This window comes from Streptomyces sp. NPDC107546 (assembly GCF_055639175.1).
Genome location: NZ_JBVKBA010000027.1, coordinates 1 through 57,671, shown reverse-complemented (window position 1 = coordinate 57,671; position 57,671 = coordinate 1). Strand labels below are relative to the sequence as shown.

46 protein-coding genes and 2 pseudogenes (1 of these 48 running past the window's edge) are annotated in these 57,671 nt (G+C 71.4%); 26 read left to right on the top strand and 22 right to left on the bottom strand.

Annotated elements, in window-relative coordinates; translation table 11 throughout:
• A protein-coding gene (locus ACZ7L1_RS30260; protein ID WP_471441544.1) for a GH12 family glycosyl hydrolase domain-containing protein crosses the window boundary here: on the bottom strand, positions 1-178 show its start. It extends 539 nt beyond the left edge of the window; only the first 178 of its 717 coding nucleotides appear in the window; its start codon is at positions 176-178; the stop codon falls past the left edge of the window.
• Positions 179-315: 137 nt separating this feature from the next.
• A complete protein-coding gene (locus ACZ7L1_RS30255; RefSeq protein WP_471441542.1) occupies positions 316-2,658 on the bottom strand; it encodes a WD40/YVTN/BNR-like repeat-containing protein in 2,343 nt (780 codons plus the stop codon).
• 749 nt (positions 2,659-3,407) lie between these two features.
• Between ACZ7L1_RS30255 and ACZ7L1_RS30250 the strand changes: the two genes are divergently transcribed.
• Complete coding sequence (locus ACZ7L1_RS30250; protein WP_471441540.1) at positions 3,408-6,350, top strand: glycoside hydrolase family 3 C-terminal domain-containing protein; 2,943 nt, start codon at positions 3,408-3,410, stop codon at positions 6,348-6,350.
• Between the two features lie 248 nt (positions 6,351-6,598).
• On the top strand, positions 6,599-7,981 hold the full coding sequence (locus ACZ7L1_RS30245) for a condensation domain-containing protein (RefSeq protein ID WP_471441538.1): 1,383 nt from the start codon (positions 6,599-6,601) through the stop codon (positions 7,979-7,981).
• 69 nt (positions 7,982-8,050) lie between these two features.
• Here the strand turns inward: ACZ7L1_RS30245 and ACZ7L1_RS30240 are convergent, their stop codons facing one another.
• Positions 8,051-9,157 carry a ricin-type beta-trefoil lectin domain protein gene (locus ACZ7L1_RS30240; protein WP_471441536.1) on the bottom strand — a complete coding sequence of 369 codons (1,107 nt, stop codon included), beginning with the start codon at positions 9,155-9,157 and terminating at the stop codon, positions 8,051-8,053.
• Positions 9,158-9,957: 800 nt separating this feature from the next.
• Here ACZ7L1_RS30240 and ACZ7L1_RS30235 point away from each other — a divergent pair.
• From ACZ7L1_RS30235 to ACZ7L1_RS30225, 3 genes are all read left to right on the top strand, one after another.
• A complete protein-coding gene (locus ACZ7L1_RS30235) occupies positions 9,958-11,034 on the top strand; it encodes an NAD(+)/NADH kinase (RefSeq protein WP_471441534.1) in 1,077 nt (358 codons plus the stop codon).
• A gap of 286 nt (positions 11,035-11,320) precedes the next feature.
• Positions 11,321-13,372 (top strand): phosphocholine-specific phospholipase C, encoded by a 2,052-nt coding sequence (locus ACZ7L1_RS30230; protein ID WP_471441532.1) that lies wholly within the window; start codon positions 11,321-11,323, stop codon positions 13,370-13,372.
• A 53-nt stretch (positions 13,373-13,425) separates the two neighbouring features.
• Complete coding sequence (locus ACZ7L1_RS30225) at positions 13,426-14,337, top strand: LURP-one-related family protein (RefSeq protein ID WP_471441530.1); 912 nt, start codon at positions 13,426-13,428, stop codon at positions 14,335-14,337.
• A 64-nt stretch (positions 14,338-14,401) separates the two neighbouring features.
• On the opposite strand, the gene ACZ7L1_RS30220 is transcribed toward ACZ7L1_RS30225, so the two are convergent.
• Together ACZ7L1_RS30220 and ACZ7L1_RS30215 are read right to left on the bottom strand one after the other, a co-directional pair.
• Positions 14,402-15,355: a DMT family protein gene (locus tag ACZ7L1_RS30220; protein WP_471441528.1), complete on the bottom strand. Its 954-nt coding sequence runs from the start codon at positions 15,353-15,355 to the stop codon at positions 14,402-14,404.
• The gene (locus ACZ7L1_RS30215; RefSeq protein WP_471441527.1) at positions 15,352-16,179 is read right to left on the bottom strand and encodes a phosphatase PAP2 family protein; all 828 of its coding nucleotides are present in this window, start codon (positions 16,177-16,179) and stop codon (positions 15,352-15,354) included. The genes ACZ7L1_RS30220 and ACZ7L1_RS30215 overlap by 4 nt, the downstream gene beginning before the upstream one ends.
• Before the next feature lie 204 nt (positions 16,180-16,383).
• On the opposite strand from ACZ7L1_RS30215, the gene ACZ7L1_RS30210 reads away from it, so the two are divergent.
• Entirely contained in the window at positions 16,384-16,998 is a 615-nt protein-coding gene (locus ACZ7L1_RS30210) for a TetR/AcrR family transcriptional regulator (RefSeq protein ID WP_471441525.1), read from the top strand.
• Between the two features lie 188 nt (positions 16,999-17,186).
• Here the strand turns inward: ACZ7L1_RS30210 and ACZ7L1_RS30205 are convergent, their stop codons facing one another.
• The gene (locus tag ACZ7L1_RS30205) at positions 17,187-18,236 is read right to left on the bottom strand and encodes a DUF2510 domain-containing protein (protein WP_471441524.1); all 1,050 of its coding nucleotides are present in this window, start codon (positions 18,234-18,236) and stop codon (positions 17,187-17,189) included.
• Between the two features lie 472 nt (positions 18,237-18,708).
• Between ACZ7L1_RS30205 and ACZ7L1_RS30200 the strand changes: the two genes are divergently transcribed.
• Entirely contained in the window at positions 18,709-21,393 is a 2,685-nt protein-coding gene (locus ACZ7L1_RS30200) for an ATP-binding protein (protein WP_471441522.1), read from the top strand.
• Between the two features lie 24 nt (positions 21,394-21,417).
• Here ACZ7L1_RS30200 and ACZ7L1_RS30195 read toward each other — a convergent pair whose 3' ends face one another.
• The 6 genes and pseudogenes from ACZ7L1_RS30195 to ACZ7L1_RS30170 form a co-directional block, all read right to left on the bottom strand.
• Complete coding sequence (locus tag ACZ7L1_RS30195) at positions 21,418-22,209, bottom strand: SDR family NAD(P)-dependent oxidoreductase (RefSeq protein WP_471441520.1); 792 nt, start codon at positions 22,207-22,209, stop codon at positions 21,418-21,420.
• 64 nt (positions 22,210-22,273) lie between these two features.
• A complete protein-coding gene (gene pcaDC, locus ACZ7L1_RS30190; RefSeq protein WP_471441518.1) occupies positions 22,274-23,401 on the bottom strand; it encodes a bifunctional 3-oxoadipate enol-lactonase/4-carboxymuconolactone decarboxylase PcaDC in 1,128 nt (375 codons plus the stop codon).
• On the bottom strand, positions 23,398-24,729 hold the full coding sequence (gene pcaB / locus ACZ7L1_RS30185; protein WP_471441517.1) for a 3-carboxy-cis,cis-muconate cycloisomerase: 1,332 nt from the start codon (positions 24,727-24,729) through the stop codon (positions 23,398-23,400). Before pcaB ends, pcaDC begins: the two co-directional genes overlap by 4 nt.
• Entirely contained in the window at positions 24,726-25,331 is a 606-nt protein-coding gene (pcaG, locus tag ACZ7L1_RS30180) for a protocatechuate 3,4-dioxygenase subunit alpha (protein ID WP_471441515.1), read from the bottom strand. The genes pcaB and pcaG overlap by 4 nt, the downstream gene beginning before the upstream one ends.
• Before the next feature lie 6 nt (positions 25,332-25,337).
• Complete coding sequence (pcaH, locus tag ACZ7L1_RS30175) at positions 25,338-26,111, bottom strand: protocatechuate 3,4-dioxygenase subunit beta (protein WP_471441513.1); 774 nt, start codon at positions 26,109-26,111, stop codon at positions 25,338-25,340.
• Between the two features lie 18 nt (positions 26,112-26,129).
• Positions 26,130-26,555: pseudogene (locus tag ACZ7L1_RS30170) on the bottom strand (3-oxoadipyl-CoA thiolase); the annotation flags it as partial.
• A gap of 303 nt (positions 26,556-26,858) precedes the next feature.
• Between ACZ7L1_RS30170 and ACZ7L1_RS30165 the strand changes: the two are divergent.
• Complete coding sequence (locus ACZ7L1_RS30165) at positions 26,859-27,323, top strand: MarR family winged helix-turn-helix transcriptional regulator (RefSeq protein ID WP_471441511.1); 465 nt, start codon at positions 26,859-26,861, stop codon at positions 27,321-27,323.
• 185 nt (positions 27,324-27,508) lie between these two features.
• Positions 27,509-27,841, top strand: a complete 333-nt coding sequence (locus ACZ7L1_RS30160) for a hypothetical protein (protein WP_471441509.1) — start codon at positions 27,509-27,511, stop codon at positions 27,839-27,841.
• Positions 27,842-28,027: 186 nt separating this feature from the next.
• Here the strand turns inward: ACZ7L1_RS30160 and ACZ7L1_RS30155 are convergent, their stop codons facing one another.
• Positions 28,028-29,098, bottom strand: coding sequence for an ATP-dependent DNA ligase (locus ACZ7L1_RS30155; protein WP_471441507.1), 1,071 nt, complete (start codon positions 29,096-29,098; stop codon positions 28,028-28,030).
• 75 nt (positions 29,099-29,173) lie between these two features.
• Here ACZ7L1_RS30155 and ligD point away from each other — a divergent pair, with 75 nt between their 5' ends.
• The 3 genes from ligD to ACZ7L1_RS30140 all read left to right on the top strand — a co-directional run bounded on the left by ligD (position 29,174) and on the right by ACZ7L1_RS30140 (position 32,461).
• The gene (gene ligD, locus ACZ7L1_RS30150; RefSeq protein WP_471441505.1) at positions 29,174-30,220 is read left to right on the top strand and encodes a non-homologous end-joining DNA ligase; all 1,047 of its coding nucleotides are present in this window, start codon (positions 29,174-29,176) and stop codon (positions 30,218-30,220) included.
• A gap of 184 nt (positions 30,221-30,404) precedes the next feature.
• Positions 30,405-31,352: a multicopper oxidase domain-containing protein gene (locus tag ACZ7L1_RS30145; RefSeq protein WP_471441503.1), complete on the top strand. Its 948-nt coding sequence runs from the start codon at positions 30,405-30,407 to the stop codon at positions 31,350-31,352.
• A 71-nt stretch (positions 31,353-31,423) separates the two neighbouring features.
• On the top strand, positions 31,424-32,461 hold the full coding sequence (locus ACZ7L1_RS30140; protein ID WP_471441501.1) for a LacI family DNA-binding transcriptional regulator: 1,038 nt from the start codon (positions 31,424-31,426) through the stop codon (positions 32,459-32,461).
• An 8-nt stretch (positions 32,462-32,469) separates the two neighbouring features.
• Here the strand turns inward: ACZ7L1_RS30140 and ACZ7L1_RS30135 are convergent, their stop codons facing one another.
• Both ACZ7L1_RS30135 and ACZ7L1_RS30130 read right to left on the bottom strand, forming a co-directional pair.
• Positions 32,470-33,690: a glycoside hydrolase family 64 protein gene (locus ACZ7L1_RS30135; protein WP_471441499.1), complete on the bottom strand. Its 1,221-nt coding sequence runs from the start codon at positions 33,688-33,690 to the stop codon at positions 32,470-32,472.
• Between the two features lie 205 nt (positions 33,691-33,895).
• Positions 33,896-34,696 (bottom strand): VOC family protein, encoded by an 801-nt coding sequence (locus ACZ7L1_RS30130; protein ID WP_471441497.1) that lies wholly within the window; start codon positions 34,694-34,696, stop codon positions 33,896-33,898.
• 360 nt (positions 34,697-35,056) lie between these two features.
• Here ACZ7L1_RS30130 and ACZ7L1_RS30125 point away from each other — a divergent pair, with 360 nt between their 5' ends.
• Positions 35,057-35,308 (top strand): WhiB family transcriptional regulator, encoded by a 252-nt coding sequence (locus tag ACZ7L1_RS30125; RefSeq protein ID WP_471441585.1) that lies wholly within the window; start codon positions 35,057-35,059, stop codon positions 35,306-35,308.
• A gap of 52 nt (positions 35,309-35,360) precedes the next feature.
• Positions 35,361-35,576, top strand: coding sequence for a hypothetical protein (locus ACZ7L1_RS30120; RefSeq protein ID WP_181139054.1), 216 nt, complete (start codon positions 35,361-35,363; stop codon positions 35,574-35,576).
• Between the two features lie 36 nt (positions 35,577-35,612).
• Here the strand turns inward: ACZ7L1_RS30120 and ACZ7L1_RS30115 are convergent, their stop codons facing one another.
• From ACZ7L1_RS30115 to ACZ7L1_RS30095, 5 genes and pseudogenes are all read right to left on the bottom strand, one after another.
• Positions 35,613-36,080: a hypothetical protein gene (locus ACZ7L1_RS30115; protein ID WP_471441494.1), complete on the bottom strand. Its 468-nt coding sequence runs from the start codon at positions 36,078-36,080 to the stop codon at positions 35,613-35,615.
• 194 nt (positions 36,081-36,274) lie between these two features.
• Positions 36,275-37,249: an acyl-ACP desaturase gene (locus ACZ7L1_RS30110; protein WP_471441493.1), complete on the bottom strand. Its 975-nt coding sequence runs from the start codon at positions 37,247-37,249 to the stop codon at positions 36,275-36,277.
• A 243-nt stretch (positions 37,250-37,492) separates the two neighbouring features.
• The gene (gene ddaH / locus ACZ7L1_RS30105; RefSeq protein ID WP_471441491.1) at positions 37,493-38,269 is read right to left on the bottom strand and encodes a dimethylargininase; all 777 of its coding nucleotides are present in this window, start codon (positions 38,267-38,269) and stop codon (positions 37,493-37,495) included.
• 107 nt (positions 38,270-38,376) lie between these two features.
• Positions 38,377-39,162, bottom strand: a complete 786-nt coding sequence (locus ACZ7L1_RS30100) for an ATP-binding cassette domain-containing protein (protein ID WP_471441583.1) — start codon at positions 39,160-39,162, stop codon at positions 38,377-38,379.
• 264 nt (positions 39,163-39,426) lie between these two features.
• Positions 39,427-39,909: pseudogene (locus tag ACZ7L1_RS30095) on the bottom strand (ATP-binding cassette domain-containing protein); the annotation flags it as partial.
• Between the two features lie 466 nt (positions 39,910-40,375).
• On the opposite strand from ACZ7L1_RS30095, the gene ACZ7L1_RS30090 reads away from it, so the two are divergent.
• The gene (locus ACZ7L1_RS30090) at positions 40,376-41,218 is read left to right on the top strand and encodes an isocitrate lyase/PEP mutase family protein (protein ID WP_471441489.1); all 843 of its coding nucleotides are present in this window, start codon (positions 40,376-40,378) and stop codon (positions 41,216-41,218) included.
• Positions 41,219-41,329: 111 nt separating this feature from the next.
• Here ACZ7L1_RS30090 and ssgD read toward each other — a convergent pair whose 3' ends face one another.
• The gene (gene ssgD, locus ACZ7L1_RS30085) at positions 41,330-41,746 is read right to left on the bottom strand and encodes a spore wall synthesis regulator SsgD (RefSeq protein ID WP_388989988.1); all 417 of its coding nucleotides are present in this window, start codon (positions 41,744-41,746) and stop codon (positions 41,330-41,332) included.
• Positions 41,747-42,037: 291 nt separating this feature from the next.
• Between ssgD and ACZ7L1_RS30080 the strand changes: the two genes are divergently transcribed.
• From ACZ7L1_RS30080 to ACZ7L1_RS30050, 7 genes are all read left to right on the top strand, one after another.
• On the top strand, positions 42,038-42,361 hold the full coding sequence (locus ACZ7L1_RS30080) for a plasmid stabilization protein (protein ID WP_200420360.1): 324 nt from the start codon (positions 42,038-42,040) through the stop codon (positions 42,359-42,361).
• Positions 42,362-42,395: 34 nt separating this feature from the next.
• A complete protein-coding gene (locus ACZ7L1_RS30075) occupies positions 42,396-43,094 on the top strand; it encodes an endonuclease V (RefSeq protein WP_471441487.1) in 699 nt (232 codons plus the stop codon).
• A 62-nt stretch (positions 43,095-43,156) separates the two neighbouring features.
• Positions 43,157-43,303 (top strand): morphogenic membrane protein MmpA, encoded by a 147-nt coding sequence (mmpA, locus tag ACZ7L1_RS30070; RefSeq protein WP_471441485.1) that lies wholly within the window; start codon positions 43,157-43,159, stop codon positions 43,301-43,303.
• A 198-nt stretch (positions 43,304-43,501) separates the two neighbouring features.
• Positions 43,502-44,695, top strand: coding sequence for a CaiB/BaiF CoA transferase family protein (locus ACZ7L1_RS30065; RefSeq protein WP_471441483.1), 1,194 nt, complete (start codon positions 43,502-43,504; stop codon positions 44,693-44,695).
• 3 nt (positions 44,696-44,698) lie between these two features.
• The gene (locus ACZ7L1_RS30060; protein WP_471441481.1) at positions 44,699-45,913 is read left to right on the top strand and encodes an acetyl-CoA C-acetyltransferase; all 1,215 of its coding nucleotides are present in this window, start codon (positions 44,699-44,701) and stop codon (positions 45,911-45,913) included.
• Positions 45,914-45,961: 48 nt separating this feature from the next.
• Complete coding sequence (locus tag ACZ7L1_RS30055; RefSeq protein WP_471441479.1) at positions 45,962-48,142, top strand: 3-hydroxyacyl-CoA dehydrogenase NAD-binding domain-containing protein; 2,181 nt, start codon at positions 45,962-45,964, stop codon at positions 48,140-48,142.
• Between the two features lie 271 nt (positions 48,143-48,413).
• The gene (locus tag ACZ7L1_RS30050; RefSeq protein ID WP_471441477.1) at positions 48,414-49,880 is read left to right on the top strand and encodes an amino acid permease; all 1,467 of its coding nucleotides are present in this window, start codon (positions 48,414-48,416) and stop codon (positions 49,878-49,880) included.
• 123 nt (positions 49,881-50,003) lie between these two features.
• Here ACZ7L1_RS30050 and ACZ7L1_RS30045 read toward each other — a convergent pair whose 3' ends face one another.
• A complete protein-coding gene (locus tag ACZ7L1_RS30045; protein WP_471441475.1) occupies positions 50,004-51,497 on the bottom strand; it encodes a M1 family metallopeptidase in 1,494 nt (497 codons plus the stop codon).
• A 214-nt stretch (positions 51,498-51,711) separates the two neighbouring features.
• Between ACZ7L1_RS30045 and ACZ7L1_RS30040 the strand changes: the two genes are divergently transcribed.
• The 4 genes from ACZ7L1_RS30040 to ACZ7L1_RS30025 all read left to right on the top strand — a co-directional run bounded on the left by ACZ7L1_RS30040 (position 51,712) and on the right by ACZ7L1_RS30025 (position 57,523).
• Entirely contained in the window at positions 51,712-53,664 is a 1,953-nt protein-coding gene (locus ACZ7L1_RS30040) for a Xaa-Pro dipeptidyl-peptidase (RefSeq protein ID WP_471441473.1), read from the top strand.
• Positions 53,665-53,796: 132 nt separating this feature from the next.
• Entirely contained in the window at positions 53,797-54,819 is a 1,023-nt protein-coding gene (locus ACZ7L1_RS30035) for an oxidoreductase (protein ID WP_471441471.1), read from the top strand.
• A 48-nt stretch (positions 54,820-54,867) separates the two neighbouring features.
• Positions 54,868-56,508, top strand: a complete 1,641-nt coding sequence (locus tag ACZ7L1_RS30030) for an ABC-F family ATP-binding cassette domain-containing protein (RefSeq protein WP_471441469.1) — start codon at positions 54,868-54,870, stop codon at positions 56,506-56,508.
• A gap of 169 nt (positions 56,509-56,677) precedes the next feature.
• The gene (locus ACZ7L1_RS30025; protein ID WP_471441467.1) at positions 56,678-57,523 is read left to right on the top strand and encodes an LLM class flavin-dependent oxidoreductase; all 846 of its coding nucleotides are present in this window, start codon (positions 56,678-56,680) and stop codon (positions 57,521-57,523) included.
• Positions 57,524-57,671 lie beyond the last annotated feature (148 nt).

Here is a 57,671-nt window from a genome sequence, read left to right as displayed (position 1 = left end):
TGCCGGTCGAGGAGTTCACACCCCAGTTGTTGTCGTCGCTGTACCAGGTCGAGGCGTTGCCGCCGGTCGCGTAGTACTTGAACCAGTACGTCGATGACGCCGCCACTGCCGAGTTCGGCAGGGTGAAGACGAGAGCCAGAGCCGCGAGAAGCGCGGCCCAGCCGATACGGAATTTCATCTGCCCTCCGGAATGTGTGCTGAGTGGGGGGATCACACAGGAGAGGAGAAGTCGGTCGTCCTGCCGTGGAGGGCGGGACCACGTCGGTCTCCCCTTCGGGACGGCGGGTGCGGAGCGAGGCGGCCGGAGCCGAACCCTCACTTCGGGTCGCCGTAGATGACTCCGCGTCCGTTGGTCCCGAAGTAGACGCGGCCGTAGACCCGGGGGTCTCCGGTCATGGTGTTGCCGGTCCAGGCGTACTGGTGGCGGTCGTCGTTGATACGGATCCAGGTCCGGCCCGCGTCGTCGGACCGGAAGATGCCGCGCAGGCCGTCGATCTTGGAGCTGGTGTAGACGGCGGGGTACGTGGCGCCGGGCGCGGCCTTGCCGAATCCGACGACGTCGCCCTCGTCCACCGCGTCGAACCTGGTGAAGGACGCTCCGGAGTCGGTCGACCGCCACAGCCCGTACGGTGTGGGGGTGGTCGGCTTGTCGGTGCCGCCGGCCAGCCAGATGTCGCCCTCGTGGCCCGGTACCGGCTTGAACCGGACGTTCCCCGCGGCGGGCAGACCGGTCGCCGCCGTGGCAGTGAAACTCTTGCCGCCGTCCGTGCTGAGGTAGAAGACGCCGGAGTCGTAGGCGTAGAACTTCGCCGGGTTCACCCGGTCGGAGCGCACGGGGACCCCGGCCGGCAGCCCCTTCGAAGCCGTCCAGGTGGCTCCGTGGTCGTCGGACCAGCTGACCGGCGCGCCGGCCGGTGACCAGACGATCCGCCTGCCGTCGGCGCTGATGGCGACGGCCTGGTCGTCGACCCCGGGTCCGGTGACCCCGGACGGCTCGCTGCCCGAGGGCGTCCAGGTCGCGCCGCTGTCGGTGGAGACGGCGAAGTGCTGGGTCCAGCCGCTGGTGGGGTTGCCGACCCGCACGATGGTGTGGGGCGCCAGCTCCGCGTAGTCCAGGGCCGGGGTGGCTCCGAAGGTCGGGCTGTCGTACATCTTCGTCGCCTTGTTCAGATCCGTGTGCCGGAAGCCGCCGACGTCGCCGACGCCCGAGAAGAGGTGAGCGGGACCGACGGGCGGGCTGATCACGCAGCCGATCGAGCACTCCTCCAGGCCCTGGGCCCGCACGGACAGGTGTACCGTGCCGCCGCTGTCCCAGTCCGTGAGGTTGTCCGCGCCGTAGATCGTCGCGCCGGTTCCGTACAGGAAGTGGTCGGAGTCGAAGGGGTCGATCTGGACGGACTCCATCATCCAGCCCAGCTTGGGGGCCATCTCGGGCAGCGCCGGCGAGGCGTTCCAGGTCAGCCAGGGGGCGGCGGAGATGTCCATGTCGTAGCGCAGGGTGCGCTCGGAATCCGTGCCCAGGTCCCACGCGCGGGTCCAGCTCGCACCGCCGTCGGTGGAGCGGAAGAGCAGGCAGTCGGGGTACCACTTGACCTGGGTGGACACCATCAGGGTGTTCGGGTTCTGCCGGTCGATGGTCAGGCCGCTGTAACCGTACTTGTTGTCGTCGCCGGTGGACGGGACCGGGCTGATGCGGGTCCAGGTGTCGGTGGCGGTGTCCAGCTTCCACACGTCGCCCTTGGAGCCGTCGTAGGGGCCGGCGGTGTTGCTGGTCGCCAGGTACAGGTAGCCGCCGACGTGGTCGAAGACCGCGTGGTGCGGGATGAAGCCGGTGGGCTGCCCGGGGACGCGTTCCCAGGTCGCTCCCGCGTCGGTCGACCGGTACAGGATGTTGTCCTTGTCGGCGACGGTGACGTAGAGGGTCCGGGTGGCCCTGCCCGCTCTGCCGGTGCGCTTGTCGAAGACGACTTGCAGCACGCCCAGGTTGTCGCCGTTGTAGCCGCCGGTGTCGGTGGGGTCGGGGACGAAGTCGCCCGGGTTGGGGAAGCTGGTCACCTTCGCGAAGGTCTTGCCGTGGTCGGTGCTGCGCCACAGCCCGTGGCCCCCGCGCACTCCCAGGTAGAGGATCCTGTTGCGGTTGGGGTCGATCACCAGCCGCTCGCCGATGCCCCGGCCGGGCATGTTGCCGCCCAGCCGGAACGGCAGGGGAGTGGTCTTCCAGGTGCGGCCGCGGTCGGTCGACCGCAGGATCGCCGCCATGTCCGGGTCCCAGTCGGGAAGGGTGTAGGTGCCCGCCGCCAGGTAGACGCGGTCGGGGTCGACCTCGTCGGTGGCGACGCTGATGATGCCGGTGTGTCCGTACTCGTCCCAGCCGATCCAGTCGGTGAGGGGCAGCCACCGCCGGGACGCCGTGTCGAAGCGGTAGGCGCCGCCGATGTCGGTACGGGCGTACACCAGTCCGGGTTCGCGCTGGTTGAAGACGATGCCGGTGACGAAGCCGCCGCCGACTATCTCGGCGTTGCGGAAGGTGTAGGGCGCGCGCCGGACCGTCCCGGCCGCACGGGCGGACGCGGCGGAGGGGGTGAACAGGGGGAGTGCGGCCGCGGCCGCGCCGGCGGCCAGCAGTCCTCGGCGGGAGAGGTGCGGGGCGTGGGACATGACCGGTCCTTGCCTTTCGGGTGCGGGTCCGTACGGACCTGCGCAGAGGCAGCAGTCCCGTCGGCACCGGTGTGGTCGGGTAGATGCGGGCGGAGGGTGTCAGCCCGTCCGGGCCGGCCTTCGGTTCCCGGCATGCAGCCACTGCTGGGGATGGCCACCAGGTCGGGGTACTGCTTGGGGGAGCTGGCAGGGCAGGGCAGTTGCCGCCGCAGGCGGCCGACAGCGGTGAGACACAGGCGGCGCCCGCTGCGCCGACGGCCGTTCGCGGGACGGCTCGGCGGTTCGTCTCGGTGCTCATGCCGTTGCGGCCCTTCGTTTCCGTCGATCCGACCGGCGGGCCGACGCTGAGTCCCCCGGTGGCCTGACGCCAGGAGGGCCGAGTAATCGGAGTCGATGCGCTTCGACGTTTCGGTGACACTAAGGCCGCGTTTCCGGCCGCGACAACGGGCCGTTCAGGTCACTTTCCGGTAACAGGCGCGGTCCAGGGTGGCGGTGCGGCCCGCCCTCCATGCGGCTTTACCCCAGGTGAGCTGCTCTCCTGGCGAATTCCCAGAGAGGAACGCCAACGCTCGCACAGCGACTTGCGGCCGCTGGCGACATGTGATTGACACACCACTCAGCGTCATGGCACCGTCGAAGCGCTTCGACTCCACGACAATGCGATCGAAGAGAGCCGTACGCCGCCCGGTCCGCAGTCGCCCACGATTCCCACGCCTCCTCCTTCGAACCTCCTGTAAGGGACATCTCAGGTGAGTACCGCCCCCACACGCCCCGAGCCGCCCGTCACCGACCTGCCGTTCCGTGACCCCGCGCTACCCCTCGCACAGCGAGTCGACGACCTCATCTCCCGGCTGACGCTCGACGAGCGCATCGAGCTGCTCTACCAGTACTCACCAGGAGTCCCCCGCCTCCAACTGGCCCCCTTCAAGACCGGCACCGAAGGGCTGCACGGCGTGGCCTGGCTGGGGCCGGCCACCGTGTTCCCGCAGGCGATAGGCCTGGGAGCCACCTGGGACGAGGAACTGCTGCACGAGGTCGCCACGGCCGTCGGCACCGAGGCACGGGCCTTGCACCAGCGCCCTTCCGGAGACGGCCACCGGCACAGCCTGCAGGTCTGGGCCCCCGTGGTGAACCTGTTGCGCGACCCCCGCTGGGGCAGGAACGAGGAGGGGTACGCGGAGGATCCGGTGCTCACCGGCCGGCTCTCGGTCAGCTTCTGCCGCGGGCTGGCCGGGGACCACCCGGTCCATCTGCGGACGGCACCACTCCTCAAGCACTTCCTCGCCTACAACAACGAGGACGAGCGAGACGTCACCTCCTCCGTGGTGCCGCCCCGGGTGCTGCACGAATACGACCTCGCCGCCTTCCGCCCGGCCATCGCCTCCGGCGCCGCCACCGGTGTCATGCCGGCCTACAACCTCCTCAACGGCCGCCCCTGCCACGTCAGTCCGCTGATCGAGACCGAGGTACGGCGCTGGGCCGAGCCCACCGGCCACGAGCTCTTCGTCTGCAGCGACGCCGGAGCCGTGACCAACCTCGCCGAATCGGAGCACTACTTCGAGGACCACCCCACCTCCCACGCGGCGGCGGTACGCGCCGGCGTCGACAGCATCACCGAACAGCGCGAGGACGGCAGCATCACCCTCGGCAGACTCCGCACGGCGGTCGACCGCGGGCTGCTCACCGAGGCCGACATCGACCGCGCCGCGCGACGCCACCTGTCGATCCGCTTCCGCCTCGGTGAGTTCGATCCGGACCTCGACCCCTACGCCGGCATCCGCGACGACGTCGTGGACAGCCCCGCACACCGTGCGCTCGCGCTGCGCGCCGCCACGGAGTCGGTGGTGCTGCTGAGGAACGACGGCGCACTGCCGCTGTCACCGGCCACCGGCCGGCGTGTGGCGCTCGTCGGTCCGCTGGCGGACACCCTCTTCGAGGACTGGTACAGCGGCACCATGCCGTACCGGATCACCATCGCCGCCGGCCTGGGGGCGGCGCTCGAGGAGCGCGGCGCCGAAGCGGTCCGCGCGGAGGGAGTCGACCGGATCACGCTGCGCGCCGCCTCCACCGGAGGCCTCCTGAGCGTCCCGGCGCCCGACCCCGGTGGGCCCATGGTGGCCGGTGCTCCGTCGGACGAGCAGGAGGCGGGCGACAGCGCCTGCCACGACCTGTTCGACTGGGGTGATGGCGTGCTGACCCTCCGCAACGCGCGCACGGAGCGCTATGTCACCCTCAGGGACGGCGACCTCACCCTCGCCGCCGACCAGACGCAACCGAACGGCTGGTTCGTCCACGAGACCTTCCGGCTGGAACCCCAGCCGGACGGCACGGAACTGCTGCGCAACATCAGCAACGGCAGATACGCCGCCGTGGACCCCGCCACCGGCCGGGTCACCCTCTCTGCCGAAGCCCCCGAGAGGGCGGAACGCTGGACCCGAACGGTCGTCAGGGACGGAATCGCCGAAGCCGTCGCGGCCGCCGCCTCGGCGGACGTCGCCGTGGTCGTCCTCGGAAACGACCCGCACATCAACGGCCGCGAGACCGAGGACCGTACGGGCATCTCGCTGCCGCCCGCGCAGGAAGCCCTGCTGCGCGCCGTCGCCACCGAGCGCCCCGAGTCGGTGCTGGTCGTGATGAGCAGCTACCCGTACGCCGTCGACTGGGCGGACGAGCACCTGCCCGCCGTGGTGTGGACCTCCCACGGCGGGCAGGAGACGGGCCGGGCACTCGCCGCGATCCTGCTCGGCGAGGCCGAACCCTCCGGACGGCTCCCGCAGACCTGGTATCGCGGCGATGACCCGCTGCCCGGCCGCCTCGACTACGACATCATCAGCGCGGGCTGGACGTACCAGTACCACGACGCCGCGCCGCTGTACCCCTTCGGGCACGGCCTGTCCTACACCAGCTTCGCCTATTCCGACCTGCGGCTGTCCGCCCGGGAAGCGGCGCACGACGACCCCCTGACCGTGAGCGTCGAGCTCACCAACACCGGAACGCGCCCGGGCACCGAGACCGTGCAGCTCTACACCCGCGCGCTCGCCGCCCGCCACCGCGCGCCCAGGCGCAGACTGACGGACTTCCGCAAGGTCTCCCTCGCCCCCGGTGAACGGCGGCGGCTGGAGTTCGACCTGCCTGTCGCGGCCTTGGCCCATTGGTCCGTCGCAGCCGGCGCCTTCGCCGTGGACCCGGGACAGTACGAGATCCTGATCGGGCACTCGGCCGAAGCCATCTCCCTGTCAGCGCCCCTCACCGTGACGGGGCCGGCCCTGCCCGCCCGCAGTCTCATCGGCGGACGACTGGAGGCCGTGGACTTCGACGAGTGCGTGGGCGGCACGCTCGTCGACGCCACCCGGGAGAAGGGTGAGGCGGTCACCCCGGCAACCGGTGACATCCACTGCGGACTGCGCTACCGCTCGGTCGATCTGGGCGGCCCGGCAGACGGACCGCGCGTCATCACGGCCGAGGTGTCCCGCGCGACGGAGGAGGAAGCGACCGTCGAGATCTACGCCGACGGCGGTCCCGGTACCGGCACCTTGCTCGCCGGCCTCCACGTCCCCGCCGGTACCGACGGCCGGTACGACTGGCGCACGGTCAGCGCATTGATGCCCGCGCAGGTGACCGGGGTGCACGATCTGCATCTCGTTCTGCGGGGCGGTGTCCACCTGGCCGCGATCGCCGGCGGGACGCGGTAAGCACCGGTGGGACGCGGCAAGAAAACGGTGCGCCGCCGCCGCGGTCCACACGTTCCGAGCATTGACGCACCTGGTCCGCGCGGATCTATCCTCTGCCTGAAGATGGGGCGCCCGCGCTCCGGCCGCGTCGTCGTACCGCCGGACGGTGTGGAGGATCGGGGGCCTCCACCCGTCCGGTCGGCGAACTCTGCGCGCCGTTCGCGAGACGTGGCGCGCCGCCGACGTACCGGAGGAGAGCGGAGGCGGGTATGCGACAGATCGCACGCCATGACGTCGTCTTCGTCGCCGGCACCGCCGGAGAGCATGAACTGACGTGGTCGCAGAAGGCCCATGAACGCGAAGGATGCCACCCGCATCTCCACGGAGCCCGCAACAGGAACGTACGGATGGGGCGGGCACTGGACGGTCGACCCGACATGGCCGCGGTGCTGCATGCCTTCGCCGCGGTCATGGCCCACTTCGAGGCGCTGCGCACGCTGTATGCACGTAACGCGGACGGGTACCTGCGCGCGGTCGTCGTGGCTTCCGGCGTGCTCCAGGTCGACGAGTACGCCTTCGACGCCCCGGCGACCTACGACGAGCTGAGTGCCCTCACCCTCCGGCTGGCCGAGCCCGGATTCGCCCCGGACGACCTGCCGTTGCGGGCCGCCGTCGTCACCGTGGACGGCAGGCCCATCCACATCGCGCTGTCGCTGCACCACTTCTCGGCGGACACGACGGCCGCCCGGATCGTGGCCGAACACATAGCCCGACTGGCCGCCGATCCGGGCGCCGACCTCGGCTCGGGGTGGCAGCCGCGGCAGATCGCGAGCTTCGAAGCCAGTCCCTCGGGGCTGCGGCACGCTTGCCGTGTCGACACCCACGACCGGGCCACGCTCCGTCAGTCCGCCATGCCCGAACTCCAGGCGCCCTCGAGCCACAGGGACTCCGTCTACAACTTCGTATGCCTCGACTCGGCGGCGGTCGCACTCGCGGCTGCCGGTCTGGCGAAGCAGTACCGGACATCCGCGGCCGCCGTACTGCAAGCCGCATACGCGTGCGCGCTCGCCGAGCACCTGGGCATCGGCAACTGCGTGTTCAACACCGTGATGGCCAACCGGCAGACCACCTTCGCCCGCGCGGCGGTGGCCCATGTCGCCGGCAGGGCCCTCGTCCCGGTCGACACGTCCCTGGGCGGCGACCGGTTCCCGGCGCTGTGCCGGGCCGTCGACGCGGCACTCGTGAAATCCTCCTCCGTCAGCCTGCGAGAGCCCGACCGCTACGCCAGATCCCTGGAGGAGGTCTCCGCCGAACTGGGCCGCTCCGCTCACAACCCGTACATGGTCAACATCCGCCCCATAGCACCCCGCACACTGATCCGGGCTCGCGCGGACAGGGCACAGCAGGACCTCGATCGGGCCATGGCATCCAGCCGTTACAGACGATTCCCCAAACCCGTCGACCCGTACTCCGGAAAGCTCTGCTTCGATGTGTGGGGTATGTCCGAGACGGCCGGAATCAGTCTCGGGACGGATGCGACGTCGTTCGACGCGACGGATCTCGAACAGATACTCCTGTCCTTCGAGAGGCGGCTGGTCGGAGCCGCGATCGGCGCTCACGCCGCACGGAGCGGCTCCTTCGCCGGCGCGTAGAGACGCGGCGGGGTGCGGAGTTCTCCCGGGACCGCAGTCCGCAAAGGGCTCAGGTCCCGGGAGCGGGGGTCATCCGGCGGTCAGAGTGGTCCACTTCTGGTTGGAGCCGCCGTTGCAGTCCCACAGCTGGAGCTGCGTGCCGTCGGTCGTGGAGAAGCCCGGATCGTCGAGGCAGCGGCCGGAGGCGGGGTTGCGGTAGCCGCCGTTGTAGGGCTGCCAGACCTGGTTTGTGCCGCCGTGGCAGGCCCAGATCTGTACCTTGGTGCCGTTGGCTGTGCCCCCGCCGGCGGCGTCGAGGCACTTGCCCATGGAACGCAGGGTGCCGTCGGTGTAGGCGGACCAGAGCTGGTTGGCGCTGTCGCCACAGCTCCAGATCTGGACGGCGGTCCCGTCGGCGGTGTTGGCGCCGTTGACATCCAGGCACTTGCCGGCGATGCCGGACTGTACGCGTGCGGGGGCGGGGGCGGGGTTCCTCAGCCACCCGGCGCTGTCCGCGGCCTGGATGCCGCGGTGGAAGGCGTCGGCCATCTTCTGGTAGCCCGCGTCGTTGGGATGCAGGGGGTCGGCCAGGTCGGCCGTGGTCAAGCTGCTCATGTCGACGAATGCGACGTGCTTGCCCGCGGCCTGTGCGTCGCTGACGATTTGGGGGATGGCCTGGTTGTACGCGCCCCGGTACTGCTCCTCCGAACTGCTGGTGGACACGACCAGGGAGGCGACGAGGACGGTTGCGTCGGGGACGTCGGCGGTGACCTGGTTGACCAGCGACTTCAGCCGGGCGATCGCGGTGTTGACCTCGGAGGCCCCTTGGAGGTCGTTGGTGCCGATATGCAGCGTCACGACGTTGGGCCGGTAGCGGGTCAGCGCGGCGTCGGCGAGTGCGGCGATCTGGTCGATACGGTACCCGGAGTGGCCCTCGTTGTCGGGGTCGGACATCGAACCGCCCCGCAACGTGCCCACGAAATCCAGCGGATGGCCGTCCGCCGCAAGCTCGTTCCACAACGGCTCCCGGTAGCCGTTGCCCGTACTGCTTCCCACGCCCCAGGTAATCGAGTCGCCCAACGGCATGACCCGCAGGGGCGTGTTGGAGGCGGCGGAGGCAGGGGTCACACCTGCCGTCGTCACCCCGAGCGCGACAGCGACGAGCGTGATCAGGGGGAGAACCCAAGGCTTTCTCATGCAGCGTCCTCTTCTGCGAGTGATTGCTGAATCGCGGGGCTGATCGCCGTTCGTGTCAGCAGCTCGGCCGCAGCGCCTTCCCGTCGGCGTCGGCGTGCGTCGGCGGCCGCCTGACGTACTGGCAGAACGGCGTCGGTGGGGAGCGTCTTGCGCTGTTGAGCGTTGACAACACCGAGCCTGCTCGGCGTCTCCCTCTGTCCCGGCCCTCCTGTACCGAGCAGGTCGTCCCGAACCGACCTCACCAGCGCACCCGTATAGATACCACGATGCCGACTGGAACATCCCATGAATGCCGGAAATCCGGGATGGGCTGCACAGGGTGAGCCTTGCGCTGTCATGCCTCAAGGACGCTAATCAGGCAGCCTGATAGTCGCTGCTTTCTTGTCTGATATCGGCCGTTGACATCCCATGTCTGTGCCGGTGTTCCCCCTGCCGATCGAGCCCGAGCCAGGATCGGGTCCCGGACCAACTCCACCTGCTGACCGCCTGACCCACTGCCGAGGCTCCACGCACCCCGCCGGGCGACTTGTCCGGCGGGGTGACGTGCTGCTTGCCGACGAACTCGGCCTGGTCGACCAACCCGACGGCGCGACCATCCGCTGAGCGAGGAGACCGACCGGCCTTCGACGCCCGAGCGGCCCGGCCGCGCTGGTTGCGCCGGCTGCCGGACGAGTGAGTCCCGCGCTGACGTGCGCACGGAACGCCGTCAGACTGGAGGTGGGCACGGTGGACGGATGCCCGGGCCTGCGCAGCAGGCGATCATCAGGCGATCATCCGCGAGGTGACCGGGAGGCGGAGACGTGACGGTGGGACGTATCGGCCTGGTCGTCCACGGCGGCCGCGCCGAAGCCGTGGACGCGGCGCGGACTGTGCGAGCGTGGTGCGCCGAGCATGCAGTGCAGTACGCGGACATCGACGTGTGGCGGGGCGGTGAGCGGCGCCATGCCCGGGACGAGGTGGACTTCGCGGGCGACCCGGATCTCATCGTGACCCTGGGCGGAGACGGGACCTTCCTGCGCGGTGCCCGGCTGGCCGCCGAGAACGACGCCCTGGTCCTCGGGGTGGACATCGGCCGGGTGGGTTTCCTGACGGAGGTGCCCGTCACGCTCGTACGCCAGGCGCTCGACGCCGTCCGGGAGGACCGGTTCTCGGTCGACCACCGCATGCTGCTCACCCTGCGCGCCTCACGCCGTCTGGAGGTGCCGCCGGAGATGGAGGCGCTCACGCGCTACGGCCGAGGGCCGCTGCTGCCGCCTCCACAGGTGCGCGCCCACTGCGAGGTCTGTGACGACTGGGGCATTCCACTGAACGTCATGGCCCTGAACGAGGTCGTACTGGAGAAGCTGGCCCGGGACCGGCAGGTGTCGGTCGGCGTCTACTTCGCCGGGCGGCTGCTGGCCTCCTACTCCGCCGACGCGCTGCTGGTGGCCACACCGACCGGTTCGACCGCCTACAGCTTCGCCGCCGGCGGCCCGGTCGTCTCGCCGCGCGCGGAAGCCCTCGTCTTCACACCGGTCGCCCCGCACATGGCGTTCAACCGCTCCGTCGTGGCCGCCCCCGACGAACCCGTCGCCCTGAAGGTCCTAGAACGGTCGGGCCAGGCCGCCGTCAGCATCGACGGCCAGTTGCGGGGCGTCCTGTACCCGGGGGACTGGATCGGCGTCTACCCCGCGCCGCGCCGGCTGAGGGCCGTCCGGCTGGGGCCGATGGACTTCTACGGCCGCCTGCGTGAGCGGATGAAGCTGACCGACGCCCCGGCGGCGGTCGTCGACGGGACCCCCGCGCCGCTGTGGCCGGTGACCACCCCCCGGCCGGACGACCTGGCACACCTGGCGCTGCCCATGGGCCCGACGGCGGACGGCGGGCCCCACACCTGATCGAGCCGGCCCCAGCCGGAGGACGGCCGTGTCCGCCACCGGGTACGGCCGCCCGCCGTCCGCCCCCTGAGTGACCCCCTCGGGCAGCTCTTGGCGGCGTCCGCACCGGGTCTTGGCCCACCCCACATCAGCCCTTGGCGCGCCCCACATCTGCCGTACCGCCGACTTTCACATGGGCGCCACCGGACCCTTTCCTGACGTTTGGTGCTCCTGGAACACTCCCTTCGCGCAGGTTCCCTCACCATTGGGCGTATCGCGCCCCGTCAGGACAAGAGGTCACCCCGTCATGCCTGAAGTGAATCGGCGTCGATTCCTCCAACTCGCGGGCGGCACCGCCGCGTTCACCGCGCTCTCCAGCAGCATCGAGCGCGCCGCGGCCCTTCCCGCCAACCACCGGTCCGGCACCATTGAGGACGTCGAGCACATCGTCGTTCTGATGCAGGAGAACCGTTCCTTCGACCACTACTTCGGCACCCTCAGAGGCGTCCGGGGCTTCGGTGACCCGCGCCCGGTGACCCTGCAGAACGGCAAGACGGTCTGGCACCAGTCGGACGGCACGAAGGACATCCTGCCGTTCCACCCCGACGCCGACGACGTGGGCCTCGCCTTCATCCAGGACCTGCCGCACGGCTGGAACGACGGACACGCCGCCTTCAACGGGGGCAAGTACGACAAGTGGGTGCCGTCCAAGGGCTCCACGACCATGGCGTACCTGACCCGCGAGGACATCCCCTTCCACTACGCGCTCGCCGACGCCTTCACCATCTGCGACGCCTACCACTGCTCGTTCATCGGCTCCACCGACCCCAACCGCTACTACATGTGGACGGGCTACACCGGCAACGACGGCAAGGGCGGCGGCCCGGTCCTCGGCAACGACGAGGCGGGCTACAGCTGGACCACCTACCCCGAGCGCCTGGAGAAGGCCGGCGTCTCCTGGAAGATCTACCAGGACGTCGGCGACGGCCTCGACGCGAACGGCTCCTGGGGCTGGATCCAGGACGCCTACCGCGGCAACTACGGTGACAACTCGCTGCTCTACTTCACCCAGTACCAGAACGCGGGGCCCGGCGACCCGCTCTACGACAAGGCCCGTACCGGCACCGACGCCCGCAAGGGCGAGGGCTTCTTCGACCAGCTCAAGGCCGACGTGAAGTCCGGCAAGCTGCCGCAGATCTCCTGGGTCGTCGCTCCCGAAGCCTTCACCGAGCACCCCAACTGGCCCGCCAACTACGGCGCCTGGTACGTCTCCCAGGTCCTCGACGCGCTCACCTCCGACCCCGAGGTATGGGCGAAGACGGCCCTGTTCATCACCTACGACGAGAACGACGGTTTCTTCGACCACGTGATACCGCCCATCCCGCCCGCCTCCGCCGCGCAGGGCAAGTCCACCGTCGACGTGGGACCGGACCTGTTCAAGGGCGACGGCAGCCACGTCGCCGGCGCCTACGGGCTCGGGCAGCGCGTGCCGATGCTGGTCGTCTCCCCGTGGAGCAAGGGCGGCTACGTCTGCTCCGAGACGCTCGACCACACCTCCGTCATCCGGTTCATGGAGCGCCGCTTCGGTGTGCACGAGCCGAACATCTCGCCCTGGCGGCGCGCCATATCCGGCGACCTGACCTCCGCCTTCGACTTCTCCCGCAAGGACACCAAGCCGGTCGCGCTGCCGTCCACCGACGGCTACCAGCCGCCGGACCGGGGCCGCCACCCCGACTATGTGCCGACCCCGCCCGCCAATGGGGTTCTCCCCAAGCAGGAGCGCGGTCTGCGGCCCACCCGCCCGCTGAAGTACACACCGTCCGTGGACGGTTCGGCGGACACCGCGGCCGGGACGTTCACCCTGACCTTCGCCTCCGGCGCGCACGCCGGTGCCGCCTTCCTGGTCACCTCCGGCAACCGCACCGACGGTCCCTGGAACTACACCACCGAGGCCGGCGCGTCGGTCTCGGACACCTGGAACTCGGCGTACTCCGGCGGCTCCTACGACCTGACCGTGCACGGCCCGAACGGCTTCCTGCGCGGCTTCAAGGGCCGCGGCAAGGCCGCCGGTCCCGAGGTCACCGCCCGGCACAGCGGTGACGACCTCGCGCTGACGTTCACCAACAAGGGTTCCGGCACGGTGAAGCTGACGGTCACCAGCGGCTACGGCGGCCGCCCGCAGACGGTCACGGTGCGCCCCGGTGCCACCGTGAAGCACACCGTCGACCTCGGGGCGAGCAGGCGCTGGTACGACCTCACCGTCACCTCCGAGGCCGACCCGTCCTTCCTGCGCCGCTTCGCCGGGCACGTGGAGAACGGGCGGCCGGGTGTGAGCGACCCCGCGATCGTGACGGACTGACGGGAGTATCCGGTGCTGGTGGTTCTTCGGCCGGCTCGCGGTACTGTGCCCCGGTGACCACGCATTCGAACACGCCCGCAGGCTGGTATCCCGATCCCCACGGCGCACCGCACACGCTGCGCTACTGGGACGGCTCGCAGTGGACGCAGCACACCCACGCCGACCCGCAGGCCCAGGCCGCGTCGCAGGCGCCCGCGGCGCAGCGGCCGCAGCAGGCGGGGGGTCCGCAGGGATACGGTCAGCAGGCGTACGGTCAGCAGCCCTACGGCCAACAGCCCCACGGTCACCAGGCCGCGGCCCACGATCAGCGCGTCCAGCACCAGGTGCAGCAGCAGGCCGGGGTCGCCCCGAGCGGCCCCGGCGGCGGCACGCTGTTCACCGAACCGGTGCTGGTCGTGAACCAGAAGGCCAAGCTGATCGAGCTGACGAACGAGTACAGCGTCTTCGACCAGAACGGCAACCAGATCGGATCGGTCACGGAGGTCGGGCAGAGCGCGCTGAAGAAGGCGGTGCGCTTCGTCTCCAGTCTCGACCAGTTCATGACCCACAAGCTGGAGATCCGCGACGCCTACGGGCAGCCGCAGCTGGTGCTGACCCGACCCGCGAAGGTCTTCAAGTCGCGGGTGGTCGTGGAGCGCCCGGACGGTCAGGTCGTCGGCGAGATCGTCCAGCAGAACATGATCGGGAAGATCCACTTCGCGATGAACGTGGACGGCCGACAGGTCGGCGCGATCAAGGCGGAGAACTGGCGCGCCTGGAACTTCGCGATCGTCGACCACGCCGAGAACGAGGTCGCCCGGATCACCAAGACCTGGGAGGGCCTGGCGAAGACGATGTTCACGACCGCGGACAACTACGTCCTGCAGATCCACTACCAACTGCCCGAGCCGCTGCTGAGCCTGGTGGTGGCGACCGCACTGACCGTGGACACGGCGCTGAAGCAGGACTCCCGAGGCCTCGGCTGAGGCGGAGGAAGACGGAAGACGGTGGTGGCCGGCACGTGCGCACACGGGCCGGCCACCGGTGTGTTCACAGGGTGGTCAGGTGCTCCGGCGCGGCCGGCCGCTGAGCGGGCAACGACGGCTCGAAGGGGACCGGTCCGGGCTCCAGAGCCAGCACCGCGGCGACCGGGTGGTCGTCGTCGGCCGGGGCCGGGGCCGGGGCAGCGGGGCCGGACCGCGACAGCGTCACCACGCCCCACGAGGCCAGGCCCGCCCCCGCCGCCGCGAGGAGCAGACCTGCGGCGCCGCCCTGGAGGCGTTCGCCCAGCAGGTTGAGGCCGATCACCGCCGCCGCGAGCGGGTTCGCGAGGGTGACGAGCGCGAGCGGCGCGCCGAGGCCGTCCCGGTACGCCGTCTGCGACAGCAGCAGGCCGGCCGTCGCGAACAGCGCCACCAGCAGCGCCACCACGACGACGTGCGCGCTCAGCGGCGCTGACGAGCGGTCCGTCGCCGCCACCGTCACGGTCTGGGTGAGCGCCGAGGCGACACCGGACGCGAAGCCGGAAGCGGTCGCGTGCCGAAGCCCGGGGCGGGCGCCCGGCCGGGAGAGCAGGCCGATCACGGCGGTGGTCGCCCCGGCCACGGCCAGCGCCTCGGGCAGGCTCAGCACCTCGTCCGGCTCCGGCCCGGACGCCGTCACCAGCAGCGCGGCCAGACCGAGCAGCGTCAGAGCCGTGCCCCGCCACTCCGCCCCGCGGACCCGGCGCCCCGCCGCCCGCGCCCCCAGCGGTACCGCGGCCACCAGGGTGAGCGCGCCGAGCGGCTGAACCAGCGTCAGCGGACCGAACTTGAGTGCGGCCACGTGCAGCAGCGCGGCGGAGGCGTTCAGCGTGACCGACCACCACCAGGCGCCGCGCGCCAGCAGCCGGACCACACCGGTCCCGCTCTCCCGGGCGGCGAGCCGCTCCTGAGCCACAGCGGCCGCCGCGTACGCGACTGCGGAGAACAGTGACAGGACGATCGCGAGGACGGCGGCGCTCATCGCCGGGCCCCCACCAGACCGGGGCCGTCGGCGGTCCTGGGCTCCGCGGACCTCGCCGCCGGCACCGCGCGCCGCGCCGTCGGCACGATTCCCTGCGGCTTTGCCGACGGGCTGGGGACCATGGCCAGAGCGATGCCCAGCAGAGCCGTCGCGACGACCGCGTCGAGCCAGTAGTGGTTCGCCGTGCCGACGATCACGAGCAGCGTCACCAGCGGATGCAGCAGCCACAGCCACCGCCATCGGGACCGGGTCGCCGCGATCAGGCCGATCGCGACCATCAGCGCCCAGCCGAAGTGCAGCGAGGGCATGGCGGCGAACTGGTTCGCCATCGAGTCGGTCGTGGGCTTCGCCCCGTATACCGTCGGCCCGTACAGCCGGCCGGTGTCCACCAGGTGCCCCATGTGGAGCATCCTTGGCGGGGCGAGCGGAAACGTGAGGTGCAGCGCCAGCGCAGCGCCGGTGACCAGGGCGAGGACCCGGCGGGCCCACAGGTAGTGGTCCGGCCGCCGCAGGTACAGCCACACCAGGAACGCCGCGGTGGCCGTGAAGTGCACGGCCACGTAGTAGAGGTTCGCGGAGCGTACGAGGGTGTGGCCGTGCAGCAGTGCGGACTGCACGGCACCCTCGCCCGGCAGCCGCAGCGCGCGCTCCCAGTCCCAGACGCGGTGCGCGTTGTGGAAGGCCGCCGCGGTGTGGCCGTTCGCGAGCTGCCGCCCGAACTTGTAGACCAGGAAGAGCCCGGCGACGAGAAGGAGCTCGCGGACGAGGGGCGGCCGGTGTATCGCGGCTGCCCCTTCTCCCTCGGGCTCGGTGCGGGAATCCATCCCCGCCCCCTTTGCTGACAGTACGTGCGTGGGGTGGTGCGTGGTGAGCCCAGGAGGGGACCCACTCGACAGCGGAGTGGGTCCTGTCCAAGGCTCATCGATACGCCAGTGTACCGATACGCTCGCGTACCGGTACACTGGTGTATCGATACACTGGTGTGAAGCGGCCCACCCGGCCGACACCACGACCGAGGAGCAGAAGCCATGACGTCGCAGGCAGCGGAGGCACCGCAGTCGGCGGCCGCCTCGCGCCGCTCCAAGCTCACGCCCGAGCGCGAGCAGGAGTTCTTCGACGCCGTGCTGGAGCAGATCCGCGAATGCGGTTACGACGCGGTCACCATGGAGGGGGTCGCGGCCGTCACCCGGTGCAGCAAGTCGACGCTGTACCGGCAGTGGAAGACCAAGCCGCAGTTCGTCGCCGCCGCCCTGAGGGCCAGTCGCTGCCCGCGGTTCGCGGGCGTCGACACCGGTTCGCTCGCCGGGGACCTGCGCGCCGCGGCGCGGGCCGCGGCCGAGTGGTCGCGCCGGGACACCAAGCTCTACCAGGCCCTTGGTCCCGCCGTGCTGCAGGACCCGGAGCTCGCGCGGGCGCTGCGCGAAGCGCTGGTCGAGCCCGAGGTCAGGGCGTTGCAGGAGATCGTCCGGCGCGGTGTGGAGCGCGGAGAGGTGCCCGCCGGCCATCCGGCGCTGGAGTACGTCCCCGCACAGCTGCTGGGCGTGCTGCGGGTCCGTCCCCTCCTGGAGGGGGAGTACGCGGACGAGGAGTACCTCACGCGCTTTGTCGAGGCCGTGCTGCTCCCGTCCCTGGGACTCACCTGAGGACCGGGTCGCCGTCCGTGGGATGACCGGACGTCGGCCCGACCGCGCCGCACCGTGGGGACGGGGGCGGCGCGCATCCCCGGCCGGGCGGGGCTCCTTCGGAGCGGAGGGGAGCCCCGCCCGGCCGCTTTGCATCCGCCGGGGCGGCGGCCAGGGGGTTCGTCCCCGAACGAACCGCCTGGACCCCGCTAGACCTTCTGTCCGGCGCCGCCCGCCGACGACTGCCTGATGCCCTTGGCGATCTGGTCCAGGACGGACGGCTTGGGCGCGCCGGACCCGGCGTCGAGGCCGAAGCGAACGACGACGAGCTGCCGGGAGTCGGCGGGCGACGGGAAGACCAGCGACTCGACATAGCCGTCCGTGCCCTTGGCCGTGACCGCCTTCCAGCGGACCATGTAGCCCTTCTGCCCGGCCACGGTCACCGCCTCGGAGGCCAGAACCCGGTGCGAGGTGATCCCGCCGTATGACGTGCCGCCGTAGGACTCCTGGGCGTTCTTGACGATGTCCTGCTCGGCCGCCGCCCGAGCGGTCGTGGCCGTCAGCCCCTGCTGCTCGGCAGAGGCCGAGTAGGCCCCGCCGGTGTTGCAGGTCTTCGAGGTGTCACCGGGGCACTTGTAGGTGTCGTTCGACTGGACGGCCGCCCCGCCCTCGACGGTCTGGCCGGTCCAGCCGGCGGGCACCGGGATGCTGATGCCGTTGAACGGGTCGGTGGCGTACCCGTCTTCGCTCCCCGGCTGCCCGGGCTGACCGGGCGCGGGCGTCTGACCGCCCGAACCCCCGGAACCACCGCCGAACGGCCCGCCCTGCCCGCCGAACGGACCGCCCTGGCCCCCCTGACCGCCCTGGCCGCCTTGGCCTTCCTGGCCGCCGAAGCCGCCCGGGCCGCCCGGGCCCTGGGCGCCCGCGGAGCGGCCGCTCCCGCCGTCCTGCGCGGTGAGCGCGTACACACCGCCGCCTATGCCCGCCAGCACCACGATCGCCGCCACCACGGCTATCCCGGTCCGCACCCCGTGCCCCGCCCGGGCGGGCCCGGCGCCGGGATAGGGGGTGGCGGCGAACGGTCCGCCCGGATACGCGCCGGCGACCGGCGGCTGCTCCGGCGGACCCCACGAGGCGCCCGCGTCCACGGGGCGGACCCGGTCCGTCCACGCCTTGCCGTCCCACCAGCGCTCGGTGGCGGGCCCGTCACTTGTCTGCCCCGGGTCGGGGTACCACCCGGGAGGAGTCACCTGCGTCATGCCCCCACGGTATGAGGCGGGAGTGAAAGGCAGATGAGAGCGCCCGACCTGGGCACCCGGCCCACGGTGAGCCGACTGCCCGACTGCCCGACTGCCCCGACCGCTCGACTGGCCGACTACCCGACTGCCCGAACTGTCCCGACCGCCCCGACCGCTCGACTGGCCGGGCGCGGCGGCGCCCGGCCGGCCCGCGGCGCCGCGTGTCCGTCGTGCCGGACTCGAAGCGGCCGCAAGGCGGCACGTGCACGCCGGAACCCGGTCGTCGCCGCCAGGGTGGAGAATGCGCTTGCCACGCCCGGACTTTGACGGTCCATTACCCGCGCCCCGGCTGGTCGGCGCCCGATCGCGTCGCCCCGGGGTACCTCGTGTCACCCGTCACGGCAACAGGTGCTCCGACCTCCCTCCACCGAGGCACGGGGACGGCTAGGCTCGATGTCCGTACGTCGTTTGGGCGACCTGGGGAGGTACCGGGATGACGGAGGCACGGCCCGGCGCGGCCGCCTCGGCTTCCCTGTGGGAGCGCGACGCGGAGCTCACCGTCATCACCGAGGCGGTCGAGGCGCTCCGCGACGACGCGTCGCCCTCGGAGTCGGGGAGTCTGCTGGTGTTCAGCGGGGAGGCCGGCATCGGCAAGACCGCCCTCCTCGCCGAGACCCGCCGCATCGCGCAGGAGCGCGGCTGCGCGGTCTGGTGGGCGCGCGGCGGCGAGGCCGTCACCTCCGTGCCCTTCCACGTCGTACGGCAACTGCTCCAGCCCGTGCTCCTGTCCCTGATGCCGGAGGAGGCGCGGGAGTACCTGGGCGACTGGTACGAGGTCGCGGGCCCCGCCCTCGGCATAGCGGACCCCGGAGAGCGGCAGGCCGATCCGCAGGGCGTGTGCGACGGCCTGGTCGAAGTCGTCTCCCGGCTCGCCCGGCGGGAGTGGCCGCTGGTCCTCATCGTCGACGACGCCCACTGGGCCGACCAGGAGACCCTGTACTGGCTGGCCGCCTGCTGCGAACGCCTCGCCGACCTGCGCGTGCTCCTCGTGGTGGCCCTCCGCCCCGGCGAGGCGTCCGGCGAGGGCGCCCGCCACCTCGACGCGATCACCGCGGCCGCCCGTCGCCCGGTCAGCACCCTGAGCGCGCTCACCCCCGAGGCGACCGCCGGACTCACCCGGGCCACCGTCGGCGCGCACGCCGACGCCCCGTTCTGCCGCGAGGTGTGGGCCGTGACCGGCGGCAACCCGTACGAGACCGTCGAACTGCTCGCCAAGGTGCAGGACAGCCGGCTCGACCCGGTCGAGGCGTCGTGCGCCGAGCTGCGCGACCTGAACCGCTCGGCCCGCGGCAACGGCCTCGTCGCCCGCCTGGAGACCCTCGGCATCGACGCCACCCGGTTCGCCTGGGCCGCGGCCATCCTCGGCACCGGCATCACCCTGGACCTGGTGGCCGAACTCGCCACCATGCGCCCCGAGGAGGCCGCCCGCTGCGCCGAACTGCTCAGCGCGGCCCGCATCCTGGCCGCACCGGATGCGGCGGGCCGCCGGACGGACGGCGCGGAGCTGGAGTTCGTCCACCCGCTGATCGCCAGCGCCGTCTACCGCTCGATCCCCGACGGCCTGCGCACCGCCATGCACGGCATCGCCGCGCGGGTCGTCACCGACTCCGGGCTCGGCGCGGCGGCCGCCTCCCGCCACCTCCTCGAAGTCCACCCGGACGACGACGAGGAACTGGTCGAGCAGATGCGTCAGGCCGCGCGCGAACACCTCGCCGTCGGCGCCCCCGAAGCGGCCCGCCGCTGCCTGGAGCGCGCCCTGGCCGAACCGCCGACGCCCGAGGTCCACCCCTACGTGCTCTACGAACTGGGCTGCGCCACGCTGCTGACCTCACCGGCCACCACCATCGACTACCTCCAGGCCGCCCTCGCCCTGCCGGGCCTGGAGGGCGACGACCGGGTGGACGCCGTCCACCGCCTGTCCCAGGCCCTGCTGCACAACGACCAGCTCGACGACGCCATCCGCACCGTCGACGAGGAGGCCGCCCGCCTCGAACCGGGCCCCTCCCGGATGCGCCTGCAGGCCGTCCACTACATGTGGGAGAGCATCCACGCGGCCGAGGAGGACTCCCCGGCACGCTCCCGCGAGCTGGCCGAACTCGCCCGCACCTGCACCGGCAGGGACAACTCCGAGCGCGCCCTGCTCATCCTGCGCGGCTTCGACGCGATGACCCACGGGGAGAACGCCGAAAAGGTCGTGCAAGTGTGCGACCGCGCCCTCGTCAACGGCCGCCTCGCCCCGGGACTCGGCTGGACCGACACCGAGTGGGGCATCGAACTTCTGCTCATGCTGGGCAGCGCCTATGCCTACAGCGACCGGCTCGACCGGGCCGAGAGCCTGTTCACGGAGGGCCTGCGCGCGTACGAGTCCGCCGGCTGGAGCGGCGGTCATCTCGCCCTGGCCCACGCCTACGTCGGACTCGCGCACCGCAGGCGCGGCCGGCTGCGGGACGCGGAGACCTCCCTGCGCGAGTCGCTGCGCCTCGCCGAGCGCGTCGGGCGCGGACTGCCCCTGTACTGGTCGGCGACCTGCGGCCTCGTCGACACGCTGCTCGCCCGCGGGCACGTCGAGGAGGCCTGGTCCCTCGCCGAGCGGTACGGCTTCGCGCCTCCGTACCCGTCCACGATCGTGCTGCCCGACACCCGTTCCGTGCGCGGCCGGTTGCTTCTCGCCGTCGGGCGGACCGAGGAGGCCGTGGGCGAGCTGGAGGCCGCGGAGAAGGCGTGCGCGGGGCGCGGCCACAACACGGTGCTGGCCCCCTGGGCGGGGGACCTCGCGCGGGCACTGGCCGCCGACGATCCGCGGCGTGCGGCGGATCTGGCCGCCCTTGCCCGTCGGCAGGCCGAGCTCCTGGGCACCGACACGGCCATCGGCGAGGCCCTTCGGGTGGCTGCCGCGCTCGAGACCGGGCAGCGTGCGGTGCGCCTGGCCGCGCAGGCCGTGACGTACCTCGAGGCCTCACCCTGCCAGTACGAACACGCCGCCGCGCTGGTCGAGTACGGGATCGCCACGAGGTCGGTACCCGAACTGGAACGGGGACTTGCGCTGGCGGAGTCCTGTGGGGCGGACGGGTTGGCCATCCGGGCCCGGGACGCCCTGGAGGCTGTCGGAGCGCCGTGACGCGCGCTCCTTGCCGGGCCGCGCCTACAGGGCCAGCAGTTGATCCGTGACCGCTTCCAGGCGCTTGCGCACCTCCCGGTCGTACGCCCTCTCGTGCGCCCGTGAAGGACTGGTCCCGTCGAAGTAGCCGCCGCTGCCCACTTCCTGCGTCGCCAAGGCAAGCACCCCCGCCGCCCCGTCCGCCAACGTGTTCCAGGGAGTGACCCCCGCCTCGCGGACCATCGCCGTGTCCATGTAGGTCGCGGGGTGCAGGACGTTCACCGACACACCCGTGCCCTGGAGCTCCTCAGCCAGCGTGAAGGTGTGCGCGGCCAGGGCGAACTTGCTGCGGCAGTACGCCGAGACGCCGCTGTAGCCGCGGGTCAGCTCCGGGTCGTCGAAGTCCACGGGCTCCTGGCCCGCCGAACCCACGTTGACGATCCGGGCGGGGGTGTTCTGCCGCAGCACCGGCAGCAGGGCCCGGGTGAGGGCGACCGGCGCCAGGTAGTTGACAGCGAGCCGCAGTTCGTGGCCGTCGTCGCCGACCTCGCGCCCGGAGCCGCGCGCGCCGCTGCCCACCCCCGCGTTGTTGATCAGGACGTCCAGCCCGGGGTGCGCCGCGGCGACCTCGTCGCCGAGCCGTCGCACCTCGGCGAGCGAGGCGAGGTCGGCGACGAAGCCGTGCGCCTCGCCCTCGGTGCGCAACTCCGCGACGAGCCGGTCGGTGCGGCCCGCGTCACGTCCGTGGGCGAGGACCACGTGTCCGGAGCGGGCCAGTTCGAAGGCGACGTACCGGCCGAGTCCGGAGGTGGCACCGGTGATGAGAACAGTCGACATGCTTCCACCCTAGGCACGCGCGGGCGGGCTGTGAGGGGTGCTGCTGAAGCTACGACCAGCAGGGTCACCCTCCGGCGGCCTCCTCCTCCGCGAGCACCCGCTGCGCCACCGCGAACGCCGAGTTCGCCGCCGGTACCCCGCAGTAGACGGCCGTCTGCAGCAGCACCGCGCCGATCTCCTCCGGTGTCAGACCGTTGCGCCGGGCCGCCCGGACGTGCATGGCCAGCTCGTCGTAGTGGCCGTGCGCCACCAGCGCGGTCAGCGTGATCATGCTGCGCTCGCGGCGGGACAGTGTCGGGTCGGTCCAGATCTCGCCCCAGGCGTAGCGGGAGATGAAGTCCTGGAAGCGGGCGGTGAAGGGGGTCTGGCGCGCCTGCGCCCGGTTTACGTGGGCGTCGCCCAGGACCTGGCGGCGCACCTCCATGCCGCGCTCCGGCGCTCCGGTCAGGTGCGTACGCATCGCCGCCAGGACGGCCTTCGGACACTGCGCGGGCGCAAGATGCGAGGCGCCCGGGATCTCGACGAGCGCGGAGCCGGGCACCGCGTCGGCGATCTCCCGTAGATGCGCGGGCGGCGTCGCCGGGTCCTGGCGGCCCGCGATCAGCAGCGTCCGTGCGGTGATCGACGCCAGCCGGTCACGGATGTCGAACGCGGCGAGCGCGTCGCAACAGGCGGCGTACGCGTCCGCATCGGCCTCCCGGTGGTCCTGCACCAGCCGGGGCACGGTGAACCCGGCCGTGAACCAGCGGGAGTCGGCCGTCGCGGCGACCGGCGCGAGCCCCTCGCGGCGCACCAGCGCGGCCCGTTCCTCCCACGGCTTGGAACCGTTGAAGTGGGCGGAGGAGCAGATGACGGCCAGTGACGAGATCCGCTCGGGGTGGTGCACGGCGAGGTGCAGCCCCACCGCGCCCCCGAGCGACACGCCGGCATACGCGAACCGGTCGACGCCCAGGGAGTCCGCGAGCGCGAGGACCGGTTCGGCGAGGTCGGCGACCGTCGCGCCGGGCCCGATGAGGTCCGGGGCCGAGCCTCCGTGGCCGGGCAGGTCCCAGCGGATCACCCGGTGCGTGACGGACAACTCCGGTGCCACCGCGTCCCACAGGGCGAAGGAGGTGCCGAGCGAGGGGCCGAGGACCAGCGGGGGAGCGGTGGCGGGCCCCTCGATGCGGTGGTGCAGCAGCTTGTCGGTCACGAGCGCTCCAGGGCACGGTCGGTGAGGGCTCCCGCGGAGCCGGTGTACTGGGCCGGGTCGGTGAGTGCGTCGAGGTCGACATCCTGCAACTCGGCGTGTTCGGCGAGGAGTTCGGCGAGCGTGCGGCCCTCGGTGCGGGCGCGCCGGGCGACCTCGGTGAGCAGCTCCTTGGCGCGGGCGCGGCCCAGCGCCGGCGCCAGTTCCGCCGCCAGCCGCTCGGAGACGATCAACCCGTGGGTGAGGCCGAGGTGTTCCCGCATGGCGTCCGTCTCGACCCGGAGGCCTTCGGCCAGGTGCACCGCGTCGTGCGCGGCGCCCCCCACCAGTCGCAACAGATCGCGCAGCGGCTCCCACTCGGCGTGCCAGGCTCCGGCCGGGCGCTCGTCCTCGGCGGCCAGTGACCCGTGGAGAGTGGCCGCGAGCTGCGGTGCGCGCCGGGCGGCCGCCGAGATCAGTGTCGCCCGTACCGGGTTCGCCTTGTGCGGCATCGCGGACGAGCCGCCGCCCGCGCCCTCGGCGACCTCGGCGATCTCGGTACGGGAAAGGGTGAGGACGTCCGTGGCCGTCTTGCCCAGTGCCCCGGCCGTGAAGGCGAGCGCACCCGCGAGGTCGGCGATGGGAGTGCGTAGGGTGTGCCACGGCAACTCGGGTGCGCGCAGGCCGAGTTCCCGGGCGTACGCGGCCACGAGCGCCGTCGGGTCCTGCGCACCGTATGCGGTGAACGCGGCCAGCGTGCCCGCCGCACCGCCCAGTTGAGCGGGCAGTCCGTCGCGCACGACCCGTAGCCGGTCCCGGGCGTCCAGCACCAGTGACCGCCAGCCGGCCGCCTTCAGCCCGAACGTCGTCGGCACGGCGTGCTGGGTGAGCGTCCGCCCGGGCAGGACGGTGTCCCGGTGGCGGGCGGCGAGCCGGGCCAGCGCCTCCTGCGTACGCTCCAGATCGGCCAGGACCAGGTCCAGCGTGCGCGCGGCGACCAGCATCGTCGCGCTGTCCAGGATGTCCTGGCTGGTGGCGCCCCGGTGGACGTACGGCCCGTACTCCTGACCGGCCGCCTTCGTCAGGTCGGCGACGAGCGGGATGACGGGATTGCCGCCGTCCCGGGCCCGCAACGCGATGTCCCGGACGTCGAAGCGACCGGACCGGGCCGCCGCGGCCACCGCCGTCGCCGCCTCCTCGGGTACCAGCCCCAGCCCGGCCTGCGCACGGGTCAGTGCCGCCTCCGCGTCGAGCAGCGCCCCCAGATACGCGCTGTCGCTCGTCGCGGACGCGGCGGGGGAGCCGGCCCACCCGGGGGCGAGCAGGCCGGTGCCGGACTCTGCAGAGGTCACCGGAACTCCAGGAAGACCGTCTCGCCTTCGCCCTGAAGGCGGATGTCGAAACGGTACGTGCCGTTGCCCCCGTCCGCCGCGATCAGCGTGTCGCGGCGCTCCGGCTCCAGCTGGGCGAGCAGCGGGTCCGCGGCGAGCGCCACCTCGTCCCCGGGGAGGTAGATCCGCGTGAACAGGTGCATCAGCAGGCCGCGCGCGAACACACAGGCGCTGATGTACGGGGCGCTGCGCCCACGGGCGCCCGGCCGCAGCGTACGGGCGTACCAGTGGCCGTTGGCATCGGTCTGGACGCGGCCCCAGCCAGTGAACTCGACCCCGTTGCGGCCCAGGTAGCCGCCGGTCGCCGGATCGCGGCGGATCGAGCCGTCGGTGGCCGGTATGCCGCCCTCGGGGTCCGGGCCCCACAGCTCCACGAAGGCGTCCGGCAGCGGGTTGCCCTCGCCGTCGAGGACGTACCCCTGGACGGTGACGGTGTCCGGGTGGCCGATCGGCGCGATGTCACCGCCGCCCGGGAACGGCAGCGCGTACCCGTAGAAGGGGCCGACCGTGTGCGACGGGGTGGGCAGAACGCTCTCCGGACTGCTCGTTTCGATCCTCGTCATGGCAGGTCAGCGTCCTTCCTCGATCCAGGTGGCGTGCGGGCCGTCGAGCACGATGTCCCAGTGGTAGCCGAGCGAGAACTCCGGTACCGACAGGCTGTGGTCGTACGTCGCGACCAGGCGCTGCCGGGCGGCGTCGTCCGTCACGGACTGCAGGATCGGGTCGTAGGGGAACAGTGGGTCGTTCGGGAAGTACATCTGCGTCACGAGCCGCTGCGTGAACGCCGTGCCGAAGAGCGAGAAGTGGATGTGGGCCGGGCGCCAGGCGTTCACGTGATTGCGCCACGGGTACGGGCCCGGCTGGATGGTGGTGAAACGGTAGAAGCCGTCGTCGTCCGTGAGGGTGCGGCCGACGCCCGTGAAGTTCGGGTCGAGCGGCGCGTCGTGCTGCTCGCGCTGGTGCGCGTACCGGCCGGCCGCGTTCGCCTGCCAGATCTCGATGAGCTGGCCGCGGATCGGACGTCCGTCGCGGTCGAGCAGACGGCCCGAGACGGTGATCCGTTCCCCGATGGGCTCGCCCCGGTGGTGCCGGGTGAGGTCGTTGTCGATCTCGGTGATGTCCCGCTCGCCGAAGGCAGGGGAGGACAGCTCCACCAGCTCCGGGTCCTTGCTGACGTCGATGGTGACCGGCGGTTGCTTGGGGTGCCGCAGCACCGAGGAACGGTAGGGCGCGTAGTCGCGGCGCGGATGGTGTTCGACCGGCCCGCCGTCGGCGACCCGCTTCTCGTAGGCGGCGTGCTCGGCCGCGATCTCGAGGTCGATGTCCTGCTGAGTGAGTGGCATGGGGTTCTTCATGCTTCCTTAGCGTTCGGGGACGAGGGCGAGGCCCTGGCCCACGCCGATGCACAGGGTGGCGACGCCGGTGCCGGAGCCGCTGCGGGCGAGCTGGTGGGCGACGGTGCCGGCGAGGCGGGCGCCGGAGGCGCCGAGCGGGTGGCCGAGGGCGATGGCACCGCCCTGCGGGTCGAGGATCGCCGGGTCGAACCCGGGCCATTCGGCGAGGCAGCCGAGGACCTGGGCGGCGAAGGCCGCGTTGAGCTCGAGGATCGACAGGTCGTCGAAGCTTCTGCCCGCCTTGGTCAGGGCGCGGCCCACCGCCTCGACGGCGGCCAGGCCGAAGTAATGCGGGTCGATGGCCGACACGTCCGTCGCCGCGACCCGGGTCAGGGGCTCGCGCCCAATGGCCCCAAGGCCCTCCTCGTCGGCCGGCAGCAGGGCGGCGGCGCCGAACCCGCCCACCGCCGCCGACGCGCCGTCCGGCACGTCGGGCACCGCCTCCAGGGCCGTGGCGACCACCTTGTCCATCCGTGAAGCCCCATCCCGTCTTCGAAACCACGAGGACCGCCGAATTGCTCAGCGCACTGACTATTTATTCGAGGTCTCACTCACGCTGCCACCCGACGCCTGAGTCGTCAAGAGTCCAGGGCGATCGGTAGATGCACTCCATGGGCCGGGGTGGGGTGCAGGCGGTATTGTTCAGTGCACCGATGGAATACCCGAAGTATGACGGACGGACGCTGAGGAGCGCTCATGGCCGCGGTGGATCTCTCCGCCCACCCCGGGCACCTGGCCCGGCGGCTGCAGCAGGCGCACTACCTGCTGTGGAACACGATGGTCTCGGAGGAGATCACCTCGCCGCAGTTCGCGGTCCTGAACGCGCTCGTCGCCGAGCCGGGACTCGACCAGCGCACGGTGGGGGAGCGGGTGGGCCTCGACCGGTCCACGATCGCCGAGGTGATCAGCCGGCTCGGCCGGCGCGGTCTCCTCGACAAGGTGCGCGACCCGCAGGACGGCCGCCGCTTCCTGCTGCGCCTGACGGAGGACGGTGTGCGGACGCACCGCAAGCTGACCGTGCGCACGGCCCGGATGAACCAGGTCTTCCTGGCCCCGCTCACCCCTGGGGAACAGACCCTCTTCCTGGACCTCATCCGGCGTGTCGCGGACGCCGCCGAGTGCCTGCGCAACCCGGCGGAACCCCTCGCGGCCAAGGCCTGACCCACGGTCCGGGGAGCCAGGAGTCCGCGGAGAAACGTGGGCCGGTCCACCGCTCGGAGGGTGGGCCCGGGCGCGGCCCGCTGGTCCGTTCAGCGGATGGTGACCACCGCATTCCGGATCGGCGGACCTAGACTGAGGTGCCTCGCGGCTCCCAGACGCGTATCCGCGAAGGAAGGCGGCACACCGTGGACCGGACCCTCGCCACCCGTTCCCCGCACACCTCCGCGGACTGGTGGGTCACCGCCGACCAGGCACGGCACGCGGCCCAGAGCGGCCTCGCGGACGCCGCGACGGCACCCGACCTGCTGCGCACCCTCACCGAACTGGACCGGGCCCGCCATGAGGCGGGCGTCGCCGTCGGTGCCGCGGTGGAGGCGCTGCTCGCGGGCGGCGTCGCCTGGGAGGCGATCGCGGCCGCTTTGGGGTTCGGCTCGCCCGAGGAGGCCCGCCAAGCGCTCGCCCCCGACCGCCGGGACGCGGGAGCGGCGATCGAACGCCGGCTGGCGCGCAGAGCGTAGCCTCGGACAGCCCTTCACGGCCGGGCGGGCGTCATCCGCACCCGCCTTCGTCGGTGGGTGTCACCCGTACCCGCCCCCGCCGGCGAGTGTCACCCGCACCCGCTCCCGCAGGCGGACGTCATCCGCGCCCGTCGCCGGGCAACGCCGCCGAGTGCCGTCCGCCGGAGGGTCAACGTCCACCGGAGGTCAGTCCGGGACGCCGAGGATCTCCGCGAGGTCATAGCGGACCGGCTCCTGCAACTGCGCGTACGTACAGCTCTCGGGGGTGCGGTCCGGGCGCCAGCGGCGGAAGCGTGCGGTGTGCCGGAAGCGCTCGCCGTTCTCCATGTGGTCGTACGCCACCTCCGCCACCCGCTCCGGCCGCAGCGGCACCCACGACAGGTCCTTCTTCCCCGACCAGCGGCTCGGCGCCCCCGGCAGCCGGGCCGTCTCGTGCGCGTCCTCGTCCGACCAGGCCGCCCAGGGATGTTGGGCGACATCGTCCATCCTCAGCGGCTCCAGCTCCTCCACCAGCCGCTCCCGCTGCTTCATCGGGAACGCGGCCGACACCCCCACGTGCTGGAGCGCGCCCCGGTCGTCGTACAGCCCGAGCAGCAGCGACCCCACGACCGGGCCGCTCTTGTGGAAGCGGTAGCCCGCCACCACGACGTCCGCCGTGCGCTCGTGCTTCACCTTGAACATCACGCGTTCGTCCGAACGGTAGGGCAGGGAGAGCGGTTTGGCGATCACCCCGTCCAGGCCCGCGCCCTCGTACTGCTCGAACCACTGCTCGGCCACCGCGCGGTCCGTCGTCGCCGGCGCCAGGTGGACGGGCGGCCGCACACCGGACAGCGCCCGCTCCAGCAGGGCGCGCCGCTGACCCAGCGGAACGTCGAGCAGCGAGTCGTCGCCCAGCGCCAGCAGATCGAACGCCACGAACGACGCCGGGGTCTTCTGCGCCAGCATCCGTACCCGCGAGTCCGCCGGATGGATCCGCTCCGTCAGGGCGTCGAAGTCCAGGCGGCCCTCCCGTGCGATCACGATCTCCCCGTCCACCACGCACCGCTCGGGCAGCCGCGCCCTCAGCGCCTCAGCCAGCTCGGGGAAATACCTGGTCAGCGGCTTTCCCGTACGGCTGCCCAGCTCCACCTCCACGCCGTCGCGGAACACGATGGCCCTGAAGCCGTCCCACTTCGCCTCGTACTGCATGTCGGGCGGGATCGCCGCCACGGGCTTGGCGAGCATCGGCTTCACGGGGGGCATCACCGGCAGGTCCATGCCTTCGATTCTGCTGCCCGGCGAGGCGGTTCGCCCGGTGTGCGAGGAGGGGGGCGGGCGCCTACCGTGGCTCGCATGGGCGATGCGGTGGAGCTGGAGGTGGCGGGCCGGACGGTACGGCTGTCCAGCCCGGACAAGGTCTTCTTCCCGGAGCGTGGCTTCACCAAGCTCGACCTCGCGCAGTACTACATGGCCGTCGGGCCCGGCATCCTGCGCGCCCTGCGCGACCGACCCACCACCCTGGAGCGCTACCCGGACGGGGTGACCGGCGAGTGGTTCTTCCAGAAGCGGGCGCCCAAGAGCATGCCCGACTGGATCCCCACCGCGCACATCACCTTCCCCAGCGGCCGCAGCGCCGACGAGATGTGCCCGACCGAGGCCGGTGCCGTCGTCTGGGCCGCGCAGTACGGCACGCTCACCTTCCATCCGTGGCCGGTGCGCCGCGCCGACGTCGACCGCCCCGACGAACTGCGCATCGACCTCGACCCGCAACCCGGCACCGACTACGCCGACGCGGTGCGCGCCGCCCATGAACTGCGCGCCGTCCTCGACGAGTACGGCGGGCTGCGTGGCTGGCCCAAGACCTCCGGCGGCCGCGGCCTGCACGTCTTCGTGCCCATCGAGCCCCGCTGGACCTTCACCCAGGTGCGCCGCGCCGCGATCGCCGTCGGGCGCGAGATGGAGCGGCGGATGCCCGAGCACGTGACCATCGCCTGGTGGAAGGAGGAGCGGGGCGAGAAGATCTTCCTGGACTACAACCAGACCGCCCGTGATCGCACCGTCGCCTCCGCCTACTCGGTACGCCCGAGGCCCCACGCTCCCGTGTCGGCGCCGCTGCGCTGGGAGGAGGTCGACGACGCGGAACCCCGCGACTTCGACCTCGCGACCATGCCCCGCCGGTTCGCCCAACTGGGTGACGTCCACGCGGACATGGACGACCGCGCCTTCTCCCTCGAGGCGCTCCTCGAACTCGCCCGCCGTGACGAACACGACCACGGACTCGGCGACCTGCCCTATCCGCCCGAGTACCCGAAGATGCCGGGCGAGCCGAAGCGCGTGCAGCCGAGCCGGGCACGGCGGGAGCGCAAGCCGGAGACCCCTGAGGGTCCGGCCGCCTCCTGATGTGTTGTGACGTCCCCCTGACCCGCGCGGACGTCACCCGTCACATGACACTTATATGTCGGTATGTCGTCAATACAAAGAATGTCTTCTTTGTGTGGATAAGCTCGCGCTGTGCCGCTACCGGTCCATTGTTCGCCCCAGCGGCTCTTCTCCATGAATTGCGTACGAGGATGGGGAGTTCCGCATGGACAGACGCAGCTTTCACCGACGGATGCTGATCGGTGGCGCCGCCGTCGCGACATCGTTGTCACTCGCTCCCGAGGCTTTCGCGGACGGTGGGCCGCGGACGGCGCCCGCCGGTGGCAAGGAGAGGCACATCAAGCTCTTCGCTGCGGAGCTCGGTAACGGACGGATGGGCTACGGCCTCGCAGGCAAGAAGGCGACCATCCCGGGCCCGGTGATCGAGCTGGTCGAGGGCGACACGCTGTACATCGAGTTCGAGAACCGGCTGGACGTCTCGGCGGGCCTGCATGTCCACGGGGTGGACTACACGATCAGCAACGACGGGACGAAGCTCACCGAAAGCCTCGTGAAACCCGGCCGCAAACGCACCTACGTGTGGAAGACGCACGCCCCCGGCCGTCGCAACGACGGCACCTATCGGGAGGGCAGCGCGGGCTACTGGCACTACCACGACCACGCCGTCGGCACCTCGCACGGCACCGGTGGCGTACACGCGGGCCTGTTCGGGGCCTTGATCGTGCGCCGTCAGGGCGACATCCTCCCCGACACCACCCACACCCTCGTGTTCAACGAGACGTCGATCAACAACGGCAAGGGGCACTCCGGGCCCACCTTCGAGGCCGTCGTTGGGGAGCGCGTCGAGTTCGTGATGATCACGCACGGGGACGACTTCCACACGTTCCACCTGCACGGTCACCGGTGGGCGGACAACCGCACGGGACTGCTCGCCGGCCCCGAGGACTCGAGCCCGCTCATCGACACCAGGGTCGCCGGTCCCGGTGTCTCCTTCGGCTTCCAGGTCATCGCGGGCGAGTCGGGCGGCGCGGGCGCGTGGATGTACCACTGCCACGTCCAAAGGCACTCCGACAAGGGGATGGCCGGGCTGTTCCTCGTGCGGAGAGAGGACGGGACGATCCCCGAATACGACGATTCGTCGCACAAGCACTAGATCTGGGAGCGCTCTCAACGGTGGGGCGGCCGGGGCTATCCTGATCGGCAACCGCCGAGGAGGAGCCCCACGTGACCGAGACCGCGCCGCGCCCCACGCTGGAGGCCGTGGCTGCCCGGGCCGGGGTCTCCCGGGCCACGGTGTCCCGCGTCGTCAACGGCGGCGACGGAGTGCGCGAACCCCTCGTCGAGCGGGTGCGCCGCGCCGTGGCGGAACTCGGGTACGTGCCGAACCAGGCCGCGCGCAGCCTGGTCACCAGGCGGCACGACGCGGTCGCCGTCGTGATCGCAGAGCCGGAGACCCGGGTCTTCGCGGACCCCTTCTTCGCCCTGCAACTACGCGGCATCAGCAAGGAACTGACGGCCCACGACTCCCAGCTCGTCCTGCTGCTGACGGAGGGCCGCGCCGACCACGCCCGGGTCGGCCGCTATCTCGCCGGCGGGCACGTCGACGGCGCGCTCGTCTTCTCACTGCACCTCGACGACCCGCTGCCCGAGCTGGTGCAGCGGGCCGGAGTGCCCACCGTGTTCGGCGGGCGGCCGGGCTGGGGCGACGGCACCCGCAGCGCCGTCTACGTCGACAGCGACAACCGCGGCGGTGCCCGCGAGGCCGTGCGCCATCTCGTGGGGCTCGGCCGCCGCCGTATCGCGCACATCACCGGCGCCCTGGACCAGACGTCCGCAGTGGACCGACTCGACGGGTTCCGCGACGTGATGGTCGACGCCGACCCGGGCCTCGTCGTGGAGGGGGACTTCACGCCGGCGGGCGGCGAACGGGCGATGCGGGAGCTGCTGCGCCGCCGCCCGGACCTGGACGCCGTGTTCGCCGCCAACGACCTGAGCGCCTCGGGCGCCCTGCGGGTGCTGCGCGAGAAGGGCCGCCGGGTGCCCGACGACGTCGCCGTCATCGGCTTCGACGACATGCTGCCGGTCGCCGAACAGACCGACCCGCCGCTGACGACGGTCCGCCAGGACATCGAGGAGATGGGCGGTCTGATGGCCCGGCTCCTGCTGCGCGGCCTCGACCGGCGGGGTGACGGGCAGGCAGTGGGCGGCGCGCCGTCGAGCGTGGTGCTGCCGACGACGCTGGTACGGCGGGCGTCGGCGTGACGCGACGGTCATGAACCGACCGTCACCGTGAATCGGCGTGGGTTCCCGTCGTACGCCGCCCCCGAGACGTCCGGCCGGCCGTCCGGACGCACGTCGTCGTACGGGAAGGCGTACCCGATCGGCGAGTTCGCGTGCACGACACGCGCCCAGTGGTTGGTCACCTCGCCCTGGTAGTAGTCCGCGCTGGTCAGGCCGTTCGGCTGGTCCGGGTGGGTGAGCATCAGCGAGCGGTTGAAGCCGGCCGCGAGACGCGCGAGGAGGGCCTTCCTGTCGTCGGGGTCCCCCGGGTTGTTGGCGAACGGCCCGTGGTCGCAGGTGAAGACGTCCCTGGAAGTGGGCTTGGAGAAGGTGTGCCCGCCCGTGAAGGTGAGCGTGTCACCGGTGACGCGGCCGGTGAACACGCCCCGGCCGCCCTGGAGGTCGATCCTCAGGTCCGTGGCGCGGTACTTCGCCCAGACCTGGTCGATGTAGGCGGTCCACAGGTCGCGGAACGGCATCCGGTCGGGCCGGTCGAAGTACGGCGCCATCAGGTTCTGCGGGGAGACGGCCCGTAGCACCTTGCCGTCCGAGCCGTGGATCACCAGCTTGTCCCAGGGCTGCCCGTCCTTCGCGGCCTGGGCCGAAAGGTCCGAGGCGATCCTGTCCACGGCGCCGTCGGGGAGTGGTGCGACGGTGTGGGTGGCGTCCCCCTCCAGGGTGAGCCCGATCGGGAGGGCGGTCACCAGGTCGACATAGCTGATGTTCGCGTACAACTGCGCCGAGTTGAAGGTGAACTCGCAGAACGACCAGGTCTTGCCGTAGTTGGGGTCGGCGGGGGTGGCGAAGGCGGGCTCCACCAGGGCCGGGCCCGGGTTGAGGAAGAAGTCGAGGGTGGCGTCCCGCACGAAGTAGATCCTGGCACCGTACATCTGGGGAAGCGTCAGCACGGTGGGAGATGAGCCCGCAGGGCCCAGGGGGATCGCACAGTCGACGGGGAGCGGGGTGTGCGGCGCGGCGGGGGAGCCCGGCCGGTAGACGCTGCCGTCGGCGCGCAGGAGCATCCAGTTGCCGGTCGACTGCTCGTGTCCCGTGACGTATGCCCGGACCGTGCCCGGCAACGAGGCGTTGCGGAGGGCGAGTTGACAGGTGGCGGGGGCTGCCTTGGCGGTGGTGGGGGCGAGGGCGGCCGACCAGGCGGGGGAGGTGACGGCCGCGGTGGCCGCGGACAGAAACGCTCGGCGCGATATCACGAAGGGCTCCTGGGATGTGGGGGGGAGAGGAGTGGTCCCACTGTTCCCAGGGGGAGTTGAAGCGTCAAGGGTTATGACTGAGAGCGCTCTCAAAAATTTTTCGCGTTCAAGAAGTGACAGCCTGGGAACCGCCTCGGGGCGGGTGGAAGCGGAGCGCGGAGCGTGCGAACAGGAGCCCCGGCACCGCGCCCGGGACCGACCGGCGTCAGCTCTGCTGCGGCTGCGGCGGTGCGCTCTTGATCACTGCGAAGCGGGCTCCGTACGGGTCGGCGAGCCCGGCGATACGGCCCACCCCTTCGATGTCCGTCGCGGGCGTCCGGACGCTCCCGCCCAGCTCCTGCGCCTTGCTCACCATGGCGTCCACGTCCGTGACCTCGAAGTACGGCAGGAAGTGCGCACCGGCCTCCGCTTGCGTGGGGTCGTCGGCCAGCGGGACGAGGCCGCCGAACATGTCGTCCCGGCCGCCGCCCTCCGGGTTGATGCACGTGTACGTGCCGCCGGGGAAGGGGACGCCCTCGGTCTCCCAGCCGAGCACCTGGCGGTAGAACGCGGCGGCGCGGGCGATGTCCGGCGTGTACAGCTCGACCCAGCACAGCGAGCCCGGGTCGCCGGCCACCTCGATGCCCTTGGTGCGGCCCGGTTGCCAGATGCCGAACGGCACGCCGGCCGTGTCGGCGAGGACGGCCATGTGACCCTCACCCATCACGTCCATGGGCCGCATGAGCACGCTGCCACCGGACTGCTCGGCCGCCTTGGCGGTGGCCTCCGCGTCGGCACTCTGGAAGTAGGCGGTCCAGGACGGCGGCCCCTGCTCCGGGGTGGTCTGCATGCCGCCGGCCGCGGTCCTGCCGGACAGCTGGAAGAAGCCGTAGCCGCCGGCGTCGGGGCCCGCCGACTGGAACTGCCAGCCGAAGAGACCACCGTAGAAGGAGTTGGCGCCGTCGATGTCCGGGGTGCCGATGTCGAGCCAGTTCGGAGCGCCGTTGACGAAACGGGTGGTGAGCATCTCTGCCCTCCTTCGAGGGTTCCCGGTGCCTGCTCTGCCGAGTCTTCCACCCCCCACTGACAATCGCCGCCGGAATGACACGGCGGGTTCCTGTGACGACGGGTGATCGACAGCGTCCGCTCCCGTCATGGTTTTCTCGGCGCGCCGCCGTGCGCGGCGCGATGAGGCGAGGACATCATCGGGAGCCGCACGAGGACAGGGCCGCACGAGGACGGGAGTCCTGCGAGGCCGTGCCGCACGACGTCGAGCCTGCGAGGTCGTGGGGCGTCGTCCCCGGTCGCGGCGGACCTCGGGGACGGCCGGCCCGTCATTGATCACGTGTTGATCGAACGTTTTTCGCCGCGCGGCACGATCTCGGCCATGCACATAGAAGCGATCATCGCGTCCGACATCCCCTGGCAGGACCAGGCGCTCTGTGCGCAGACGGGGGGCGATTTCTTCTTCCCCGAGCCGGGCAGTTCGGTGCGGGAGGCGAAGCGTATCTGCGGGCTGTGCGAGAGTCGTGCCGCGTGTCTCGAATACGCGCTCACCCACGACGAACGGTTCGGCGTCTGGGGCGGGCTCTCCGAGAAGGAGCGGCTGCAGCTGAGGCGGACGCCGTACAGCAAGTGAGAGTCGCACCCGTCCGGATGCGCGGCCGGACGCCCGGGACGATGCTGGAGACATGTCCGGACGGGCTCCTGTCATCGTTCACCCGCCGTCGGGCACCGGCGGCCGCCGGGTTACCGCGCGCGGGGAGAGCCTGGGAGTGGCGTTCTCCGACGAGGACGTGATCGAGTTCCTCGGCCGGGCCGGGCTGCCCGACGCCGAGGACCTGCTCGACGATCCGGCGTGGGTGAAGTGGCGCGGTGCGGACGCCCACCACTACGAGGCCGCCTAGGACCTGGGACCCCTGTGACCGGGGGAGGGTCGGGGGTCAGTCCTCGCTGACGGTTGCCAGTACGGCGAGCGTCTCGCCCGCCCGGCGCAGCGCCCGCCGCAGGACCACCGGGGAATGCAGCAGCCCGCTTCCGTCGGGCGGGACGATCCACTCCAGGGAACCGGCGGGCCGGTAGGGAGGGGGCACGGCGACCCAGGCACCCCTGCTCGCATGGCGGACCCCGGCGCCCGCCCAGTGACCGGGCGGATCCGGCGGCACGAAGAAACCCACCCTGAGCGCCGCCGAGTCCACCAGCGTCGGTCCCGGTGTCCGCAGCGGGTCGTCCCACAGAATGTCCAGGACGAGCAGCCCCAGCCGACGCGGAACGCTCACCACGTCCCAGTGGCGTCCGGCCTCCAGCAGCACCGTGCCGTCGCCCCGCTCCCACTGCTGTGCGCAGGCGGGCGGGTCCGGTGCGGCGGCGGCCAGCCACTGGACGCCTCGCATCCACATCGCATTCGTCATGACCCGCTCCAGGGGCGCCACCCGGCCCGACCAGGCGTACGACAGGGACAGGCCGGGCGGGTTGGCCCGCGCGGACGTCCACCCGGCATATGCATGCTGAGGGATGCCTCAGTGCGGCGAACAGGGTGGCGCGAGGTGGCGTTTGCGGCGGATCCGGAGGCGGATACGGACTCGGATGCGAGTACTCGGCGCGGTTACGCCTCGTCCCTGGCCGCCATCCGGGCCTTGCGGGCGGCCAGCTTCTCGTCGAACCGCGTGGCCTCGGTGTCGAGGCCGTCCATGAACAGGCCGAGTTCCTGCTGAGCCCGGAGGCCTTCGGGGCCCAGGCCGTCGATCTGCAGGACCTTCAGAAAGCGGAGCACCGGCTGGAGTACGTCGTCGTGGTGGATGCGCAGGTTGTACACCTCGCCGATCGCCATCTGCGCGGCGGCACGCTCGAAGCCGGGGATGCCGTGGCCGGGCATGCGAAAGCCCACCACGACGTCCCGCACCGCCTGCATGGTCGGGTCGGGCGCGATCTCGAACGCGGCCTTCAGCAGGTTCCGGTAGAACACCATGTGCAGGTTCTCGTCGGTCGCGATGCGGGCCAGCATCCGGTCGCAGACGGGGTCGCCGGACTGGTGGCCGGTGTTACGGTGCGAGATGCGGGTGGCCAGCTCCTGGAAGGCGACGTAGGCGACGGAGTGCAGCATCGAGTGCCGGTTGTCCGACTCGAAGCCCTCACTCATGTGCGCCATACGAAAACGTTCCAGCTGGTCGGGGTCGACCGCGCGGGAGGCGAGCAGGTAGTCCCGCATCACGATGCCGTGCCGGCCCTCTTCCGCCGTCCAGCGGTGCACCCAGGTGCCCCAAGCGCCGTCGCGGCCGAACAGTGTGGCGATCTCGTGGTGGTAGCTGGGGAGGTTGTCCTCCGTCAGAAGATTGACGACCAGCGCGATCCGGCCGATATCGGTGACCTTCGACTGCTCCTTCTCCCAGGCCACGCCGTCCTCGAAGAAGCCCGGGAAGTTGCGGCCGTCGCCCCAGGGGACGTACTCGTGCGGCATCCAGTCCTTGGCGACCTTCAGGTGCCGGTTCAGCTCGTTCTCGACCACTTCCTCCAGGGCGTACAGCAGCCGCGCGTCGGTCCAGACGGAGGGGCTGCCGAGGTGGGGAGAGGTGGGCGTCACAGGAACTCCAGGGAGACAGGGAGGAACAGTGGTGCAGCCGGCGAGCGGTGCCGGAACTTACGGGATCGTAGGCTACGAATTTGTAGCCTACGAATCCGTAGGTTACGAAGCCGTAGGTTAAGCACGCTGTAAAAGCCCCGCCCGTACGCCCGGACGACCCCGAGGGGGAGGCTCTTTCCGGGCATATTGAAGTCCCCGCCGACGCGAGGTCGACGGGGACGAACGGGTGGCCGCCTCGGCCGGTCAGTCGTACAACTCCCGCAGCCGCACCGAAAGGCACGTCACACATCCCTCGAGCTTCTCGAACTCGCTGATGTCCACCAGGACCGGTTCATGGCCGAGGTCGGCGAGCAGGTCCGCCGTCTTCGGCGCGTCGGCCGCCATGAGCAGCCTGTCGCCGCCGAGCAGCACGACGTGCGCCCCGGACTCCTCCGGCACCGGAAGGAAGCGCGGGAACAGCGACGGCTTGTCCACCAGCGGCACATGGCCGATGACCGTGCCGTCGGGCAGTGCGGTGACCGCCGACTTCAGGTGCAGCACCTTGGTGACGGGCACCGGGACCACCCGGGCGCCCAGTGGTTCGAACACCGCGCGCATCTGCTGGACGGCGGCCGCGTTGGTGCGTCCGCCGCGGCCGACGTAGATCGTGTCGTCGATCTTCAGGACGTCACCCCCGTCGAGGGTGCCCGGTTCCCAGACCCAGTTCACCGAACAGCCCAGCCGGGCCACGGCCTCCTCGACGCCCGCCGTCTCCTCGCGCCGTGACTCGGCACCCGGTCGTGTGATCAGTGCGACATTCTTGTACATCACGACCGTGTCCTCGACGAACACCGAGTCCGGGCAGTCGTCGGCCGGTTCCACCTCGATCGTCTCCCAGCCGTGCTCGCGCAGCGTCCGCGCGTACGCCTCCCACTGCTCGAGCGCGCGATCGACGTCGACCTTCTCCCGCTCGATGTGGGTCACCAGCCCCTCGGCAAGGCGCGGGCTGGGTCGGCGGATGAGGGCCTTCTTGCTGGGCACGTGCGGAACTCCGTCTCGGCTGATGATGTCGCCCGCCATCATGCAGGGCCGGAACCCGGGGACAAAGCCCCGGGTTCCGCCACCGTGCGAACCGGACGCGGCCCCGGTCAGGGCCGGTCGGACTCCCCGACGGCCTTCGGCGTGGTCTCCTTCAGCTCTCCGTCGAGCAGCAGCCAGCGTGTGATGCCGATCGACTCCAGGAACGGCAGGTCGTGGCTCGCCACGACCAGCGCGCCCTGGTACGACTCCAGGGCCGTGGTGAGCTGCCGCACGCTCGCCATGTCGAGGTTGTTGGTCGGCTCGTCCAGCATCAGCAGCTGCGGCGCGGGCTCGGCGAGCATCAGCGCGGCCAGGGCGGCGCGGAAGCGCTCGCCGCCCGACAGGGTTCCGGCCGGCTGGTCGGCCCGGCCACCGCGGAACAGGAAGCGGGCCAGGCGTGCCCGGATCCGGTTGTTGGTGGCGGCGGGTGCGAACCGGGCCACGTTCTGCACGACCGTCAGCCCGTCGTCGAGGACGTCGAGCCGCTGCGGCAGGAAGCGCAGCGGCACATGCGCCGTCGCCTCGCCCGCCACCGGGTCCAACTCGCCCGCGATGGTGCGCAGCAGCGTGGTCTTGCCCGCACCGTTGCGCCCGATCAGCGCGATCCGCTCGGGACCGCGCAGTTCCAGGCCGCCGTGCACACGGGCGCCGTACGCCAGCTCCAGGTCCCGCAGCGTCAGGACGGACCGCCCCGGCGGTACCGCCGTGTACGGCAGGTCGACGCGGATCTCGTCGTCGTCCCGCACCGCCTCGACCGCCTCGTCCAGTCTTTCCCGGGCCTCGGCGAGCCGCTCCTCGTGCAGGAGACGGTGCTTGCCCGCCGACTCCTGTGCGGCCCGTTTGCGCGCCCCCATGACGATCTTCGGTTCGCGTTTGTTGTCCCACATCTTCTGCCCGTACCGCTTGCGGCGCGCCAACTTCACCTGTGTCTCGGTCAGTTCACGTTTCTGCTTGCGCAGATCGGCCTCGGCGACGCGCACCATGCGCGCCGCCGCCTCCTGTTCGACGGCCAGTGCCTCCTCGTACGCGGAGAAGGTGCCGCCGAACCAGGTGATCTCCCCGGCGCGCAGATCGGCGATCTGGTCGACACGGTCGAGCAGTTCCCGGTCGTGGCTGACCACGACCATGACCCCCGGCCACGCCTCGACCGCCGCGTACAGCCGTCTGCGCGCGTACAGGTCGAGGTTGTTGGTGGGTTCGTCGAGCAGCAGCACGTCCGGGCGGCGCAGCAGCAGCGCGGCCAGCCGCAGCAGGACGGACTCGCCGCCGGAGACCTCGCCGATGGTGCGGTCCAACCCGATGTGGGCGAGCCCGAGTTCGCCGAGTACCGCCTCGGCGCGCTCCTCCACGTCCCAGTCGTCGCCGACGGTCGTGAAGTGCTTCTCCGCCACGTCGCCCGCCTCGATGGCGTGCAGCGCGGCGCGCTGGGCGGCGATGCCGAGGGCCTCGTCGACCCGCAGTGCGGTGTCGAGCGCCACGTTCTGCGGAAGATGGCCGACCGCTCCCGCGACGCGTACGGTGCCCGAAGCCGGGGTGAGTTCACCGGCGATCAGCTTCAACAGGGTCGACTTCCCGGAGCCGTTGGTTCCGACGAGTCCGGTCCTGCCGGCGGCGAAGGCGACCTGGAGGTCGTCGAAGACGGAGGTGCCGTCGGGCCAGCAGAAGGACAGGGACGTACAGGTGATGGAAGGTGCCATGCGGGCCTCGCGGTTGCTCAGGGGGATGGGCGTCGGGCAACGCGTGTGAGACACCGCATGAGGCGACGGTCCGCGAACGGAGGGAAGAGAAGCTCCGCACCGAAAGGACGGCTCGAACGCCGAGGTCGCACGCGGCGCACACAGGCACAGACAGCGCTGTGTGACGCGGTGTCTCAAGACCTCAGACGAGCAACGTCCTTCTCCTCCCGGCGGCAACAGAAGCGTTGAACACCGTACGGGGGGGCTCGTGAGAGCGTCAACGCATTTAAAAGCGCGGAGTACGTCCCCGGTCCCCCTCGCCCTTGTCGCTCCACCCGCATGTCGGATTTCCGCCAGCCACCGGCCTCCGCGCGCTGGTTGACTTGTCGGCATGACGAACAAGACATCGCCGCGTGAGCAGGCCCTGGCCTTCCGTTCCCTGCATGTGCCCGGTCGTCCGCTGGTGCTGCCCAACGTCTGGGACGTCGCCAGCGCGAGGCTCGTCGAGGACGCGGGGGCCGCGGCCGTCGCCACCACGAGCGCCGGGCTGGCCTGGGAGCTGGGCGCCGCCGACGGCGACCGGCTCTCCGCCGGTGACGCCCTCGCGGCCCTGACCCGGATCGCGGACGCGGTGACCGTGCCGGTGAGCGCGGACATCGAGACCGGGTACGCCGATGACGCCGCGGGCGTCGGCGACACGATCAGGGCGGTGCTGGCGGCGGGCGCCGTCGGCGTCAACATCGAGGACGGCCTGTATGGCGGAGACGCCCCGCTGCGCCCGGTCGCCGAGCAGGCGGCGCGCATCGCCGCCGCGCGGGAGGCCGCCGAGGCGGCCGGGGTGCCGCTGTTCGTCAACGCGCGCGTGGACACGTATCTGCGCGGCGCCGGAGGCCTGGAGGAGACCCTGGAGCGGGCCGCAGCGTTTCTCGCCGCCGGAGCGGACGGCGTGTTCGTCCCCGGGGCCGTCGACCCGGTGACGGTGAAGGCGCTCGCCGAGGGCATCGAGGGCCCGCTGAACGTGATGGCCGGCCCGGGTGCGCCCACGGTCACCGAACTGGCCGCCCTCGGCGTCGCCCGGATCAGTGTCGGCTCGGGCATCGCGCAGGCCGCCCACGCCCTGGTCCGCCGCGCCGCACGGGAGCTGCTCGACGCGGGAACGTACGAGGCACTGGCCGTCGGCCTCGACTACGGGGAGCTCAACGGGCTGCTGGGCGGGGGCCGTCAGAAGTCCTGAAGGGAGGCGGGGTCGTGACCCTGTCCGGACTCCGCCGAGTGGGCGCGACCGGCCACGGATGGCCGCACGCGCCGTCGGACCGAAGGACGGCGAGCGGGCGCACCGAGGAGCTCAGCACGCGTCCCGCATCAGCTCCGCCAGGTCGTGGTCCAGGTCGACCTGAAGATGCTCCAGACCCACCGGCACCAGCTCGGTGGTCCGCCGCAGGAAGCGCTCGATCGCGTCCGAGTGGACGTGCACCACGGCGGTGCCCTCCGGGGCGTGGAACTCCAGGACGGTGCGCTCGTAGCCGTACGGCCGCACCCGGACGTCCCCGTGACCCTCCGGGCCCTCCAGGCCGGCGGCGAGGAGTTCGCGGGCGAAGGTCCAGCACACCTCCACACCCTCCAGGGTGGCCGGGGCGGGGAAGGTCATGCGGACGGCGAACGGGTCGCGCCGGTCGTAGTGGAGCACGGCCGGAATGCTCGGCATACGTGGCGCGGCAGCGACGAGACGGGCCTCCACGGGCTGCTCGATGACGGTGGACAACGCCTTGCTCCCTTGTGACGGCTGGACGGACTTCGGGCGGATGAGGCCAGGCACTTGAAGAGACGATGGAATCGGCCAATCCGTGCACATGAAATGCGAGTGACCTCTGTCACCGAGTCCATGCCACCGGACGGTGCACGGTGAGGGCGATCACTGCGGTGTCCCGCGGTCCCGGGACACCGGGGAGGACACCGCGCACGCGCGTACGGTTCCCGGGCGGGGGTCGACGGTGAACCGCGGCGAAAGGGGGTACCCGTGGAGCAACCCGCATCCGGAGAGGAAGTGACGGTCATGCCACGCGGCTCGAGCCCCAAGCGGGAACGTCAGTACGAGCACATCAAGGAGAGCGCACGCGACCGCGGGGAGAGCGAGGGGCGCGCCAAGGAGATCGCGGCGCGGACCGTGAACAAGGAGCGCGCCCGTTCCGGTGAGTCCAAGACCGCGAGCCGCACGTCCACCCAGGACAAGTCGTCCGCCAAGCGCGGCGGACAGCGCTCGGGCAAGGGCTCCCAGGGACAGACCTACGACCAGCTGTACGAGGAGGCCAAGCGGCGCAACATCCGCGGCCGCTCGGACATGAACAAGAGCGAGCTGCAGCGCGCTCTGGGCAAGTGACGGCGGGCCGCGGGGTCGTACGCTCGTCACCACCATGACCACCGTACGCACCCCCGCGGGCTGGCCCGCGACCGAAGAAGAGGCCCGTGCCGTACAGGACGAGCTGCGCGGCCGGGTGATCCTCGACGAACCGGGGCCGCCGCCCGGGACCGGCCCCGTGACGGGGGTCGACGTCGCCTACGACGATGAGCGCGGCCTGGTCGCGGCGGCGGCCGTCGTCCTGGACGCGAACACGCTGGTCCCTCTCGCCGAGGCCACGGCCGTCGGTGAGGTGTCCTTCCCGTACGTTCCCGGTCTGCTCGCCTTCCGGGAGATCCCCACCGTCCTGGCCGCGTTGGAGGCCCTGGACCGCGATCCCGGGCTGGTCGTCTGCGACGGCTACGGCCTCGCCCACCCGCGCCGTTTCGGTCTGGCGAGCCACCTCGGCGTCCTCACCGGACTGCCCACGATCGGCGTCGCCAAGAACCCGTTCACGTTCACCTACGAGGAGCCGGGGACCGAGCGCGGCAGCAGGAGCCCGCTTCTCGCGGGCAGCGACGAGGTCGGAAGCGCGCTGCGCACCCAGTCGGGCGTCAAGCCGGTGTTCGTCTCCGTGGGGCACCGCGTCGGCCTCGGCGCCGCCTGCGCGCACACGCTCGCGCTCGCCCCGGCGTACCGCATCCCCGAGTCCACCCGGCGCGCCGACAGCCTGTGCCGTCGCGTCCTCAAGGAGGCGGTCGGGTCCGCGGCCTGAGTACGGCGCCTGAGTAGGTGTACGGATGTGGCCGCGCCGCCGTGATCGGCAGGGTGGGGCGCATGACGACACACCGTGCGCCCAAGACCGTGAGCCACCCCGCCCAGCCCGTCGAGCGTGCCGTGACGGCCGCTCTGCTGCTCGCCGTTCTCGCGGGGCTCGCCTGGATCGTCGGGATGGTCGTCACGGTCCTGGAGTGGGGCTCCTGACGCCCGGCCGGCGACAGCTCCCACCCGCGCCGTTGTCGGTGGCTGCGGCTACCGTGAGACGAGAATGCGCATACGGAGAGTACGCGGGCGCGGCCCGGGCTTGACTAAGCGCTTGCTCGGTCGGATAGTGCCCGTACTGGAACACGTTCTCAACATCACCCGATGTCGCATCGGGTGTGTCACGGAGCTGGGGGCCGGATGGCAGTGGCAAGGACGCCGGGGCAGGGCCCCCTCGCCGGCGTGCGCGTCGTCGAGCTGGCCGGTATCGGACCCGGGCCGTTCGCCGGCATGCTCCTGGCCGACCTCGGCGCCGACGTCGTCCGCGTGGACCGGCCGAACGGCTCCGGGCTCGCCATCGACCCGGAGTACGACGTCACCAACCGCAACAAACGCTCGGTGATCGTCGACCTGAAGACCGGCGAGGGCCAGGCCCGCGTCCTGGACCTGGCCGGGCGCGCCGACATCCTCATCGAGGGCTACCGCCCGGGCGTCGCGGAACGCCTCGGCGTCGGTCCGGAGACCTGCCACGCCCGCAACCCGCGGCTCGTCTACGGCCGGATGACCGGCTGGGGCCAGGAGGGCCCGCTCGCCCCGCGCGCCGGACACGACATCGCCTACATCGCGCTCACCGGCGCGCTCGGCATGATCGGCGCCCCCGACGCGCCGCCCGCGATCCCCGCGAACCTCGTCGGCGACTACGCGGGAGGTGCGCTCTACCTCGTCGTCGGTGTTCTCGCCGCGCTCCACCACGCCCGCGCGACCGGAACCGGCCAGGTGGTGGACGCGGCCATCGTCGACGGCACCGCCCACCTGTCCTCGATGATCCACGGCATGCTCGCCGCCGGGGGCTGGCAGGACCGGCGCGGTGCCAACCTGCTCGACGGAGGCTGCCCGTTCTACGGCACCTACGAGACGGCCGACGGCCGGTACATGGCGGTGGGCGCCCTTGAGCAGCAGTTCTACACGGAGTTCGTGGAGCTGCTGGGGATCGCGGACCGGGCCCCGGCCCGCAAGGACGTCGCCCGTTGGGGTGAACTCCGGGAGATGGTCGCGGCCCGTTTCAAGACCCGCACGCGCGACGAGTGGACCGCCGTCTTCGAAGGCTCCGACGCGTGCGTGGCGCCCGTCCTGTCGCTCCGGGAGGCGCCGGCACACCCCCATCTCGCCGCCCGCGGCACCTTCACCGACCACGGCGGCATCACCCAGCCGGCGCCCGCGCCCCGCTTCTCGGTCACCCACACGGCGGTGCACGGCGGACCCGCGCAGCCCGGCGCCGACACCGAGGACGTCGCCCGCGACTGGGACGTGCCACGACTGCTCGGGGCGGCGACCGATGAAGCTTTCGACCCACCTGAGCCGCGCCTGCCCGGCCGACCCTCCTCGAAAGGCTGACAGTTGAGCACCGAAGCGTACGTCTACGACGCGATCCGCACCCCGCGCGGGCGCGGCAAGGCCAACGGCGCCCTGCACGGCACCAAGCCCATCGACCTGGTGGTCGGGCTCATCCACGAGACGCGGCGGCGTTTTCCCGATCTCGACCCCGCCGCGATCGACGACATCGTGCTCGGCGTGGTGAGCCCGGTCGGCGACCAGGGCTCCGACATCGCCCGGATCGCGGCGATCGCCGCCGGACTGCCCGACACGGTGGCCGGCGTCCAGGAGAACCGCTTCTGCGCGTCCGGTCTCGAAGCGGTCAACCTGGCCGCGGCGAAGGTCCGCTCGGGCTGGGAGGACCTGGTGCTCGCGGGCGGCGTCGAGTCCATGTCCCGCGTCCCGATGGCCTCGGACGGCGGCGCCTGGTTCGCCGACCCGATGACCAACATGACCGTCAACTTCGTGCCGCAGGGCATCGGCGCCGACCTCATCGCCACCATCGAGGGCTTCTCCCGCAGGGACGTCGACGAGTACGCGGCGCTGTCCCAGGAGCGGGCGGCGGCGGCCTGGAAGGACGGCCGCTTCGACCGCTCCGTGGTCCCGGTGAAGGACCGCAGCGGTCTTGTCGTCCTCGACCACGACGAGCACATGCGGCCCGGCACCACGGCCGACTCGCTCGCGGGGCTCAAGCCGTCGTTCGCGGACATCGGCGAACTGGGCGGCTTCGACGCGGTGGCGCTGCAGAAGTACCACTGGATCGAGCAGATCGACCACGTCCACCACGCGGGCAACTCGTCGGGCATCGTCGACGGCGCGGCCCTCGTCGCCATCGGCTCCAAGGAGGCCGGCGAGCGGTACGGGATGCGGCCCCGGGCCAGGATCGTGTCCGCGGCCGTCTCCGGTTCCGAGCCGACGATCATGCTCACCGGTCCCGCGCCCGCCACCCGCAAGGCCCTCGCCAAGGCCGGGCTGACGATCGACGACATCGACCTCGTCGAGATCAACGAGGCATTCGCCGCGGTCGTACTGCGCTTCGCCAAGGACATGGGGCTGTCCCTGGACAAGGTCAACGTCAACGGCGGCGCCATCGCGCTCGGTCACCCGCTCGGCGCGACCGGCGCGATGATCCTCGGCACGCTGGTGGACGAACTGGAGCGGCAGGACAAGCAGTATGGGCTGGCCACGCTGTGCGTGGGCGGCGGCATGGGCATCGCGACGATCGTCGAACGCGTCTGACCTTCCCAACGGATCGAACGGATCGAACGGACCTTACGGAGCACCCCGATGAGCACAGAGTCCACCACCATCCGCTGGGAGCAGGACGACACCGGCGTCGTCACGCTCGTCCTCGACGACCCGAACCAGTCCGCGAACACCATGAACCAGGCGTTCAAGGAGTCCATCGCGGCGATCGCCAAGCGCGCCGAGGCCGAGAAGGACTCCATCCGCGGCATCATCTACACCTCCGCCAAGAAGACCTTCTTCGCGGGCGGCGACCTCAAGGACATGATCAAGGCCGGCCCCGAGGACGCCCAGCAGGCGTTCGAGACCGGTGTGGCGATCAAGAACTCGCTGCGCCGGATCGAGACCCTCGGCAAGCCGGTCGTCGCCGCCCTCAACGGCGCGGCCCTCGGCGGCGGCTACGAGATCGCCCTGGCCTCCCACCACCGCATCGCCCTCGACGCCCCCGGCTCCAAGATCGGCCTTCCCGAGGTCACCCTGGGGCTGCTCCCGGCGGGCGGCGGCGTCACCCGCACCGTGCGCCTGATGGGCATCGCCGACGCCCTGCTGAAGGTGCTGCTCCAGGGCACCCAGTACTCGCCCCGGCGCGCGCTGGAGAACGGTCTCGTGCACGAGGTGGCCGCCACCCCCGAGGAGATGATGGCCAAGGCCCGCGCCTTCATCGACGCCAACCCCGAGTCCCACCAGCCGTGGGACAAGCCCGGCTACAAGATTCCGGGCGGTACGCCGTCCAACCCGAAGTTCGCCGCCAACCTGCCCGCCTTCCCGGCCAACCTGAGGAAGCAGCTGAACGGCGCCCCCTACCCGGCCCCGCGGAACATCCTGGCGGCGGCCGTCGAGGGCTCCCAGGTCGACTTCGAGACCGCCCTGACCATCGAGGCGCGCTACTTCACCGAACTGGTCACCGGGCAGACCGCGAAGAACATGATCCAGGCGTTCTTCTTCGACCTCCAGGCCGTCAACTCCGGCGCCAACCGCCCGGGGGGCGTCGAACCGCGCCAGGTCCGCAAGGTGGCCGTCCTCGGCGCCGGCATGATGGGCGCGGGCATCGCCTACGCGTGCGCCCGCGCGGGCATCGAGGTCGTCCTCAAGGACGTCTCCCTGGAGGCGGCCGTCAAGGGCAAGGGCTACTCCGAGAAGCTGTGCACCAAGGCGGTCTCCAAGGGCCGTACGAGCCAGGAGAAGGCGGACGCCCTGCTCGCCCGCATCACCCCCACCGCCGAGGCCGCCGACCTCGCGGGCTGCGACGCCGTCATCGAGGCCGTGTTCGAGGACCCGGCGCTCAAGCACAAGGTGTTCCAGGAGATCGAGAACGTCGTCGAGCCGGAGGCGCTGCTGTGCTCCAACACCTCCACCCTGCCGATCACCGCGCTCGCGGAGGGTGTGGAGCGGCAGTCCGACTTCGTCGGGCTGCACTTCTTCTCGCCGGTCGACAAGATGCCGCTCGTCGAGATCATCAAGGGGAAGCGGACCGGTGAGGAGGCGCTGGCGCGCGCCTTCGACCTGGTGCGGCAGATCAACAAGACGCCGATCGTGGTCAACGACTCGCGCGGCTTCTTCACCTCCCGGGTCATCGGCCACTTCATCAACGAAGGCGTGGCGATGGTCGGCGAAGGCATCGAGCCCGCGTCCGTCGAGCAGGCGGCGGCCCAGGCGGGATACCCGGCCAAGGTGCTGTCCCTGATGGACGAGCTGACGCTGACCCTGCCCCGGAAGATCCGCAACGAGACGAAGCGGGCCGTGGAGGAGGCGGGCGGCACCTGGACAGCGCACCCGGCGGAGGCCGTCATCGACCGCATGGTCGACGAGTTCGGCCGCACCGGGCGCAGCGGCGGCGCCGGGTTCTACGAGTACGGCGAGGACGACAGGCGCGGCCGGCTGTGGCCGGGCCTGCGGGAGCACTTCACCAAGCCCGGGTACCGGATCCCGTTCCGGGACATGCAGGAGCGCATGCTGTTCTCTGAGGCGCTGGACACCGTCCGGCTCCTGGAGGAGGGCGTGCTGACCTCCGTGGCCGACGCCAACATCGGGTCGATCTTCGGAATCGGTTTCCCCGGCTGGACCGGCGGCGTCCTGCAGTACATCAACGGCTACGAGGGTGCCCTGCCCGGTTTCGTGGCCCGCGCCCGGGAGCTGGCCGAGCGGTACGGCGAGCGGTTCACGCCGCCCGCGCTGCTGGTGGAGAAGGCGGAGAAGGGGGAGCGGTTCACCGACGCTCACTGAGAGGGTGGACGACGCCGGCTGAGAGGGCCGGGGACCCGGGGCCGGGAGTAGCTGCACGGGTCCCCCGCCGTGCCCTTATGACCACTCTGGGACGCCCATGTGATGAACATGTGAGAAGTCCCGCTCTGTGACGTGCGCCATCGCATGGAAATCGGCCTCTGCGAGAAGGTGAGGCCTTGGTCTGTGCCGCGTCAGGGGTGGCCGGACCGAGCCCCATCCGGAAACCCGCGCACCACCCCAGCGCCGGGCGTACCAGAGAGTAGATCCACTCGTGAGCAAGGACGCCGTGAACACGGCCGCGGTCGCATCCCTCACCGATGCGACCCGGGCGCCCGCGGACGCGGGCGACGCCGGTTACAGCAAGGACCTCAAACCCCGCCACATCAACATGATCGCGATCGGCGGGGCGATCGGCACCGGACTCTTCCTCGGTGCCGGAGGACGGCTGCACAACGCGGGTCCCGCCCTCGCGCTGGCGTACCTGGTCTGCGGCGTCTTCGCCTTCTTCGTCGTGCGCGCCCTCGGCGAGCTGGTCCTGTACCGGCCGTCGTCCGGGTCGTTCGTCTCGTACGCGCGCGAGTTCCTCGGCGAGAAGGGCGCGTACGTCGCCGGCTGGATGTACTTCCTGAACTGGTCGACGACCGGTATCGCCGACATCACCGCCATCGCGCTCTACACCCACTACTGGAGCTTCTTCACCTCCATCCCGCAGTGGGTGCTCGCCCTGATCGCCCTCGCGGTCGTGCTCGCGGTGAACCTGATCTCGGTGAAGATCTTCGGCGAGATGGAGTTCTGGTTCGCGATCATCAAGGTCGCCACCCTGGTGGCCTTCATGTTCGTCGGGATCTTCCTGCTTGCCACGCGACACGAGGTGGGCGGCCGCACCCCCGGTCTCGGCGTGATCACCGACCACGGCGGGATCTTCCCGCACGGGCTCATGCCCGTCGTCCTGGTGATGCAGGGCGTGATCTTCGCCTACGCCGCCCTGGAGCTGGTGGGCGTCGCCGCGGGCGAGACCGCGGAGCCCGCGAAGGTCGTGCCGCGCGCCGTGAACTCGATCATGTGGCGTGTGGGTCTGTTCTACGTCGGCTCGGTGGTCCTGCTCGCACTGCTGCTGCCGGGTTCGGTCTACTCCGGGGATCAGAGCCCCTTCGTCACCGTGCTGTCGAAGATCGGTGTCCAGGGCGCGGGTGACGTGATGAACCTGGTCGTCCTCACCGCCGCGATGTCCTCGCTGAACTCCGGCCTGTACTCCACCGGCCGCATCCTGCGCTCCATGGCCATGGCGGGCTCGGCGCCGAAGTTCACGGCGCGGATGAACCGCAGCCAGGTGCCCTACGGCGGCATCCTGCTGACCTGCGCGGTCTGCGTGATCGGCGTCGGCCTGAACTACTTCGTACCGAGTCAGGCCTTCGAGATCGTGCTGAACGTGGCCTCCCTCGGGATCGTCAGCACCTGGGTGATCATCATGATCTGCCACCTGGTCTTCGTCCGCCGCGCCCGGGCGGGCCACGTCACCCGGCCGTCCTTCCGGCTGCCCGGCAGCCCGGTCACGGAGATCGCGACCATCGCCTTCCTGCTGGTCTGCCTCGGCCTGATGTGGAACGACCCCGAGGTCGGCCGCAAGACCCTGCTGCTCATCCCCGTGATCGCGGCCCTGCTCGTCGGCGGCTGGTTCGCGCTGCGCCGCCGCATCGAACAGGCCGCGAACCAGGAACTGACCGACCTCACGAAGTAACCGCTCGGCGGCCGGAGCGGCGCCTGGGTCGCGCGCCGTGCCCGAGGCCGAGCTCCGCGTGCGTCCACGTCGCGGAGCCGGCCTCGGACCCGGCGAGCCGGTCGGGCCCCGGTGGGCCGTCGATCAGCCGGAGTGCACGGCGTTCGTCGCCGCGATCTTCTTCCAGGACTTCGGCTGCGTCACGTCGGCCGAAGCCGGTGCGAGGGACGCGGCGCGCGCCGCCGGTGCCGCCGGCTTCGACGGCTGGAACAGCCAGGTGTCGAAGAGCGCCCCCAGCGGCTTCCCGGACACCTTCTCCGCGTACGTCTGGAAGTCGGCGACCGAGGCGTTGCCGTACGCGTGCTCCTTCGGCCAGCCTTTCAGGACGGCGAAGAACGTGTCGTCCCCGATCTCGTTCCGCAGCGCCTGGACGGCCAGCGCACCCCGGTCGTAGACCGCGATGTCGAACTGGTTGTCCGGCCCCGGGTCACCCGGCTTCACCGTCCAGAAGGCGTCGTCGGCCGGGTGCGAGGCGTACACGTAGTCCGCCAGCTCCTGCGCCGTGCCCTCGCCCTCGTGCTCCGACCACAGCCACTGCGCATACCGTGCGAAGCCCTCGTTGATCCAGATGTCCTTCCAGCCCTTCAGCGACACGTCGTCGCCGTACCACTGATGGGCCAGCTCGTGCACGACCACGGAGGTGTTGGAGCCGTTCGCGAACTGCTTGGGGCTGTAGTACACGCGGGTCTGCGTCTCCAGCGCGTACCCGGTGGTCGTGTTCGGCACGTAGCCGCCCGCAGAACTGAACGGATACGGCCCGAAGTAGCCGCTGAGCCAGTCGACGATCTCACCGGTGCGCTCCACGCTCGCCCGCGCGGCCCCGTCGTTGTCGCCGAGGTCCTTGCTGTAGGCGTTGACGACCGGGACGCCGCCTTCCGAGGTGCTCGTCGTGATGTCGAACCTGCCGATCGCGAGGGTGGCGAGATACGTCGCCTGGGGCTTGTTCTCCCGCCAGTTGTAGCGGGTCCAGCCCAGCTTGGAACTCGTCGACTGCAGCGTGCCGTTGGATATCGCCTGCGTGCCGTCCGGCACGGCCACCGACACGTCGTACGTCGCCTTGTCGCTCGGGTGGTCGTTGCTCGGGAACCACCACCACGCCGACTCGGGCTCGTCCGCGGCGACCGCGCCGTCCGGGGTGCGGTGCCAGGTGGTGAAGCCGTACGCGCTCTTGGTGGAGGGCACACCGCTGTAGCGGACCACGACAGTGATCGGCGTGCCCTTCGGCAGCGGGGCGGCGGGTGTGACCACCAGCTCGTGCTGGCCCGAGGTGGTGAAGGACGCCTTCGCGCCGTTCACCCGCACCTCGCTCACATCCAGCAGGAAGTCCAGGTCGAACCGCGACAGATCCTGTGTCGTCCGGGCCAGGATCGTCGTCGTGCCCTGCAACTCGTCCGTTTTCGGCTGGTACGTCAGTCGCAGGTCGTAGTGGGAGACGTCGTATCCGCCGTTGCCGTAGTACGGGTAGTAGGGATCGCCGATACCCGGGGCGCCGGGCTGGAAGGCGGCCGCCGATGCCGGGATCGCCAGCAAGAGGGAAGCCGCCGCGAGTGCGCCCGGGGCGATGAGTCTGCGGTGCACGAGAACTCCAAGTCGTAGGGGCACGAGGTCTGTTGTGTCCGGACCCTATTCAGACCCCGCATGCCCCGGCATGTCCATGGCACCCTCTGTCACACGATCGCCATCCGGCCGACACGAGCCATCCCGTCCATCCGGCCTCTCCGGCCCCGCTGAACCCGACCGGCCCTCAGGTGCCCTCTTCTGCACGCGAGTTGATCCCGGTACCGTCCCGCGCATGCGGATCACCACCCCCCTCAGAGCCTTCAGACCGCTCGCGACGGCGGCCACAGCCGCGCTCCTGGCCGTCTTCCTCACCCCGTCGGCCGCCCACAGCGCGCCCCGGGAGAGCCGGCCCGTCTACTCGTACGAGAACGCCATCCGAGAGTCCGTCTGGGTGGACACGGGCCTGGACGGCGACGGCGACGGGAAGTCCGACCGTGTCGCCGCCGACATCGTCCGGCCCCGCGAACCGGCGGCCCGGGGCCGCAAGGTCCCCGTCATCATGGACGCCAGCCCCTACTACTCCTGCTGCGGGCGCGGCAACGAGAGCCAGAAGAAGACCTACGACGCGAGCGGCCACGTCGTCCAGATGCCGCTCTTCTACGACAACTACTTCGTACCGCGCGGCTACGCCTTCGTCGGTGTCGACCTGGCCGGAACCGATCGCTCCGACGGCTGTGTGGACGTGGGCGGCCGCTCCGACATCCGGTCCGCCAAGGCCGTGATCGACTGGCTCAACGGCCGGGCCAGGGCCTACACCACCCGCACCGGCACCACGCCCGCCACGGCCACCTGGACCAACGGCGCCACCGGCATGATCGGCAAGAGCTGGGACGGCACCATCGCCAACGGAGTCGCCGCCACCGGCGTCAAGGGCCTGAAGACCATCGTGCCCATCAGCGCCATCTCGTCCTGGTACGACTACTACTTCGCCAAGGGCGCACCCCTGTACGACTCCGGCCCCAACTGGCTGTCCGACTACGTCGAGAGCCCCGACGCCCGCACCAAGTGCGCCGCCGTGCAGCACAAACTCGTCGACGGCGCGCCGCGCAGCGGTGACTGGACACCGCTGTGGACCGAACGCGACTACGTGAAGGACGCGGCCAAGGTCCGCGCGAGCGTCTTCCTCGTGCACGGCATGCAGGACCTCAACGTGCGCACCAAGCACCTCGGCCAGTGGTGGAACGCCCTCGCCCAGCACGGCGTCAAGCGCAAGATCTGGCTCTCGCAGACCGGGCACGTCGACCCCTTCGACTACCGGCGCGCCCAGTGGGTGGACACCCTGCACCGCTGGTTCGACCACGAACTCCTCGGCTACGACAACGGCATCGACCGCCGGCCCATGGCCGACATCGAACGCCACCCCGACCAGTGGGTCACCTCCACGGCCTGGCCGCCCCACGACACCGCCACGACCACGCTGCGCCCGGGCCACGGCGATCGCGCGGGCGTCGGCACCCTCGGACTGCGCCCCGGCACCGGCACCGAGACCTTCACCGACGACCCGCAGCTCGGTGAGAGCGACTGGGCCGCGCACATCGACCGGTCCACCCCCGCCAAGGCCGGGTTCGTCACCCCGACGCTCTCGAAGGACCTGCGGATCTCCGGCTCCTCCACGGTGACCGTCACCGTCACGCCCACCACCTCCTCGGCGCACCTGTCCGCCGTGCTCGTCGACCTCGGCCCCGACACGATCCGCGACTACGCCGACTCCGCGGAGGGCATCACCACGCTCACCGACCGCACCTGCTGGGGCGCGAGCACGGCCGGCGACAGCGCCTGCTTCAAGGTCACCCAGGCCAAGAAGACGGACGTCACCTCCACGGTGTTCAGCCGCGGCTGGGCCGACCTCGGCCACTACGCCTCGGACGCGAAGGGCGTCCCGCTGACCCCGGGCAAGCCCTACACGATCACGCTCGACCTGGCCGCGACCGACCACGTCGTCCCGAAGGGCCACCGGCTGGCCCTGATCGTCGCCGGCACCGACAAGGACCTCATCGACCCTCCGTCCACCACGCCCACCCTGACCGTGGACCTATCCCGCACGTCGTCCCGGGTGCCGCTCGTCGGAGGGGCCGCGGCGTTCGCGGGCGCCACCTCCGGGGCGACGCCTGCCCCTGCGGCGCCCACCACGCCGTACGGCCTGCGGAGCACGCACAGGGCCCACCACATTCCTGACGGCAACTGACGGCGGCGCACCGTATCCGACACCACCTCGGGCGGCCGGGTCCACGGCCCGGCCGCCCCCGGGCGGCCCGGTACGCCGACCGAATCCGTCCTGCCGTGCTCACATCACTCCCCGCGTGGGGATACTCACGGCATGTCTGCCGAATACGCGACCTTCGGCCTGGCGCCGGCCATGCGGGCCGGTGCCGTCCTCACCGGTGGTGACTACGAAGCGCACCGGGACTTCGTGGACTTCCTCGTCGACGGAAGCCCGCTGCTGCACCGGCTCTGCGACCTGGACGCCGTCTCCCCGCTGGCCTCCGACATCCCGCCCGCGATCTTCACCGCGCAGGTGCGCGGTCTGCTGCTGGAGACCGGGGCGCCGCTGCCGGGCGGCCGGTACGTCCTGTATGGCTGCCCCGAGTGCGAGGACCTGGCGTGCGGAGCGGTCACCGCGGTCATCGAACGCGACGGCGACGACTACATCTGGCGGGACTTCGCCTGGCAGACCGACGACACCGCCGATCTCGAACTCAACGGCTACCACGGCATCGGCCCCTTCCGGTTCCACGGCGCCCAGTACCGTGCCGCGCTGGGCGCGCTGCTGGACGGCGGCGCCCCCGCGTCCCGACGCCGCGTGCTGCTGATCGGTGCCCGTGTCGCCGTGCTCGCCAAGCTCGCCGCCGCCCTGCGCACCATCGGCATCGGCGCCGACATCACCCACGACGCGACCGGCGTCCCCGCCGAGGAACTGCGCCAGTACAGTGCCGTCGCCTTCGGCCGGGCGGTCACCGCCGACGAACGGGCCGCCGTACGCCGCTCCTTCCAGGACGCCGGGCTGGACGTGGCCCACGTCGACGGACTCGCCCCGATCGTCCCGCTGCTCGTCGCCCAGATCGAACAGGCGCTGGACCGCGCCCCGGTGCGGCAGCGCCGCCTGACGGGACTGGCCGCCACCGACGGCGCGGCGTACGTCGAGGTGACCTCCGCCTGCCGAGTCCGTCTCACCGCCCACCGCCTCGACCGCCTCTACCGCACCCACACCAGCGAGGTCTTCGACGGCGTCCTGGAGCCGGGCCGTCACCGTATCGCCCTTGACCCCAAGGCGGTGAAGGGCGAGGCGTTCCTCGTGGCGCGGACCTCGGGAAGTGTCCTGGTGGAGTCCGTGAGGCGGTGAGAATCCGGGCGCGGGCGGCACCGGACGGCCGTTAGGATCGGCGGTCTGATGACTGCCACCCTCGTCGCCAAGAACCTCGCCGCCGGGCACGGCGACCGCTCGCTCTTCACCGGGCTCGACCTGGTCGTCGCGCCCGGTGACGTGATCGGGCTCGTCGGTGCCAACGGCGCCGGCAAGTCCACCCTGCTGCGCATGCTCGCCGGGCTGCTCACCCCCGAGCAGGGCGAGCTGCGGCTGTCCCCGCCCACCGCGACGGTCGGGCACCTCCCGCAGGAGCCCGAGCGCCGGCCGGGGGAGACCGTACGGGAGTTCCTGGCCCGCCGCACGGGCGTCGCCGACGCCCAGCGCGCGATGGACGAGGCCACGCAGGGACTCGTCGACGGGACGCCCGGCGCGGACGACGCCTACGCGGTGAGCCTGGAGCGCTGGCTCGCCCTCGGTGGCGCGGACCTCGACGAACGCGCCGAGGAGGTCGCCGACTCCCTGGGCCTGGGCGTCGGCCTGGACCAGCCGATGACGTCCCTGTCCGGCGGGCAGGCGGCCCGCGCGGGCCTCGCCTCCCTGCTGCTGTCCCGCTACGACGTCTTCCTGCTCGACGAGCCCACCAACGACCTCGACCTGGACGGCCTGGAGCGGCTGGAGCGGTTCGTCAGCGGGCTGCGCGCCGGAACGGTGGTCGTCAGCCACGACCGGGAGTTCCTCACCCGCACGGTCACCAAGGTCCTCGAACTCGACCTCGCCCAGGGGCAGATCAACCTCTACGGCGGCGGATACGAGGCCTACCTCGAGGAACGCGAGCGGGCCCGCCGGCACGCCCGCGAGGAGTACGAGGAGTTCGCCGACAAGAAGTCCGCCCTCCAGGAGCGGGCACAGTTGCAGCGCGCCTGGATGGACAAGGGCGTCAAGAACGCACGTCGCAAGGCGAGCGACAACGACAAGATCGGCCGCAAGTTCCGCAGCGAGGCCAGCGAGAAGCAGGCCGCGAAGGCTCGGCAGACCCAGCGCATGATCGAGCGCCTGGAGGTCGTCGAGGAGCCCCGCAAGGAGTGGGAGCTGCGCATGGAGATCGCGTCGGCCCCCCGCTCGGGCGCGGTCGTCGCCGCGTTGCGGGACGCGGAGGTACGGCGCGGCGACTTCACGTTCGGCCCGGTGTCCCTCCAGATCGACTGGGCTGACCGGGTTGCGGTGACGGGCGCGAACGGCGCGGGCAAGTCCACGCTGCTCGGCGCGCTCCTCGGCCGTGTTCCGCTGGACGCGGGCCACGCCTCCCTCGGCTCGGGCGTCCTGGTCGGCGAGGTCGACCAGGCCCGCAAGCTGTTCCACGGCCCGGAGTCCCTGCTGGACGCATTCCGCGCGGCGGTCCCGGACACCGAGCCGGCCGAGGTCCGCACCCTGCTCGCCAAGTTCGGCCTGAAGGCGGACCACATCCTGCGCCCGGCGGCGACCCTCTCCCCGGGCGAACGCACCCGCGCCGCGCTGGCGCTGCTCCAGGGTCGGGGCGTCAACCTGCTGGTCCTGGACGAGCCGACGAACCACCTGGACCTGCCGGCGATCGAACAACTGGAGTCGGCCCTGGACTCCTACGAGGGCACCCTGCTCCTCGTCACGCACGACCGCCGGATGCTGGACGCGGTACGGGTGACACGCCGCCTGGAGGTGGCGGACGGCAAGGTGACCGAGCACCGGTGACCGCGTCGGGTAATCGGCTTGTTCGCCGAACTCCCGCCGTTCTACAGTGAGTTCACTCCGATGAGACGCTCCCCCGAAATACGCCGCAGAGCGGGAGCGTGCCACCTCACCGAGGTGCCGGAGGGGCGGCAGCCGTCCTTGTCGACCCTTCCTGTCGGAGGTCTCCCGCATGAACATCGGTATCGGTCTGCCCATCGGCGACCCGACCACCCTGCTCACCTGGGCGCGGCACGCGGACGCCGGGCCCTTCAGCACCCTCGGCCTGCTCGACCGCCTCGTCTACGACAACCCCGAACCCCTGGTCGCGCTCTCCGTCCTCGCGGGCGCCGCCTCCCGCATCCGCGTCCAGACCGAGGTGCTGCTCGCCCCGCTGCGCGACACCGCGCTGCTCGCCAAGCAGGCCGCCACCCTTGACCGGATGACCGGTGGGCGGCTGGTCCTCGGCCTGGGCATCGGCGGCCGTGACGACGACCACCGGGCCACGGGCACCGACCCGCGCACCCGGGGCCGGCGCCTCGACGAGCAGATGGAGGTCATGCGGCGCCTGTGGTCAGGCGAGCCGTACGGTGAGGACGTCGGCCCGATCGGACCGGCGCCCGCTCGTCCGGGCGGACCCGAGGTCCTCTTCGGCGGCTTCAAGCCGGCCGCGCTCGAACGCGTCGCGCGGTGGGGCGACGGCTTCCTGGCCGCCGCGCCGCCCTCCTGGGCGGGCGGCCTGTTCGACACCGTCCGCGGGTTCTGGCAACAGTACGGCCGCGACGGCGAGCCCCGCCTCGTCGCGCAGGTCAATGTGGCGCTCGGCCCGCAGGACGTGATCGACGACGCACGGACCGCCATGCACGCGTACTACACCTTCACCGGCATGGCCGACCGCATGGTCGCCGGGATGCTCACCACGCCGTCGGAGATCCGCGAGGCGATCACCGCCTTCACCGACCTCGGCGCCGACGAGGTGATGCTGTACTGCTACGGCCTCGACCCGGCCCAGGTGGCGCGCCTGGCCGACATCCTGTGACGGCCTGATCCCGCACGGCTCGGCCAGAGGGAACACGGGCCCGGGGCCTGCGGGGGGGGAGGGGCCGGGACCAAAACAGCAACAAAGACCCGTCTCTTTGTTTGGGAGGACAGTCCCGCGCCCTGTGTTCCCCCCCCCCCCGTTTGTT

Coding starts and splice junctions, on each gene's coding strand:
- ACZ7L1_RS30220 (WP_471441528.1), bottom strand. CDS start 15,355: ATGAGCGCCGCCGTCCTCGCGATCGTCCTGTCACTGTTCTCCGCAGTC.
- pcaH (WP_471441513.1), bottom strand. CDS start 26,111: ATGCCACTCACTCAGCAGGACATCGACCTCGAGATCGCGGCCGAGCAC.
- ACZ7L1_RS30065 (WP_471441483.1), top strand. CDS start 43,502: ATGGCAGTGGCAAGGACGCCGGGGCAGGGCCCCCTCGCCGGCGTGCGC.
- ACZ7L1_RS30145 (WP_471441503.1), top strand. CDS start 30,405: ATGGACAGACGCAGCTTTCACCGACGGATGCTGATCGGTGGCGCCGCC.
- ACZ7L1_RS30155 (WP_471441507.1), bottom strand. CDS start 29,098: ATGGACCTGCCGGTGATGCCCCCCGTGAAGCCGATGCTCGCCAAGCCC.
- ACZ7L1_RS30125 (WP_471441585.1), top strand. CDS start 35,057: ATGCACATAGAAGCGATCATCGCGTCCGACATCCCCTGGCAGGACCAG.
- ACZ7L1_RS30215 (WP_471441527.1), bottom strand. CDS start 16,179: ATGGATTCCCGCACCGAGCCCGAGGGAGAAGGGGCAGCCGCGATACAC.
- ACZ7L1_RS30035 (WP_471441471.1), top strand. CDS start 53,797: ATGTCTGCCGAATACGCGACCTTCGGCCTGGCGCCGGCCATGCGGGCC.
- ACZ7L1_RS30075 (WP_471441487.1), top strand. CDS start 42,396: ATGACCACCGTACGCACCCCCGCGGGCTGGCCCGCGACCGAAGAAGAG.
- ACZ7L1_RS30240 (WP_471441536.1), bottom strand. CDS start 9,157: ATGAGAAAGCCTTGGGTTCTCCCCCTGATCACGCTCGTCGCTGTCGCG.
- ACZ7L1_RS30165 (WP_471441511.1), top strand. CDS start 26,859: ATGGCCGCGGTGGATCTCTCCGCCCACCCCGGGCACCTGGCCCGGCGG.
- ACZ7L1_RS30100 (WP_471441583.1), bottom strand. CDS start 39,162: ATGGGGGCGCGCAAACGGGCCGCACAGGAGTCGGCGGGCAAGCACCGT.
- pcaG (WP_471441515.1), bottom strand. CDS start 25,331: ATGACGAGGATCGAAACGAGCAGTCCGGAGAGCGTTCTGCCCACCCCG.
- ACZ7L1_RS30200 (WP_471441522.1), top strand. CDS start 18,709: ATGACGGAGGCACGGCCCGGCGCGGCCGCCTCGGCTTCCCTGTGGGAG.
- ACZ7L1_RS30080 (WP_200420360.1), top strand. CDS start 42,038: ATGCCACGCGGCTCGAGCCCCAAGCGGGAACGTCAGTACGAGCACATC.
- ACZ7L1_RS30120 (WP_181139054.1), top strand. CDS start 35,361: ATGTCCGGACGGGCTCCTGTCATCGTTCACCCGCCGTCGGGCACCGGC.
- ACZ7L1_RS30025 (WP_471441467.1), top strand. CDS start 56,678: ATGAACATCGGTATCGGTCTGCCCATCGGCGACCCGACCACCCTGCTC.
- ACZ7L1_RS30210 (WP_471441525.1), top strand. CDS start 16,384: ATGACGTCGCAGGCAGCGGAGGCACCGCAGTCGGCGGCCGCCTCGCGC.
- ACZ7L1_RS30055 (WP_471441479.1), top strand. CDS start 45,962: ATGAGCACAGAGTCCACCACCATCCGCTGGGAGCAGGACGACACCGGC.
- ACZ7L1_RS30130 (WP_471441497.1), bottom strand. CDS start 34,696: ATGCTCACCACCCGTTTCGTCAACGGCGCTCCGAACTGGCTCGACATC.
- ACZ7L1_RS30205 (WP_471441524.1), bottom strand. CDS start 18,236: ATGACGCAGGTGACTCCTCCCGGGTGGTACCCCGACCCGGGGCAGACA.
- ACZ7L1_RS30030 (WP_471441469.1), top strand. CDS start 54,868: ATGACTGCCACCCTCGTCGCCAAGAACCTCGCCGCCGGGCACGGCGAC.
- ACZ7L1_RS30040 (WP_471441473.1), top strand. CDS start 51,712: ATGCGGATCACCACCCCCCTCAGAGCCTTCAGACCGCTCGCGACGGCG.
- ACZ7L1_RS30245 (WP_471441538.1), top strand. CDS start 6,599: ATGCGACAGATCGCACGCCATGACGTCGTCTTCGTCGCCGGCACCGCC.
- mmpA (WP_471441485.1), top strand. CDS start 43,157: ATGACGACACACCGTGCGCCCAAGACCGTGAGCCACCCCGCCCAGCCC.
- ACZ7L1_RS30255 (WP_471441542.1), bottom strand. CDS start 2,658: ATGTCCCACGCCCCGCACCTCTCCCGCCGAGGACTGCTGGCCGCCGGC.
- ACZ7L1_RS30230 (WP_471441532.1), top strand. CDS start 11,321: ATGCCTGAAGTGAATCGGCGTCGATTCCTCCAACTCGCGGGCGGCACC.
- ACZ7L1_RS30115 (WP_471441494.1), bottom strand. CDS start 36,080: ATGACGAATGCGATGTGGATGCGAGGCGTCCAGTGGCTGGCCGCCGCC.
- ligD (WP_471441505.1), top strand. CDS start 29,174: ATGGGCGATGCGGTGGAGCTGGAGGTGGCGGGCCGGACGGTACGGCTG.
- ACZ7L1_RS30090 (WP_471441489.1), top strand. CDS start 40,376: ATGACGAACAAGACATCGCCGCGTGAGCAGGCCCTGGCCTTCCGTTCC.
- ACZ7L1_RS30195 (WP_471441520.1), bottom strand. CDS start 22,209: ATGTCGACTGTTCTCATCACCGGTGCCACCTCCGGACTCGGCCGGTAC.